Below are 54,010 nucleotides of genomic sequence, written 5' to 3'. Positions count from 1 at the left end.
GGAACTCCTTCGTGACCGCGAGGAGCTCCTCGATGTTCTCCATCCGCGCCTCGTCCTGCGGGTCCTTGCTCGCCCGCAGCGCGTCGACGTAGCCGCTCTTCTGCATGAGGAGGGCCAGCACGTCGAAGACGGGGATCGGCGCGTTCCCCTCCGCCGGCGGCACGGTCATCGCGGTCGCCTCGTCGAGCAGGTCCGACAGGGCCGTGATCGCCTTCGTGACCTTCGGCCCGAAGCCGAGCTCCGCCGCGTGGCGCAGCGCCTCGCGGAAGGTGACCCCGTTCCGCTCCGCGAAGTTCGCGAGCTGGGTCTCCGTCGCCGGCCCGATGCCGCGCTTCGGGGTGTTGAGGATGCGGCGCACGGCGAGGGCGTCGGCCGGGTTGGCGACGGAGATGAGGTACGCCATCGCGTCCTTGATCTCGGCGCGCTCGTAGAACTTCGTGCCGCCGAGGATCCGGTACGGCACCGCCGACCGGATCAGGATCTCCTCCAGCGCACGGGTCTGGGCGTTGGTCCGGTAGAAGACCGCGATCTCGCGGTACTCCATGCCGTTCCGGTGCAGCTGCTCGATCTCGTCCGCGACGAACTGCGCCTCGTCGTGGCCGGAGTACCCGGTGAAGCCGACGATCTTGTCGCCGGCGCCGCCCGCGGTGAAGAGGTTCTTCGGCTTGCGGTCGAAGTTGTTCGCGATGACCGCGTTGGCCGCGTCGAGGATCGTCTGCGTGGAGCGGTAGTTCTGCTCCAGCAGCACGACCGTGGCCTCGGGGAAGTCCTGCTCGAACTCGATGATGTTCCGGATGTCGGCGCCGCGGAAGGCGTAGATCGACTGGTCGGAGTCGCCCACCACGGTCAGCGACGCGGCCGGGACGCCGGGCGCCGGCTTCGTGAGCTCGCGGATCAGCGCGTACTGGGCGTGGTTCGTGTCCTGGTACTCGTCGACGAGGATGTGCCGGAACCGGCGCCGGTAGGGCTCGGCGACGTGCGGGAACGCCCGGAACAGGTACACCGTCTGGGCGATGAGGTCGTCGAAGTCGAACGCGTTCGCGGCCTGGAGCGTGCGCGTGTACTCGCGGAAGATCGTGAGGAACAGCGCCTCCTTCGGGTCCGCGAGGTTCACGTCGCGGCTGAAGGACTCGGCGTCGATCAGCTCGTTCTTGAGCTTCGAGATGCGCGCGCCGACGTTCGCGACCGACAGCCCCATCACGTCGGCCTCGTACTGCTTGACGATGCGCTTCAGCAGGGCGCGCTGGTCGCCGGAGTCGTAGATGGTGAAGCCGGAGGCGTAGCCGAAGACCTCCGCCTCGCGGCGCAGGATGCGCACGCACGCGGAGTGGAACGTCGAGATCCACATGCCGTCGGCGGCATGCCCGACGAGGTGGCGCACGCGCTCCCGCATCTCGCCCGCGGCCTTGTTCGTGAACGTGATGGCGAGCACCTGGCTCGGCCACGCCTCGCGCGTCTCCAGGAGGGAGGCGATGCGGCGGGTGAGCACGCTCGTCTTGCCCGAGCCGGCTCCCGCCACGATCAGCAGGGCGGGTCCGCGGTACAGCACGGCCTCGCGCTGCCGCGGGTTCAACCCCTCGAGCAGGGCCGACGACCCCTCCACCGACATGGGCTGCACCAGCTGCGTCATGATGACGTCAAGGGTAGGCCGGTACCCCGACATCGGCGGGGCGCCCGAGCTCCTCGAGCGCCAGGTCGGGGTGGTCGGCGAAGACCCCGGTCACGCCGGCCGCGACGAGCCGCCGCCAGTACGCGCCGTAGCGCCCCCGACGGCCGGTCGGGGTGCGGAAGCGCGGCGGCAGGAAGCGGTTCTCGGGACGCAGCGTCCAGGTCCAGACGTCGAGGCCGAGGCCGCGGTAGCCGTCGACCACGGCGGGGCGCACCAGGCCGGCCCGCAGGCTGACGCCGTCGTACCGGGCGAAGGGCGCGGGGTCGCGGACCGTGCGCAGGTCGGCGACCGGGGAGTGGCCGATCAGAGCGACGAGCGGGCATCCGACGCCGCGCTCGGCCAGCCGGTCGAGCACGTGGTGCTCGAAGCTCTCGATCGCGAGCTCGGGCCGGCGGGCCGTCCCCGCGAGGAGGTCGAGCAGGATCTCGTCGACCGGGAGCCCGAGCCGCGCGGACCGCTCGACGTGCTTGAGCTCGACCACGAGCCGGACCCCGGTGCCGGCGAGCAGGTCCATCGCGTCCGCGAGCGCGAGCAGCGGCTCGCCGTCGTGCGCGGCGCTCTCCGGTCGCAGTCGCGGCAGCCGCTCGCGCGCTCCGAGCGCCTGCAGCTGCTCGAGCCGGAGGTCCTCCGCGAACCAGCCCACCCGCGGCCGGCCGCGCACGACCTTCGCCCGCCGCAACGGGCGCAGCTCGGCGTGCTCCTCGACGTCCGTCGTCTCGCTCAGCTCGGGGTCGTGGCGGACGACGAGGACCCCGTCCGCGCTCGCCACGACGTCGACCTCGACCGCGTCGGCGCCCTGCTCGACGGCGAGCAGCAGCGCGGACCGCGTCAGCTCCGGGCGGTGACCGCTCGCACCGCGGTGCGCGATGATCAGCGGGGCGGGCACACCGGGAGGCTACGACACGGCCGCCCGTTCCATAGGAAGCCCATAGCGCGAGCCGCCCCGCGGCACGGCCGCCGTTCCTACACTCGACTCTCCGGCGCGCACCGCGTCGGTCCCGGACAGGAACAGGAACCATGGCGAACCCCGCCCTCTCCAACAACCCCGCGTTCAAGAACGGCAGCACCGTGAGCGCCTCGCAGCTGGAGGAGCTGTACGAGCGCCCGGCGGCGTCCCCCGCGGACACCGGCCGCATGACCTACGAGGACACCGCGGTGAAGACCGTGATCCTCTTCGCCGTGCTGCTCGCCACCTCGGCGGTCGGCTGGTTCGTGCCCGCCCTCGCGATCGTCGGCGCGATCGCCGGCTTCGTCCTCGCGCTGGTGAACACCTTCAAGCGCGAGCCGTCGGTGCCGCTGATCGTGCTCTACGCCGCGGCCGAGGGCCTCTTCGTCGGCGGCATCTCGGCGTTCTTCAACGCGCAGTGGGGCGGCATCGTGCCGCAGGCCGTTCTCGCGACCCTCGTGACCGTCGGCGTCACGCTGGCCCTGTTCGCGAGCGGCCGGATCCGCGCCTCCGCCCGGGCGACGAAGATCTTCCTGATCGCGATGGTCGCCTACCTGGTCTTCCAGCTGGTCAACACGGTCCTCGGCCTCACCGGCGTCGTCGACGGCCCCTTCGGCCTGCAGAGCGGCGTGCTCGGCATCGCGATCGGCCTGCTGGTCGTCGTCATGGCCGCGTACTCGCTGGTGCTCGACTTCGACCAGATCCAGCAGGGCGTCCGCCGCGGCATCCCCGCCCGGTACGGCTGGACCGGCGCCTTCGGGATCATGGTGACCGTCGTCTGGCTCTACTTCGAGTTCCTGCGGCTGATCGCGATCTTCCGCAACTGACCGACGGGCCCCACGGAGGGCGCCCGGACCGCTGGTCCGGGCGCCCTTCTTCGTGCGGGGAGCGCACGGGAGGGCGTCGCGCCCGTGCACACCGGCGTGTCCGGCCGCCGGGAGGGCCCGGCGGGGGACCGCTCACGTACCGTGACGTCGCCGAGCACGCCAGAGGAGGGCCGACGATGCACGCGACCGATCTGATCGCCCCGTTCGCCGCCCGCTGGGGACGACGCGTGCGCGAGGAGCTCGACCTCGTGCCGCACCCCGCCGACGCCGCCCGGCAGACCGCCGCCGGCCCCGACCCGGACCGGGTGCTCGTGCTCGGCAACGGCCCCGCCATCGGGTTCGGGGTGCTGACGCAGGAGCTCGCCCTGCCCGGACGCCTCGCCCGGCGGCTCGCGGACGCCACCGGCCGCGGCGCCGTCGTCGACGTCGTCTCCCGTCGCGGGACGACCGCGGGCACCGCGCCGCGGCTGCTCGACGAGGCGCGCATGGGCCTGTACGACGCGATCCTCGTCTGCATCGGGTCGAGCGACGCCTACAACCTCGAGCCCGAGCAGCGGTGGCGCGCGGACCTCGGCCAGCTCCTCGACGCCCTCCGCGCCGCCGCGACGCCGTCGACCGTGCTCGCCGTCCTGCCGATCCGCCCCCTGCAGCGGCCGACCTCCGCGCGGGGCCGCACCGGCGGCATGGTGGACGGCCATGCGGCACGGCTCGACCGGATCGCGGAGGACGTCTGCGCCCGCCGCACCGGCGTGGTGCACCTCGGAGAGACGGCCGCCCTGCTGCGAGCGCCGCTCGCGCCGGGCGACTACGACGAGCTCGCCGGGCTCGTGGCCCCGCGGCTCGCGCGCGAGCTCGACCGGGTCGCCGCGCGGTCGGAGGAGGCCGGCGCCCGCGCGCTCCGTGCCCGGCCGGACGCGGAGGACCTGCGGCAGGAGGCCCTCGACCGCACCGGGCTCGTCCGCACGGCCGGCAGCCCTCGGCTCGAACGCCTGCTGCGCACGGCCCGCGAGCTGTTCGGCATCACCGGCGCCGCGGTCACGCTGGTCGACGGCGACCGGGTCGTGTTCAAGGCCGCGGTCGGCATGCCGTCGCACGACCTCCCCCGGTCGGTCGCGCCGTGCGACCGCACGATCCGCCAGCGCGGCGCCCTGGTCCTCGGCGACCTGCGCGGCGAGCCGATCACGCGCGACGGCTGGCGCTTCTACGCCGGCCACCCGCTCGAGTCGCCGGACGGCTATCGGATCGGCGCGCTCTGCCTGCTCGACACGGAGGTCCGCGATCCGCTCACGGTCGACCGCGTCGCGCTCGCCGAGGTCGCGGCGCGCATCGAGGCCGAGCTCTGGGCGGAGGCGGGCCGCACGGGCGGCCACGAGCGCGAGCCCGACCGGGACCTCGACGGCACGGCCGAGCAGCAGGCCGCGGCGGTGCGGACGGCCCGTCTCGCCCACTGAGCCGCTGTGCACGGATGAGGGGACCTGCGGAGCAGGTCCCCTCATCCGTGCACATCACTCCCACTCGATGGTGCCCGGCGGCTTCGAGGTGACGTCGAGCACGACGCGGTTCACCTCGGCGACCTCGTTCGTGATGCGGTTCGACACCTTCGCCAGCAGGTCGTAGGGCAGCCGGGTCCAGTCGGCGGTCATCGCGTCCTCGCTCGACACGGGCCGGAGCACGATCGGGTGCCCGTAGGTGCGGCCGTCGCCCTGCACCCCGACGCTGCGCACGTCCGCGAGCAGCACGACCGGGCACTGCCAGATCTCGTCGTCCCAGCCGGCCGCGGAGAGCTCCTCCCGCACGATCGCATCGGCTCGGCGCAGGGTCGCGAGCCGGTCGCGCGTGATCGACCCGACGATGCGGATGCCGAGGCCGGGACCCGGGAAGGGCTGCCGGCCGACGATCACCTCGGGCAGGCCGAGCTCGCGGCCGATCGCCCGCACCTCGTCCTTGAACAGGGTCCGCAGCGGCTCGACGAGCGCGAACTCGAGGTCCTCGGGCAGGCCGCCGACGTTGTGGTGGCTCTTGATGTTCGCGGTGCCGCTGCCGCCGCCGGACTCCACGACGTCCGGGTAGAGCGTGCCCTGCACGAGGAAGCCGACCTTCCCGCCCTCCTCCTGGGCCTGCGCGACGACGTCGGAGGCGGCCCGCTCGAACGCGCGGATGAACTCGCGGCCGATGATCTTCCGCTTCGTCTCCGGGTCGGACACGCCCTCGAGCGCCGAGAGGAAGGTGTCCGCGGCGTCGACGACGACGAGGTTCACGCCGGTGGCGGCGACGTAGTCGCGCTCGACCTGCTCCGCCTCGCCCTCCCGGAGGAGGCCGTGGTCGACGAAGACGCACGTCAGCCGGTCCCCCACCGCGCGCTGCACGAGCGCCGCGGCGACCGCCGAGTCGACGCCGCCGGAGAGGCCGCAGATGACGCGGGCGTCGCCGACCTGCGCGCGGATCCGCTCGACCTGCTCGGCGATCACGTTGCCGGGGTTCCAGTCCGCCCCGATGCCGGCGGCGTCGTGGAGGAAGCGCTCGATGACCTCCTGGCCGTGCACCGAGTGCTTCACCTCGGGGTGCCACTGGACGCCGTACATGCGCCGCTCGTCGTTCGCGAACGCCGCGACGGGGGTCGACTCGCTGCTGGCGAGCACCTGGAACCCGTCCGGCGCCGCGGAGACGGAGTCGCCGTGGGACATCCAGACGACCTGCTCCGCGGGCTGCCCCGCGACGAGCGGGGCGTCCTGCGCGTCCGCGAGCCGCACCGCGGTCGAGCCGTACTCGCGACGTCCGGTGTGGGCGACGGTGCCGCCCAGCTGCTGGGCCATGACCTGGAAGCCGTAGCAGATGCCGAGCACCGGCACCCCGAGCTCGAGGATGCCCGGGTCGAGCGCCGGGGCGCCGTCCTCGTAGACGCTGGACGGCCCGCCCGAGAGCACGATGCCCGCCGGCCGCCGCGCCGCGATCTCCTCCGCCGTGACGGCGTGCGGGACGATCTCGGAGTAGACGCCGGCCTCGCGCACGCGCCGCGCGATCAGCTGGGCGTACTGCGCGCCGAAGTCGACGACGAGGACGGGATGCGCCTCCCCCGCCGGCGGCTCGGGAGCCCCGTCGGGCCCGGTCGGTGCGGAGGCGTCCGGCTCGATCGTCGTCACCTCCCCGAGCCTACGGAATCCGAGTAATGGTCACGGGCACCTTCAGTGCTACGCTCGCGCCGACTCACTTCGGGTCGGTCCGACCATTACCGGAGGCGAGCATGGCCGAGCAGCCCGTGACCGTCGCCGTCTCCACCGTGATCTTCGGGCTCCAGCCGCCGGCGGAGCCCCGCGACGACGCCCTGGGCGGCCTCGCGGTGCACCTCCCGCTCGTCCAGCGCGTGCGCGAGCCGCACCTCGGCCGCTGGGCCCTGCCCGGCGGCCCCCTGCACGCGGACGAGTCGCTGCGGGAGGCCGCGCGGCGCAACCTGGCCGGCACGACCGGCCTGCGCCCCACCCACCTCGAGCAGCTCTACACGTTCGGCGCCGTGGAGCGCGGCGTCCCCGCGACGCCCGAGGAGCCCCGCGTCGTCTCGGTCGTCTACTGGGCGCTCGTGCGCACCGAGGTCGCCGCGACCACGGTCGACGACGAGCACGTCGCGTGGTTCCCGGCGGAGGACCTGCCGCCGCTCGCCTTCGACCACGAGGAGATCGTGGGCTGGGCGGTCCGGCGGCTGAAGAACAAGCTCGAGTACACGCACCTGTCCCACGCCCTGCTGCCGGAGGAGTTCACCCTCGGCCAGCTGCGGGAGGTGCACGAGGCGATCCTCGGGCGGCGCCTCGACCCCGCGAACTTCCGGCGCCGCGTCGAGGCGACCGGCACCGTGGCGCCGACCGGCGCCCACCAGGCCGGCGTGCGCCACCGCCCGCCCGCGCTCTACCGATCCACCGCCCGAGAGGAACTGCTCACATGACCGCCGTCGATCCCGGCATCCAGCCGACCGCCGCGCCGCCCGCGCCGGCGGGCATCGAGGCCAACGGCCTCAACGTCATCGCCGAGTCCGAGCGCAAGGGGCGCGCCCGCGACCTCTTCTGGCCCTGGTTCGGCGCGAACGTGTCCGTCCTCGGCCTCAGCTACGGCTCCTTCATCCTCGGGTTCGGGATCTCGTTCGTGCAGGCCACGGTGGTGGCCGTGATCGGCATCGCGGTCTCGTTCGCCCTGTGCGGCGTCGTCGCGCTCGCCGGCCGCCGCGGGTCGGCGCCGACCATGCTGCTGAGCCGCGCGGCGTTCGGCGTGAACGGCAACCGGCTCGCCGCCCTCATCTCCTGGATCCTGCTCGTCGGCTGGGAGACGGCGCTCACCTCGCTCGCGGTGCTCGCCACGTCGACCGTGTTCACCGAGCTGGGGCTCGACCTCGGCCCGCTGACGAAGATCGTCGCGCTCGTCGTCGTGGCCGCGCTCACGGTCGGCGGCGGCATCCTCGGCTTCGACGCGATCATGCGGATGCAGAAGTGGATCACGATCGTCACCGGCGTGCTCACCGTCGTCTACATCGCGCTCACCGCGGGCTCGATCGACCTCGGCGCCGTCGGCGGCCTCCCCTCCGGCGACGCGACCGCGCTGATCGGCGCGCTCGTGTTCGTGATGACGGGCTTCGGGCTCGGCTGGGTGAACGCGGCCGCCGACTACTCCCGCTACCTGCCCCGGTCGACCCGGGGCGCCGGCGTCTTCGGCTGGACCACCTTCGGCGGCGCCGTCGCGCCGGTGATCCTGGTCGTCCTCGGCCTGCTGCTCGCGGGCTCGTCGAAGCGGCTCTCGGACGCGATCGGCGCCGACCCGATCGGCGCGCTCACCACCCTGCTGCCGACCTGGTTCCTCGTGCCGTTCGCGGTCGTGGCGATCCTCGGCCTCGTGGGCGGCAGCGTGCTCAACATCTACTCGAGCGGTCTCGCCCTGCTGTCGGCCGGCGTCCGCGTCCCCCGCTTCGTCGCGGCCGGCATCGACGGCGTGCTCGTGGTCGCCGGCACGATCTACGTCGCGTTCTTCGCCCCCGACTTCGTCGGGCCGTTCCAGGCGTTCCTGATCACCCTGGGCGTGCCGATCGCGGCCTGGTGCGGCGTCTTCATCGGCGACGTCGTCCTGCGCCGCCGCCCGTACGCCGACGCGGAGCTGCTCGACCCGCGCGGCCGGTACGGCTCGGTGCGCCTCTCCGCCGTGCTGCTCGTCGTGCTCGGGACTGCGATCGGGTGGGGCCTCGTCGTCAACGGGACGCCGGGCTTCACCTGGCAGGGCTACCTGCTCGCGCCGCTCGGCGGCCGCGACGGCGCCTGGGCCTACGCGAACCTCGGGGTCCTCCTCGCGCTGCTCCTCGGCTTCGTGGGCACCCTCCTCGCGACGCGGGGCGCCGTCCGGCACCAGGAGTCGCTGCCGCTCGAGCGCACCCGATGACGGAGGACGCGCACCTCGTCGTCGTCGACATGCAGCACGTCTTCGCCGACGCGGCGAGCGCCTGGGCCACGCCCGGGTACGCGGCCGCGTCGGCGGGCGTGCAGCGGCTCCTGCCGGCGTTCGCCGGCCGGACCGTCCTCACCCGCTTCGTCGCGCCTGAGCGGCCGGAGGGCGCCTGGCTCCCCTACTACCGCGACTGGCCGGACCAGCTGCGGCCGGCCGACGACCCGATCTGGGACCTGACGCCCGAGTTCGCGGGCACGGACACGCCGATCGTGACCGCGACGACGTTCGGGAAGTGGGGCGACGCCCTCGCGGCGGCGACGGACGGCAGCGATCGGCTCGTCCTGACCGGCGTCTCCACCGACTGCTGCGTGCTGTCCACGGCGCTCGCCGCCGCGGACGCGGGCCGCTTCGTCGTGGTGCCGGAGGACGCGTGCGCCGGGCTGTCGCCGGCGGACCACCGGCGCGCGCTCGACGCGATGGCGCTGTACGGCCCGCTCATCACCATCAGCAGCGTCGACGAGGTCCTCGCCACAATGGCCGCATGACCCGGAGGGACCGAGCGCTGGGCGCCCTGACCGGGCTGGCGATCGGCGACGCGCTCGGCATGCCGACGCAGACGCTGCCGCGCGAGGCGATCGCCGCCGCGGGCGGCGTGACCGGGTTCCGCGCCGCCGCGCCGGACCATCCGCTCGCGCACGGGCTCCCGGCGGGCCGCGTCACGGACGACACGGAGCAGGCGCTGCTGCTGGCCGACGCGCTCGTCGACGGCGGCGGGCGCGTGGACCCGCAGCGCCTCGCGGACGACCTCGACCGCTGGGAGCAGGACGCCCGAGCCCGCGGATCCCTGGACCTGCTCGGACCGTCCACGCGCTCGGCGATCCAGGCCGTGCGCGAGGGCGTCGCGCCGGAGCTCGCCGGCGCGAACGGCACGACCAACGGCGCGGCGATGCGGATCGCGCCGGTCGGGATCGCGACGCGGATCGACGACGTGGAGGCGCTCGTCGACGCCGTCGAGGCCGCCTGCCTCGTGAGCCACCACACCTCCGTCGCGATCGCCGGAGCCGCCGCGGTCGCCGCGGTCGTCAGCGCGGGGGTCGAGGGACGGGACCTGCCGGTCGCGGCCGCGCTCGGCATCGCCGCTGCGCGGGCCGGCGCGCGACGCGGGCGCTGGGTGGCGGGCGCCGAGGTCGCCGCGCGCATCAGCTGGTCCGTCGAGCTCGCCGGCCGTCGCGACGTGCCGACCGCGGTCGACCGGGTCGTGCGGCTGATCGGCACGAGCCTCGCGACGCAGGAGTCCGTGCCCGCCGCGTTCGCGATGCTGCTCCTCCATCCCGACGACCCGTGGGCGGCGTGCTGCGCCGCCGCGTCGCTCGGGGGCGACACCGACACCATCGCCGCGATGACCGGGGCGATGGCGGGCGCGATCCACGGCGTCGACGCCTTCCCGACGGACGCCGTCGCGACCGTGCGCGCCGTGAACGACCTGCGGCTCGACGAGCGCGTCGACGCGCTCCTGGCCCTGCGATGACCGGCAGGTTCGTCACCACCGGCAACGCGCTCGTCGACGTCGTCGCAGCGGTGCCGCGGCTGCCCGAGCGCGGCGACGACGTCCTCGCCACCGATGGCGGCCTCGAGGTCGGCGGCGGCGGTTTCCGGGCGCTGGCGGCGGCGCGGGAGGCGGGCGCCGAGGTCGTGTTCGCCGGCCGCGTCGGCACCGGACCGCTCGGCGACCTCGTCCGGGCGGCGCTCGAGCGTCTCGGTGCGCCGGCTCCCCTCCCCGCGGTCCCCGACCTCGACACCGGGTTCGCGCTCACGGCGCTCGAGCCGGACGGCGAGCGCACGTTCGTCACGGTGCCCGGCGCGGAGTCCGCCGAGCCCCGCCTGGAGGCGCTGCCGGTCGCCGAGGACGACGTCGTCCACGTGCACGGCTACGGCCTGGTCGCCCCCGCACGCGGTCGCGGCCTCGCCGACTTCGTCCTCGCCCTGCCCGCCGGGCCGACGGTGCTGCTCGATCCCGGCCCGTTCGGGGCCGACGCGGACCCGGCGGTCCTGGGCGCGCTGCTGCGGCGCGTCGACTGGTGGAGCGGGAACGCCGCTGAGGCGCGCGCCGCGACCGGGCTCGGCGACGAGCGGGCCGCCGCGCGGCTGCTCGCCGCGACGGTGCGCCGGGGCGCCGTGGTGCGCCGCGGTGCCGAGGGCTGCGTGCTCGCGGTCCGCGGCGCCGACCCGGTGCCGCTGCCCGCGCCGCGGGTCGTCGCGGTCGACACGAACGGCGCCGGCGACACCCACGTGGGCGCGTTCGCCGCCGCCCTGCTCCGCGGTGCGGACCCGCAGGAGTCGGCCCGCGTCGCGACGGCCGCGGCGAGCGCGTTCGTCGCGCGCGCCCGACGCTGACGCCTCAGGCCGAGGCGGGGACGGCCCGCTCCTCGCGGGTGGCCAGGTAGCCGCGCACCTCGCGCTTCACCCGCGCCTCCATGATGAACGAGAGCAGGGGCACGACGCCGCCGGCCCCGATGATCAGGAACCGGGTGATCGGGTAGCGCATCACGGTCACGAGCACGAAGTCGCTGATGAGGTAGGCGATGAAGAGGTAGCCGTGCGTGATCAGCACCGCGAGGCTGAGGTTGAAGCCGCCGACGGCGCGGACCTGGTCCTGCGCGGCGAGCGCGACGGGCCCCAGGGCGCTGCCGACGACCACCTCGGAGCCGAAGACGTAGCGCAGCACGACCTCGAGGCAGACGAGCAGCAGGAAGGTGCCCGTCGCGTAGGCGAACACCTTGTAGAACAGCAGGCTCCGCCGGATCGTCGGGAAGTCGCGCGTCGGCGGGACGCGGAGTGGGCTCCAGGGCACGGACACCGATGGTAGGCGTTCTTCTACACGGTGTCGTGAACGGGCGCGTCCTCCTCCGCCACGACCTCGGCGACCTGCTCCTGCTCCCACCGGTCCCGCACGAGGCGGTACCAGACGTAGAAGGCGGCGACCGCGAAGATCGCCCACTCGACGGCGTAGAGGAGGTTCAGCAGGTTCAGCTGCACCTCGTCGCCGGGCTTGGGCGAGTAGATGTCGTCGAGCCCGGCGGGCGCCTGCTCGAGGGTGAGCACGCCCTCGTAGGTCGGCGCGCCCGCGCCCTCGGTCCAGAGGTTCACGAGCCGCGCGGTCGAGACCGCGTCGAGCCGGCTCGGCGGCCCGGACGTCGAGGGCTGCGCGCCGTCGCTGTCGACGTACCGGCCCACGAGCGCCCCGCCCGTCGCCGGCCCGGCCTTCACGCGGTCGGCGACGGCCTGCGCGGCCTGCTCCGTCGGCGCCCAGCCCAGGGCGACCGCGAGCTGCGCGCCCTCCGGGTCGTCGACGATCGCGTGCGCGACGACCCACCAGCCGCGCTGCCCGTGGTTCAGCCGGTCGCCCGCGACCACCGTGTCCTGCGGCACGAGCCGTCCCCGCGTCGACACGCGCTGCCCGACCGAGGCGTCCGTCTGCTGCCGCGCCGGCTCCGCGACGCTCGTGAGCGCGACGATCCGCTCGGTCGGCCGGTCGACGACGGTGCCCTGCTGGATCGCCCGCGAGATCTGCCACTGCCCGAGTGCGGCGAACGCGCCCGCGAGCACGAGGGCGAGCACCAGCAGCCCGAGCGACCGGGGCGCGACGAAGGCCGCCCGCAGACTCCTGCCGGGGGCTGCGGGCGACGTCACGTCAGACAGCCTGCACGATCTCCGGCGCCTCGAGGCGCACGCGGTCCGCCGACTCGTCGTCGGGCATGGTCTGGCTCTCCCGCTCGGCGCGCACGCGCTCGAGGTAGACGTCCACCTCGCGCTGGCGGTGCTCGTCGTCCCAGCCGAGCACCTCGCCCATCAGCTGCGCCGCGACCGGCGCCGCGGACACGCCCCGGTCCCACGCCTCGATCGAGATGCGGGTGCGGCGGGCGAGCACGTCGTCGAGGTGCAGCGCGCCCTCGTGGGAGGCCGCGTAGACGAGCTCGGCCTGGAGGTAGTCGTCGGCGCCCGGCACGGGCGCGCCCAGCTCGGGACGCTCGGCCACGAGGGCGAGCACCTCCTCCGCGAGCACGCCGTAGCGGTTCAGCAGGTGCTCGATGCGGGCGGCGTGCAGCCCGGCGCGCGCCGCGAGGCGGGAGCGCTGGTTCCAGGCGGCCTGGTAGCCCTCGGCGCCGACCAGCGCGATGTCCTCCGTCACCGACTTCGGCACGCGCTCGTCGAGCGCGGAGGCGGCCTCGTCGATCGCGTCCTTCGCCATCACGCGGTAGGTCGTCCACTTGCCGCCGGCGATGACGACGAGGCCCGGCACGACGTGCGCGACGTAGTGCTCGCGGGAGAGCTGGCTGGTCTCCTCGCTCTCCCCGGCGAGCAGCGGCCGCAGGCCCGCGTACACGCCCTCCACGTCCTCGCGGGTCAGCGGGACCGCGAGGACCTGGTTCACGTGGTCGAGGATGTAGTCGATGTCCTTCGCCGTCGCGGCGGGGTGGGCCTTGTCGAGGTTCCAGTCCGTGTCGGTGGTGCCGACGAGCCAGTGCCGGCCCCACGGGATCACGAACAGGACGCTCTTCTCCGTGCGGAGGATCATGCCCATCGTCGAGCGGATGCGGTCGCGGGGCACCACGAGGTGGACGCCCTTCGACGCGCGGACGTGCACCTGGCCGCGCTCGCCGACGAGCGCCTGCGTGTCGTCGGTCCAGACGCCGGTCGCGTTCACGACCTGCTTGGCGCGGATCTGGAAGCGCTCGCCGGTCTCGAGGTCCTGGGCGTCGACGCCGACGACCCGCTCCCCCACCTTGATGAAGCCCTCGACGCGGACGCGCGTCGCCACGTGCGCCCCGTAGTACGCCGCGGTCCGCGCGACGGAGGCGCCGTACCGCGCGTCGTCGACCTGCGCGTCGAAGTAGGTCATGCCGCCGACCATCGCGCCCTTCTTGAGCGAGGGGATGGCCTTGTAGAGCTGCCGGCGCGACAGGTGCCGGTGGTGCGGGACGCCCGGCGGGCGGCCGCCCGTCCAGCTGAACGCGTCGTACATCGCCATGCCCGCGCCGATGTAGAAGCGCTCCCAGACGCGGTGCGTCAGCGGGAAGAGGAACTTGACGGGCTTGACGAGGTGCGGCGCGATGCGCTGCAGCAGCAGGCCCCGCTCGATCAGCGCCTCGCGGACGAGCGCGAAGTTCAGCTGCTCGAGGTAGCGGATGCCGCCGTGCACGAGCTTCGACGACCGGCTCGAGGTGCCCGCGGACCAGTCGCGCGCCTCGACGAGCCCGACGGAGAGGCCGCGCGTGACCGCGTCGAGCGCGGACCCCGTGCCGACGATGCCGCCGCCCACGACGAGGACGTCGAGCTCGTGGTCCCGCATGGCCGCGATCGCGGCCCGGCGCTGCGCCGGCCCCAGCCCGCCGGAGCCGCTCGGGCCCGCGGGCGCCACCTGCTCGTCGGTCCGGACCGGGTTCTTCGTGGCCATGCCGCATGCCTCCTCGCGCGTCCGTCGCCGTCGATCCGTCATCGGGTCGACGGTCGAGCCGCCGGGCAGCGCCCTGCGCCGGCACTCGGCCGGGAACGCTACCGCCGCGGCCTCGGACGGTGATCCGTGCGGCCCGGAACTGCACGAATGTTCACGGGCGGAAGGGGCTCAGGAGGCGTAGGGCGCGACGACGACCTCGACGCGCTGGAACTCCTTGATGTCCGAGTAGCCCGTCGTCGCCATCGAGCGGCGCAGCGCGCCCGCGATGTTCACCGTGCCGTCGGGGCGGTGCGCGGGGCCGTAGAGCAGCTCCTCGAGCGGCGCCGCCTGCCCGACCCACACCCGCCGGCCGCGCGGCAGCTGGTCGTGGTGCGCCTCGAGCCCCCAGTGCCAGCCGCCGCCGGGCGCCTCCTCCGAGCGCGCGAGCGTCGTGCCGAGCATCACGGCGTCCGCGCCGACCGCGATGGCCTTCACGATGTCGCCGGAGTTGCCGAGGCCGCCGTCCGCGATGACGTGCACGTAGCGGCCGCCGGACTCGTCCAGGTAGTCGCGCCGGGCGCCCGCGACGTCCGCGACCGCCGTCGCCATCGGCGCGTGGATGCCGAGCGACATGCGGGTCGTGGTGGCCGCGCCGCCGCCGAAGCCGACGAGGACGCCGGCGGCACCGGTGCGCATGAGGTGCAGCGCGGCCGTGTAGGTCGCCGCGCCCCCGACGATCACCGGCACGTCGAGCTCGTAGATGAAGCGGCGCAGGTCGAGGGGCTCGGTCGACCTCGACACGTGCTCCGCCGAGACGGTGGTGCCGCGGATGACGAACAGGTCGACGCCGGCGTCGATCACCGTCTTCGAGAACTCCTGGGTGCGCTGCGGCGAGAGGGCCGCGGCGACGGGCACCCCGGAGGCGCGGATCTCGGCGATCCTGGCGGTGATGAGGTCCGCGCGGATCGGCGCCCGGTAGATCTCCTGCATGCGCGCGGTCGCGCGCTCCTCCGGCAGCTCGCGGATCTCGGCGAGCAGCGGCTCAGGGTCCTCGTAGCGGGTCCAGAGCCCCTCGAGGCCGAGCACGCCGAGGCCGCCGAGCCGGCCGAAGGCGATCGCCGTCGCCGGCGAGGTCACCGAGTCCATCGGGGCGGCTAGGAAGGGCACCCGGAACTGGAAGGCGTCGATCGACCACGTGGTCGACACGTCCTCCGGGTTGCGGGTCCGGCGGGACGGGACGACCGCGATGTCGTCGAAGGCATAGACGCGTCGCGCCCGCTTCGCGCGACCGATCTCGAAGTCCATGCTCACGGTCGGCAACCCTATCGACGCCGCCCGACCCTCCCGCGAGCGCGGGAGGGTCGGGCGGCGGAGGGCTCAGCGGCGGTAGTTCGGGGCCTCGACGACCATCTGCACGTCGTGCGGGTGCGACTCCTTCAGCCCCGCCGCGGTGATGCGGACGAAGCGGCCGCGCTCCTTCAGCTCCGGGATCGTGCGGCCGCCGACGTAGAACATCGACTGCCGCAGCCCGCCGAGCAGCTGGTAGACCACGCTGCCGACCGGACCGCGGTAGGGCACCTGGCCCTCGATGCCCTCGGCGATCAGCTGCTCGTCGGAGGGCACGTCCGCCTGGAAGTAGCGGTCGCGCGAGTAGGACGTCTTCTTGCCGCGGGTCTGCAGCGCACCGAGCGAGCCCATGCCGCGGTACGTCTTGAACTGCTTGCCGTTCACGTAGATCAGGTCGCCGGGGCTCTCGTCGGTGCCGGCGAGCAGCGAGCCGAGCATCACGGACTCCGCGCCGGCGACGAGCGCCTTCGCGATGTCGCCCGAGTACTGCAGGCCGCCGTCCGCGATGACCGGCACGCCCGCCTCCCGCGCCGCGAGCGAGGCCTCGTAGACCGCCGTGACCTGGGGCACGCCGACGCCCGCGACCACGCGGGTCGTGCAGATGGAGCCCGGCCCGACGCCGACCTTCACCGCGTCGACGCCCGCGTCGATCAGCGCCTGCGCGCCGCTCCGCGTCGCGACGTTGCCGCCGATGACGTCGACGCCCGCGGCCCGCGGGTCCGACTTGAGGCGGCGGATGATGTCGAGCACGCCGGCGCTGTCGCCGTTCGCCGTGTCCACGACGAGGATGTCGACGCCCGCGTCGATGAGCGTCATCGCGCGGTCCCAGGCGTCGCCGAAGAAGCCGATGGCGGCGGCGACGCGGAGGCGGCCCGCCTCGTCCTTCGTCGCGTTCGGGTAGCGCTCGCTCTTCTCGAAGTCCTTGACCGTGATCAGGCCGGTGAGCCGGCCGTCGTCGTCGACGAGCGGCAGCTTCTCGATCCGGTGCTGCGCGAGCAGGCCGATCGCGTCGTCGGGGTCGACGCCCTCCTTCGCGGTGACGAGCGGCTGCTTCGTCATCACGTCGGCGACGCGGGTCGTCTCCTTCTCGAACGGGGAGACGAAGCGGATGTCGCGGTTCGTGACGATGCCGACGAGCCTCCCGCCCGCGTCGACGACCGGCAGGCCGCTGACCCGGAAGTGCCCGCACAGCCGGTCGACGTCCGCAACGGTCGCGTCGGGCGTCGTCGTCACCGGGTGCGTGATCATCCCGGACTCGCTGCGCTTGACCTGGTCGACCTGGCTCGCCTGGTCCTCGATCGACAGGTTGCGGTGCAGCACGCCGAGGCCGCCCTGCCGCGCCATCGCGATCGCCATCCGCGACTCGGTCACCGTGTCCATGGCGGAGGAGACGAGCGGCGAGGCGATCCGGATGTTCCGCGTCAGCCGCGTCGACGTGTCCGCCTCGCTCGGGATCACGTCGGTGTGCCCGGGCAGGAGCATCACGTCGTCGTAGGTGAGTCCGAGGAGTCCGAACGGGTCGTCAGCCATGCATCCCCCAACCGGTGGTTCGTCCGGGAATTCCCGGACCTCAATGGTAGGAGCGGCGGCGCCGTCCACGTCACGGTCCGGTTGCGATCGGTCCCTGCACGGAGGATGGACACACGCACGTAACACCCGAGGCAATACGGTCGGGATCCTTCCCACCGTCCGCAGCGGCCCATCGATGCGCCGTCCCCTGCCCCGGAGGTCCTCCCACTTGCGCCACGACACGACCCGCCGACGATCCGGCCCGGCCGCGTTGCTGACGGTGATCGCGACCGCCGCGTTCGCCCTGATCCTCGCCTTCGCGGGCGCCGCGCCCGCGAACGCGGCGAGCAGCCCGTCGCCCTCGCCGAGCTCGTCCGCCGCCCAGTCCATCCAGGTCTGGATCCGGAAGGCCTCCGACCGCAGCGACGTGCCCGGCGTGAAGGTGACGGTGTCGCAGGGCTCCTTCAGCCAGACCGTCACGAGCGGCGACGACGGGAAGGCCCTCGTGCCGGTGCCCGCGGCCGGCACGTACAAGGTCGACCTCGACGCCTCGAGCGTGCCCGAGGGGGCCGGCACCGTGCCGACGGGGCTGAACCCGCGGCAGGTCGTGGTGTCGGCGGGCAACCAGGGCGTGCCCGCCTACTACATCCTCGTGGCCCCCGGCGGGGGCGCCACCCCGACGCCCGGCGCGAGCGGCGGCGCCTCGTCCGGCGCGGGCGGCGGCGGCTCGGGCGCGGACTCCGGCGCGAGCCTCTTCGACCTCATCGCGCCGCGCATCGTGACGGGCCTGATCTTCGGCCTGCTGCTCGCGCTCGCCTCGATCGGCGTCTCGCTGATCTACGGCACGACCGGCCTCAACAACTTCGCCCACGGCGAGCTGGTGACCTTCGGCGCGCTCATGGGCTACGTCTTCTCGGCCGTGCTCGGCCTGCCGGGCGTCGTCGCGATCATCGCGGCGACCGTGCTCGGCGGCGTGTTCGGGTACGTGCAGGACCTGGGGCTGTGGCGGCCGCTGCGCCGCCGCGGCGTGGCGCTCGTGCCGCTGATGATCGTCAGCATCGGCCTGTCGCTGGCCCTGCGCTACCTGTTCCAGTTCATCTTCGGCGCCGACCAGCTGGTGCTGCCGGCGGACAACCGGGCGGCCTTCATCCTCGGGCCGGTCCGCCTCCGCTCGACCGACATCATCAGCGCCGTCATCTGCATCGTGCTGCTGCTGCTCGTCGCGTTCGTCCTGCTGCGGACCCGCATCGGCAAGGCGACCCGCGCGGTCTCCGACAACCGCTCGCTGGCCGCCGCCTCCGGCATCGACGTGGAGCGGGTCATCCGCACCGTGTGGGTCGGCGCGGGCTCCCTCGCGGGCCTCGCCGGCGTGCTGATCGGCTACTACCAGTCGCTGCGCTGGGACACGGGCGCGAGCATCCTGCTGCTGATCTTCGCGGCGGTGACCCTGGGCGGCTTCGGCACGGCCTTCGGCGCCCTCGTCGGGTCGCTCGTCATCGGCGTGATCACGGACGTCTCGACGGTGTTCATCCCGAACAACCTCAAGTACGTCGCGGCCCTCGTCGTGCTCATCGCGATCCTGCTGGTCCGTCCGCAGGGCATCCTCGGCAAAGCCTCCCGGATCGGATAGGACCGACCATGGACTTCAGCTTCCTGCTGCTGGCGCTCGGCCAGATCATCTCGCCGCAGACCATCGCCTACGCGCTCGCGGCGCTCGGCCTCGCCGTCCAGTTCGGCTTCACCGGCCTGCTGAACTTCGGCCAGGCGGGCTTCATGGCGATCGGGGGCTACGCCTTCGCGATCACGACCCTGCACCTCGGATTCCCGTTCTGGCTGGCCGTGCTCGCGACCCTCGTCGCGACCACCGTGATGGCGCTGGTGCTCGGCATCCCGACGCTGCGCCTCCGCGCCGACTACCTGGCGATCGTCACCATCGCAGCGGCGGAGATCGTCCGGTACGTCGTGAAGACGCCCGACCTGATCCCGCTCACGGGCGGGTCGGACGGCCTGAACGGCGCCGCGGTCACCTTCGACGCGCTGAACCCGATCCCGCCGGGGTCGTACGGCTTCGGCCCGCTCCGCTACGACGAGAACGACCTCTGGATCATCCTCGTCGGCTGGATCTTCGTGATCCTCGTCGCGCTGCTCGTCCGCCAGCTGATGAAGAGCCCGTGGGGCCGGGTCATCAAGGGCATCCGGGAGGACGAGGACGCCGTGCGCAGCCTCGGCAAGAACGTCTTCTCCTACAAGATGCAGAGCCTGATCCTCGGCGGGGCGCTCGGCGGGCTCGCGACGATCATCAACATCATCCCGACGTCGCTGCAGCCGGACAACTACGGCACCCAGACCACGTTCTTCCTGCTCACGATCATCCTGCTCGGCGGCGCGACGACCGTGTTCGGGCCGCTGGTCGGCGCGATCGTGTTCTGGATCGTGCTGTCGCTCGCGGACGGGTTCCTGTCGCTGGCCGTGCAGTACCACTGGCTGCCCATCACGACCATCCAGCAGGGCCCGGTGCGGTTCATCATCGTGGGCGTGGCCCTGATGCTCATCGTGATCTTCAGGCCGTCCGGCCTGATCGGCAAGAAGCGGGAGGCGTTCTTTGCCTGACACGACCACGGAGCGCGCGGCGCTCATCGAGGGCGCCCCGGCGCCCGGCGTGAAGAAGACCGACCCGATCGTGGTGGCCGACGGCGTGCAGCGCACGTTCGGCGGCGTCCACGCCGTCGACGTCGACCACGTCGAGATCCCCAGGGGCGCCATCACCGCCCTGATCGGCCCGAACGGCGCCGGCAAGACGACGTTCTTCAACCTGCTGACCGGCTTCGACAAGCCGAACCACGGCTCCTGGTCCTTCGACGGGAAGCCGATCGGCGGCGTGCCCGCCTACAAGGTCGCCCGCCGCGGCATGATCCGCACGTTCCAGCTGACGAAGGCGCTCTCCATGCTCTCCGTGATGGAGAACATGCGGCTCGGCGCGCAGGAGCAGCCCGGCGAGAACATCGCCCGCGCGCTCGTCCCGGCCCTGTGGCGGGGCCGCGAGCAGCAGATCACCGAGCGGGCGCAGGACCTGCTCGCCCGGTTCAAGCTCGACACGAAGGCCGACGACTTCGCGGCCAGCCTGTCCGGCGGCCAGCGGAAGCTGCTCGAGATGGCGCGGGCGCTCATGAGCGACCCGACGATGATCATGCTCGACGAGCCGATGGCGGGCGTGAACCCGGCGCTGACCCAGTCGCTGCTGCACCACATCCTCGACCTGAAGGCGACCGGCATGACCGTGCTGTTCGTCGAGCACGACATGCACGTCGTCCGCGAGATCGCCGACTGGGTGATCGTCATGGCCGAGGGGCGCATCGTCGCGGAGGGCTACCCGGACCAGGTGATGTCCGACCAGGCCGTCATCGACGCCTACCTCGGCTCGCACCACGACACGGACCTCGGCGACCTGTCGGAGGAGCAGCAGGCGGAGCTCCTCGACGAGACGCAGGCCGAGGTCGAGCGCGAGGAGGAGCGCAACGATGGCTGACGAGATCGTCCTGCGCACGGATGCCCTGCACGCGGGCTACCTGCCGGGCATCAACATCCTGAACGGCTGCACCGTCGAGGTCGGCAAGGGCGAGCTGGTCGGCATCATCGGCCCGAACGGCGCCGGCAAGTCGACGCTGCTGAAGGCGATCTTCGGCCAGGTGAACATCCGCAGCGGCAGCGTCACGCTCCGCGGAGAGGACATCACGGGCCTCGGCGCCGACAAGCTCGTGACGAAGGGCGTGGGGTTCGTTCCGCAGACGAACAACGTGTTCCCGAGCCTCACCATCCAGGAGAACCTGGAGATGGGCGTCTTCCAGCGGCCGAAGCTCTACGACCAGCGCATCGACGAGGTGCTCGGGCTGTTCCCGGAGATGAAGAAGCGGCTGAAGCAGCGCGCCGGGTCGCTCTCCGGCGGCGAGCGGCAGATGGTGGCGATGTCGCGGGCGCTGATGATGGACCCGTCGGTGCTGCTGCTCGACGAGCCCTCCGCCGGCCTCTCCCCCGTGCGCCAGGACGAGACGTTCCTCAACGTCGCCCGCGTGAACCGGGCCGGCGTCTCGGTGCTGATCGTCGAGCAGAACGCGCGGCGGGCGCTGCAGATCTGCCACCGCGGCTACGTGCTCGACCAGGGCCGCGACGCCTACACGGGCCGGGGCCGCGAGCTGATGAACGACCCGAAGGTGATCGAGCTGTACCTCGGCACCCTCGCCGCGGACCAGGAGGCGGCGCGCAAGTCGTGACGACGCCGAGGAGGGCGGCGGCCGCCGCGGTCGCCGCCCTCCTCGTGTGCGCCCTCACCGGGTGCGCCGCCCCGGCCGCGCCGCCCGTGCCGCCCGTGCCGACGGCGCTGCCCGGCGTCTCCGTCCGGGTGCTGCAGTACCGGTCCGACATAGCGCCCCACCAGGTGCAGCTCGAGGTCGTGAACGGGTCGCGGCAGCGCATCGTGGTGCGGTCGGCCTCCCTGCGCGGGTCCGGCTACACGCCTGCGCTGCGCTGGACGGACGACGACCCCGCCGAGATCGGCGCCGGCGTCACGGTCGACCTGCCGGCGCGGCTCACGACCGCCGCCTGCGGGTCGGCGATGCGCCTCAGCGGCCTCCTGCGCCTCGCCGACGGCACGACGCGTGCCGTCCGGGCCGTGGACGAGCACGGGACACTCGCCGGGCTCCACGCGGCCGACTGCTTCGGCGAGCGCGCGGCGCGGACCGCCTCGGTCGTCCTCGCGGGGTTCCGGCCGGACGGCAGGACCACGGAGGTCGACGTGGACCTCCGCGCTGGCGCCGACGCGGCGGCGGGCCTGGTCGTCGAGCGGGTGCTGCCGACCCCGCTGCTCTCCCCCGCCGACGGCGCCGAGCTGTGGACGGTCGGCCGCCGCTTCACGGCCTCGGGGCGGCTGACGCTCCGCGCCGTCCCGACCCGGTGCGACCTGCACGCGATCGCCGAGGACAAGGTCGGCACGGTGCTCCCGGTGCAGCTGCGCCTCGCGGACGGCACCCGCGGCACGGTGTCGGTCCGGGCGCCGAAGGCGATGAAGGACGCGGTGCTCGCGTGGGTCGTCCGCGCCTGCGGCAACGACTGACCCGGGCGGCCGGGCGCGCGGAGCGCCTCAGCAGGCTCCTGCGGCTCCAGCAGGCCAGGAGCGCCCTCCGGAGCCTGCTGAAGCGCTCCAGGCCTGCCCGGGCGCTCGCTGTGCCCAGGCGCTCCTGCTGGCCCGGCGCTCCTCCTGGCCCGGCGCCGAGCGATCCAGCAGGACTTGCGAGCTCCAGCAGGACAGGAACGGCCTTCCTGTCCTGCTGCAGTGCTCTGGTCCTGCTGGATCGCTCAGGTCCTGCTGGATCGGCTGGGTCCTGCCGGATCGCTCGGGTCCTGCCGGATCGCTCGGGTCCTGCCGGATCGCTCAGGTCCTGCTGGATCGCTCGGGTCCTGCTGAAGTGCTCCGGGAACGACGGAGGGCGTGGAGCCGGCCGGAGCCGACCCCACGCCCTCGCGCGGTGGTGAGACCTACTGCTTGGTCAGGTCGCCGAACTCGGAGCCGACGGCCGAGCTGGTGTTGCCCTTCGCGTACTTGTAGATCGAGATGTACGCCTGCGACGGGTCGCCGTTCTTGTCGAGCGAGACGGGGCCGGAGACGCCGTCGTAGTCGATGTCCTTCTTGCCGGACTTGACGAGCTTCGCGCACTCCTCGAACGACTTGCACTTCTCGCCGCCCGACGAGACCTGCGCGAGGTTGTCGCGGATCGTGGTGCCGTCGGTCTTGCCGCCGACGAGCGCCGCGAGGGCGATGAGGGTGGTGGCGTCGTAGGACTCGGGCGCGTAGGAGAACACGCTCAGCTCCTTCTGGCCGTCCGCCTTCACCTGCGCCTGCAGGCGGTTCTTGAAGTCGTCCGTCGCGACGACACCCGGGTTCGTGAACTGGGCGCCGGCGATGTCGACGTTCTTGAAGTCGGGGGTGATGACGCCGTAGTTGCCGTCAGCGCCCCACACCTTCGAGAACGGGTAGCCGGCCTTGTCGATCTCCTGCGAGATCGACTTGATCTGGTCGAAGGAGATCACGACGAGGGCGTCGGGCTTCGACGACAGCGCCTTCGAGACCTCGGCCGAGAAGTTCGTCGCGTTCGGGTCGAACGAGACGTCCGCGGCGACGGTGCCGCCGCCGCCCTCGATCGCGCTCTTCACGTTCGTGTTGAGGCCCTGGCCGTAGGAGTCGTTCTGGTAGAGCACCGCGACGTTGATCGCGCCGCCCTTCAGCACGGCCTGGCCGAGCACGCGGCCCTGCAGCACGTCCGACGGGGCGTCGCGGAAGTAGTAGCCGTCGTCCTTGTAGGTCGTGAACGTCGGCGAGGTGTTCGCCGGCGAGAACTGCACGACCTTGGCCTTCGTGATCTGGTCGATCACGGAGAGCGAGACGGACGAGGACGCGGCGCCGACGATGGCGCTCACGCCGGAGGACAGCAGCGACGTCACCGACTGGGTGGCGATGTTCGTGCTGGTGTCGCCCGAGTCCTTCTGGACCGAGGTGACCTTGATGCCCGCGTCCGCCTTGTTGATGTCGGCGATGGCGAGGCTGACGCCCGCGATCTCGGGCGGGCCGAGCACGGCGAGCGTGCCGGTCTGCGGGAGCAGCGTGCCGATCTTCAGGTCGAGGGGGCCGGACGAGCTGGAGGTGCTGCTCGGCGAGTTGGAGCAGGCGGTCAGCGCGACCGCGGCCGCTGCGGTCATGGCGATCGCCAGCGCCGCGCGGCGTCCGCGTCGGATTCCAGGCATGGATGTCCTAACTTCTTCGGTTCAGGGCAGGTCCACATCGCACGGACGCGTGGTGGACACCCGCAACCTACGGCGGACACGTTCCGGTCATGTTTCGCAGGGCCCGAGATGGGATTTCGTTGTGAATCCGTGACCCTCCGGCGGGCCGGGCCGCGGTCAGGCGGCCGGTTCGCCCACCGGTCGCGCGGCGGCGCGCGTCCGGCCGACGAGCAGCGACTCCGTCACCAGGATCGCGAGCGCGAGCCAGACGAGGACGAAGCCGGTCCACCGCCCGGTCGACATCGGCTCGTGCAGCACGCCGACGCCGATCGCGAGCTGGAGGATCGGCGCTATGTACTGCAGGAACCCGACGACGGACAGCGGGAGGCGCCGGGTCGACGCCGCGAAGAACAGCAGCGGCACCGCCGTGCCGATGCCGGCGGACGTGAGCATCAGGGTCGGGAACCAGCCGGCGGAGCCCCACGCGAGACCCGCACCGGCGCCCACGACGACGAGCTGCACGACGGCGACGGGCGCGAGCCACGCGGTCTCGAGGGTCAGCCCGGAGATCGCGTCGATGCGGCCGACGCGCTTCTTCACGAGCCCGTAGAGCCCGAAGGAGGCGGCGAGCGCGAGGGAGATCCACGGCAGCGACCCGGTCTCGATCGCGAGCACGACGACGGCGAGCGCGCTCACGCCGATGGCGACCCACTGCAGGGGCCGGAGCCGCTCCCGCAGGACCACGACGCCGAGCAGGATCGTGACGATCGGGTTGATGAAGTAGCCGAGCGCGGCGTCGACGACTCGGCCGGACGTGGACGCGACGACGTAGACGGTCCAGTTCACCCAGATGAGCGCGCCGGCGAGGGCGAAGGACGCGACGGCGCGGCGGTCGCGCAGCACGCCGCGGAACCGCCCGAAGCCGCGGGTGACGGCGAGCAGCAGCGCGCAGAACACGAGCGAGAAGACGATGCGCCAGCCGACGATCTCGAACGGACCGGCCGGGCGCATCAGCAGGAAGTACACCGGCATGGCGCCCCAGAGGCCGTAGGCGCCGATGCCGAACAGCAGGCCGGCGCGGCTCGGCGCCGGGTTCTCGTTCGTCACTTCAGCACGCTAGTGCCCGCCGGCGGCGGAGACGCGAAGGGCCCCGCACCGTGCGGTGCGGGGCCCGATCCGGGGAGCCGGTTCAGCGCGTGACGACCGCGAGGACGTCGCGGGCCGACAGGACGAGGTAGTCCTCGCCCTGGACCTTGACCTCGGTGCCGCCGTACTTCGAGTAGATGACGCGGTCGCCGACGGCGACGTCGAGCGGCACGCGGTTGCCGTTGTCGTCGATGCGACCCGGTCCGACGGCGACGACCTCGCCCTCCTGGGGCTTCTCCTTGGCGGTGTCGGGGATCACGAGACCCGACGCGGTCGTCTGCTCGGCCTCGACCTGGCTGATCACGATGCGATCCTCGAGCGGCTTGATGGAGACCGGCACGGTCCACCTCTGCTTTCCTGAGTGCTTCTACACGTTCGGTTCTGGCACCCTGCGCAGCCGAGTGCCAGCCCCTAACCCTAGGCATTCGCTGGCACTCATGCAATGCGAGTGCCAGCGCCGTCGCCCCTACGGTGGACGGGTGGAACGCGGCGAGCTGGAGGCCCTCCTCAGCCCGCGGGTCCTGACGGCCGTGGACGCGGAGGCGCGGCCGGAGACGCCCGCCGACGTGCTCGCGCGATCGACGGCGCTGCGCCGGGAGGGCTTCTCCCCGGAGGAGAGCGCGGCGATCCTCACGCAGGCCGCCCTCCGCCGTCGCGCACGGGCCAAGTTCGGGGAGTTCGCGGACCGGATGCTGTTCACGCGGGCCGGGCTCGAGCAGGCGACCCGGCTCGAGGCCGCCGCCCGCCACGCCGCCCGGTTCCGCGACTCGGGGGCCGCGCTCGTGGCGGACCTGGGCTGCGGGCTCGGCGGCGACGCGCTCGCGATGGCGGCGCTCGGGCTGCGCGTGCTCGCGGTCGAGCGCGACGAGGTGACCGCGGTGCTCGCCCAGTACAACCTGGCGCCCTTCCCCGAGGCGACCGTGCGCGTCGAGGACGCGGAGGCCGTCGACCTCGACGGGGTGGACGCGGTCTGGCTGGACCCGGCGCGGCGGACCGCCGGGCACGACGGCACCCGTCGCGTCGCCGCGGCGGACTACAGCCCGTCGCTCGCCTTCGCCGACGAGGTGGCGGCGCGCCGGCCGACCGGGGTCAAGCTCTCCCCCGCGCACGACCGGGAGGCGATCCCGGAGGACGCGGAGGCGCAGTGGGTCTCCGACCGCGGCGACGTGGTCGAGCTCGCGCTCTGGCGAGGCGGCCTGCAGCGCGACGGCGTCCGCCGGGCGGCGCTCGTCCTCGGCCCGGTGGGCGCGGCCGAGCTGACCGCCCCCGCGGACGCCGAGGACGAGCCGGTGGGCCCGCTCGGCGACCACGTGCACGAGCCGGACGGCGCGGTGATCCGCGCTCGGCTGCTCGGCGACGTGGCCCGCACGACCGGCACGCACCCCGTCGGGCCGGGCATCGCCTACCTCTCGGGCGACGGGCCGGCCGCCTCCCCGTTCCTCACCTCCTTCGCCGTCGACGCGGTGCTGCCGTTCGACCGGCAGCGGATCCGCAAGGAGCTGCGGGCGCGCGGCATCGGCCGCCTCGAGATCAAGAAGCGCGGCGTCGACCTGGACCCCGCGCGGTTCCGGAAGGAGCTCGGCCTGTCCGGCGACGGCGAGGCCGTGCTCGTCGTGACGCGGACGGCGGACCGCCGGGTCGCGCTCCTGTGCCGCCGCTGACCGGGACGACTCGTCGCACCGGCCGGGCTGCGGCCGTCAGGCGGAGGTGCTCGGGATCTGGCTCATGACTCCGGCGAACCCCGCGAAGATCGCGAGGAAGGTCAGGAGCCAGATCACGAAGAACAGCACGAACCCGGCGGTGAACACGTAGCCGAGGATCAGACCGGCGAGCGCGAGCCCGTCGCCCTGCTCGCCGGTCGACCGGATCTGGCGCCGCGCGATGTGCCCGCACACGATCCCGCCGGGCGGGACGAGGAACGCGAGCACGAACGCGATGATCGCGAGTGGGTTGTAGGGCCGCGTCGCGACGGGCCCGTACTGGTTCGCCACGACGTCAGGGGGAGGTGGTGCTGTACCCCTGCGAGGCGGCGAAGGCGAACAGCGCGATCGTCCCGATGATGATCACGAGCGAGATCACGAAGCCGATGATGCCGGTGATGATGCCGGTCAGCCAGAGGCCCTTCGCCTGCGGCTCCTTACGGCGGGCGATGAAGCCGAGCACGGCGCCCGCGGCGCCGAACAGGAGGCCGATCCAGAAGAACGAGCTGAGGATGCCGAGGATGCCGCCGATCAGCGACAGGATGCTCAGGATCGGCGTCGTGCCGGCGGGGCGGGACTCCCCGGTGTACGGCGTGGACGGCGGCGGGGTGGGCTGGTAGTCGCTCATGGCTCCTCATCAGGGAAGGGTCGCGACATGTTCCCAGTGCTCGCACCGGACCGTCAACGGACATTCAGGAGGCTGGCAGGAAGACCTGGTCCGCGTCCTCCCGGGTCGCATCGCCGCGCGCTCGCGTCAGGACAGGAGCACCTGACCGACCGGGAGGGTCGAGTCGACGCCGAAGCCGGCGCCGCTCGGGGTCGCGCCGGCCTCCACGAGGCGGGCGCCGAGGCCGGCGATCATGGCGCCGTTGTCGGTGCAGAGGTCGAACGGCGGGATCCGGAGCCGGACGCCGGCGGCCTCCGCGCGGGTCGTGGCGACGTCGCGCAGCCGGCGGTTGGCGACGACGCCGCCGCCGAGCAGGAGCCGCGGCACGCCCGTGGCCGCGCACGCGTCGAGGGCCTTCGTCACCAGCACGTCGACCACGGCCTCGCGGAACGACGCCGCGACGTCGGCGACCGCGAGCGCACCGCCGTCCGCCTCGGTGCGCTCGACGTGCCGCGCGACGGCCGTCTTCAGCCCGGAGAAGGAGAAGTCGAAGCGGTGCCGCTCCCGGTCCTTCGGTGCGGTCAGGCCGCGGGGGAACCGGATCGCCGTCGGGTCGCCGTCCTGCGCGGCCCGGTCGATCGACGGGCCGCCGGGGTACGGCAGCCCGAGGAGCCGGGCGGTCTTGTCGAAGGCCTCCCCCGCCGCGTCGTCCAGCGTCTCCCCCAGCAGCTCGACGTCCTCGACGAGGTCGCGGACGAGCAGCAGCGACGTGTGCCCGCCGGAGACGAGGAGCGCCACGGTCGGCAGCTCGACGGGCACCGGCTCCGCGCCGGTCGCGTGCAGCTGGTCCGCGGTCACGTGCCCGACGAGGTGGTTGACCCCGTAGAGCGGCTTCCGCGCGGTGACCGCGAGCGCCTTCGCCGCGCCGACCCCCACCATCAGCGCGCCCGCCAGGCCGGGCCCGGCCGTCACCGCGACCGCGTCGAGGTCGGCGATGCGCACGCCGGCCGTCTCGAGCGCCCGCTCGAGCGTGGGCCGCATCGCCTCGAGGTGGGCCCGGGCGGCGATCTCCGGCACGACGCCGCCGTAGCGCGCCTGCTCGTCGACGGACGACGCGATGACGTTCGCGAGCACCTCCCGGCCGCGGACGATCCCGACGCCCGTCTCGTCGCAGGAGCTCTCGATGCCGAGCACGAGCGGTCCGCCGGCGCTCACGCCGCGGCCCCCTCGCGGGCCAGTTCCAGGCGCATCACGATCGCGTCCACCCCGTCCGGCTGGTAGTAGCGGGGCCGGCGGCCGACCGCCGCGAAGCCCCTCGTCGCGTAGAGGTGCTGGGCGACCGGGTTGTCCGCCCGCACCTCGAGGAACACCCGGCGGGCGCCGCGCGCCGCGGCGAGCGCGACCAGCCGGTCGAGCAGCGCCGCGCCGGTCCCCTCGCCGCGCGCGGACGCGTCGACGGCGATGGTCAGCACGTCGGCGTCGCCGCTGCCGCGGGGCGCGAGCACCGCCGCGTAGCCCACGACGCCGCGCTCGTCCTCCGCGACGAACGCGTCCCCCGCCGCGAAGGTCTCGCGCATCGCGGGTTCCGACCAGGCGTCCGTCGGGAAGCTGTCGCGCTCGATCGCCATGACCGCGTCGAGGTCGTCGAGGGTCGCCGGCCGCACGGGCGCCGTCACCCGAGCACCGACTTGCGGACGGTGGCGATCGTCACGTCGGGGCTGCGGAGGTAGCGGGCGTCCGGCGCCTCCGGCGGCACGCCGTGCGCGCGGCGCAGCGCCGCCACGACGCCGAGCAGCCCGGCGTCCACCGCGCCGATCACGTGCGGCACGCGGGGCAGGTCCGTCTCGGGCCCGACCGCCGGCTCCCCGTCCCTGGCCGGCATGCCGGCGGCGTCGAGGCCCCGGTAGACGGTGGCGAAGCGCTCGCGGCGCTTCGCGTCGGCGACGACCGCGAAGGCGGGCCGCATCCCCCGCCGGAGCGCCTCGAGGGCGACCGCGTCGTGGCTCAGGACCGGCAGCTCGATCGCCCCGAGCACGAGCGCGGCCGTGCGCGCGGCGGCCATCCCCACACGGAGGCCGGTGAAGGGGCCGGGCCCGACGCCGTACGCGACCGCGTCCACGTGCGGCCGGCCCGCGCGCTCGAGCACGGTCTCGAGCAGCGGGCCGATGTGCTCGGCGTGCGCCCGGACGTCCTCGTCCAGCAGCGAGGCGACGAGCGCGCCGTCGTCGTCGACCACGGCGACCGACGTCGCGCCCGAGGTGTCGATGGCCAGCAGCACGACAGCACAGCCTACGAGCGCGGCGCTCGTAGGCTGTGCTGCGGTGACGGGCGCGCAGGACGACGAGGACCTCCGCCGGCGGCTCTACCGGCCCGGCGCGTCCTCCGAGGACCTCGACGCCTACCTCGGCGTCGCGGCGCCGGCGGCGGACCCGGACCCTGCTGCCGGGTCCGGACCCGGGTCCGGGACCTCGCCGGACGCGTCCGCCGTCGCCGTGCCGCCGCGGCGCGGTCGAGGCACGTTCGCGGCGGTCGCGATCGGCGCGCTGGCCGTCGTGCTCGGCGCTTCGGCCCTCGCCGTCGGCAGGGTCGCGTCGACCGCGGAGCCGACGCCCTCGGCGACGCCGAGCGCGGTGGCGGGGTTCGCCGGGGCGCCGCCCGCTCCCGACGACGTGCTGGGCGGGCCGGCCCCGGTCGACGGCGGCGCCCGCGCCGGCGCCCGCGGGACGGTGGCGACTTCCGGCTCGAGCGTCCGGTACACGACGAGGCGGGGCGACACGGCGCCGGCCGTCGCGACGCGGTTCGGGCTCTGCGCCGCGGACGTGCTCGCGGCGCTGCCCTACGGCTTCGACCCGGCCCGGCTGCCCGGCGGCCAGGTGCTGGTGCTGCAGCGGACGGGGGACGCGACCGCTCAGCGCGGCGCGAGCACCTGCTGATCGTCGACCCACCGCGGGCCGGTGCCCTCGAGCTCGACGTGCCGGGTGTCGTCGTCGCGCCGGTCGATCCGCACCTCGAGCACGGACTCGGCCATCCCGTCGACCATGCCGGCGCCCCACTCCACGACGACGGCGGAGCGCTCGAGGTCGAGGTCGAGGTCGTCGAGCTCCGCCGGCGACCCGAGCCGGTAGGCGTCCACGTGCACGAGCGGCGGCCCGTCGACGAGCGACGGGTGGGTCCTCGCGAGCACGAACGTGGGGCTGCTGACGGGGCCTCGCACGCCGAGGCCCTCGCCGATACCGCGGGTCAGCGTCGTCTTGCCCGCACCGAGCGGTCCGGTCAGGACGACGAGGTCGCCGGCCCGCAGCGCCCGCCCGAGCCGCACGCCGAACCCGTGCATCGCGTCGGCGTCGGGGACGTCGATGCGCAGCGTCACACCGGCACCCGCGTCACCCGCGGCCCGATCCGTGTGACGATCTCGTAGCCGATCGTGTCGGCCCAGACGCCCCATTCGTCGGCGGAGGGCGCGCCCGTCGCGGGGTCCCCGAAGACGACGACCTCGTCGCCGACGCGGACCTCGTCGTCGCCGACGTCGACGAGGAACTGGTCCATCGCGATCCGGCCGCGGACGGGGCGCCGCTTGCCGCCGAGCAGCACGGCGGCGCGGTTCGACGCCGCGCGCGGGACGCCGTCGGCGTAGCCGACGGGCACCAGCGCGAGCGTCGTGGCGGCGTCCGCGCGCCAGACGTGGTCGTAGGAGACACCGGCCCCCGGGGCGACGCGGCGCACCGCCGCGACCTCCGTCGCCAGCGTCATGGCGGGCCGCAGCCCCTCGGGCACCCGCTCGGGGTCGCCGAAGGGCGACACCCCGTAGACGCCGATGCCGCAGCGCACCATCGAGTAGGCGCCCTGGTCGCGCGTGAGCGCCGCGGCGGTGCTCGAGATGTGCAGGAGCGCCGGGTCGAGGCCGGCGCCGCGGGCGAGGCGGACGGCGTCCGCGAAGCGCTCCTCGGCGAGCGCGTCCTCCTCGGGCGAGGTGTTCGCGAGGTGGCTGAACAGGCCGCGCACCCGCAGCGCCCCCTCGCGCTCGAGCGCGGCCGCCGTCTCGAAGACGCGGCCCCACGCCCGGGCCTCGACGCCGTTCCTGCTGAGCCCGGTGTCGAGCTTGATCTGCACCGCGGCGCCCGGGGCGGTCGCGGCGACCCGCTCGACCTGCGCCTCCGACGAGACGCCGAGGTCGATGCCCGCGGCCGCGACCGGGCCGAAGTCGGCGTCGGTGTGCAGGATCCAGGCGAGCAGCGGCGCGTCGATCCCCGCCGCGCGGAGGGCGAGGCCCTCCTCCGGGTCGGCGACGCCGAGCCACGTCGCACCGCCCGCGAGCGCCGCCCCGGCCGCCGTCGCGGCGCCGTGGCCGTAGCCGTCGGCCTTCACCACGGCGAGGAAGTCCGGCGTGCCGGTGCGGGCGCGGAGGACGCGGACGTTCTCCGCGATCGCCGCCGCGTCGATCCGCGCGACCCGCACCGGCGCCGCGCTCCGGTGCTCGTACGGCACCGGGCCGCCGTCCTCGACCGCGTGCACGGGCACCGCTCAGCCCTCCAGGACGACGAACGCGCTCGCGATCCCGGCGTCGTGGCTGAGCGACAGGTGCGTCGCCGTGACGCCGAGCAGCGCGAGCCGGCCCGCGACCTCGCCGGTGGTGACGAGGCGGGGGCGGCGGGACGGGTCGCTCTTCACGACCATGTCGTGCCAGGTGAAGCCGCTGGAGTCCCCCGATGCCTTGATCAGCGCCTCCTTCGCCGCGAAGCGCGCGGCGAGCGAGGACAGCGGCAGGTCGCGCTCGCTGCGCGCGAAGAGCCGGTCGCGCAGCGGCGGCGTGCGCTCGAGCGACCGCCCGAACCGCGCGATGTCGACGACGTCGACCCCGATGCCGAGGATCACTCGACGGTCACGGACTTCGCGAGGTTGCGGGGCTGGTCGACGTCGAGCCCCTTCGCGGCGGCGAGCTCCATCGCGAACTGCTGCAGCGGCGCCACGGCGAGCAGCGGCTCGAACATCGTGCCGGCCAGCGGGATCCGGAGCACCTCGTCGGCGAACGGCAGCACGGCGACGTCGCCCGCCTCCGCGATCGCGAGCACGTGCGCGCCGCGCGCGCGGATCTCCTGGATGTTCGAGACGACCTTCGGGTGCAGGCTCGCCCCGTCCCGGGGGCTCGGCACGATCACGAAGACGCGCTGCCCGGGCTCGATCAGGGCGATCGGGCCGTGCTTCAGCTCGCCGGCCGCGAAGCCCTCCGCGTGGATGTAGGCGAGCTCCTTCAGCTTCAGCGCGCCCTCGAGCGCCACCGGGTAGCCGACGTGGCGGCCGAGGAAGAGCACGCTGCGGGTGTCCGACATCTGGCGCGCCATCTGCCGCACCTCGTCGCCCTGCAAGAGCACCTGCTGCAGCTTCGCGGGCAGCGCCTGCAGCTCGGCGACCAGCGCGCGGGAGGCCTCGTCGGCCAGCACCCCGCGCACGCGGCCGAGGTGGAGCCCGAACAGGTACAGCGCGGCGACCTGCGCCGTGAACGCCTTCGTCGACGCGACCGCGACCTCCGGCCCGGCGCGCGTGTAGAGCACGGCGTCGGACTCCCTGGCGATGGTCGCGCCCTGGGTGTTGCAGATGGAGAGCGTGCGGGCGCCGCGCTCGCCCGCGTACTTGACCGCCATCAGCGTGTCCATCGTCTCGCCGGACTGGCTGATGGAGACGACGAGGGTGTTCGGCCCGAGCACCGGGTCGCGGTAGCGGAACTCGTGCGCGAGCTCCACCTCGACCGGCACGCCCGCCCACTTCTCGATCGCGTACTTGCCGAGCAGCCCCGAGTACGCGGCCGTGCCCGCTCCGAGGACGACGATGCGGTCCACCGCGCGGAGGGCGTCGTCGGGGAAGCCCTCGGCGATCTCGTCGAGCACGACGAGCCCGTCGTGGACGCGGCCGAGCAGGGTCTGCTCGAGCGCCTCCGGCTCCTCGCTGATCTCCTTCGCCATGAAGCTCGACCAGCCGCCCTTCTCGGCGGCGGACGCGTCCCACGCGACCTCGTACTCCTCGCCCTCGACCGGCCGGCCGGCGAAGTCCGTGAGCTCGATGCCCTCCGGGCGGATCGCGACGATCTGGTCCTGGCCGATGGCGAGCGCGCGCCGCGTGTACTCCACGAAGGCGGCGACGTCGGAGCCGAGGAACTGCTCGCCGTCGCCGAGCCCGACGACGAGCGGCGAGTTGCGGCGGGCGCCGACGACCAGGCCGGGCTCGTCCTCGTGCACGGCGAGCAGGGTGAAGGCGCCGTGGAGGCGGCCGACGACCGCGCGGAACGCCGTGAGCAGGTCGCCCGTGCGGCGGTACTCGCGGCCGAGCAGCAGGGCGGCGACCTCGGTGTCGGTCTCGCTCGTGAAGACGGCGCCCTCGTCGACGAGCTCGTCCTTCAGCGCCGCGAAGTTCTCGATGATCCCGTTGTGGATGAGGGCGAGCTTCCCGTCGTCGCCCAGGTGCGGGTGCGCGTTCGCGTCGGTCGGGCCGCCGTGCGTGGCCCAGCGGGTGTGCCCGATGCCGGTCGTCGCCGCCGGCAGCGGCTGCCGCTCGAGGTCGCGCTGCAGCACGCCGAGCTTCCCCGCGCGCTTGTGGGTCGCGAGCGACCCGTCCTCACCGATGACCGCGACGCCCGCGGAGTCGTAGCCCCGGTACTCCAGCCGCTGCAGACCGCCGACGAGCACGTCGATCGCGGTCCGGGGTCCCACGTAGCCGACGATCCCGCACATCCGGGCAATGCTAATCGCCGGGACGGCCGGCCGGCCGCCGGGCGCGCTCGCCCGTGCCGGCCGCGCAGGCGCGCTCAGTAGCATCGACGGTCGTGTCGGATCGCACCGCGGCCGCTCAGGGCCACGGCCCGAGCCCGTTCATCGAGATCGAGCGCGCGCGGTGGGCGGCCCTCGCCGCCGGCGTGCCCCAGCCGCTGACCGCCGAGGAGCTCCACCGGCTCGCCGGCCTGGGCGAGCCCCTCGACGAGCACGAGGTGAGCGAGGTCTACCTGCCGCTCAGCCGCCTCCTCAACCTCTACGCCACCGGCGCCCGCCGGCTGCACGCGACCACGCGCGCGTTCCTCGGCACCGGCGGCGCGACGACCCCGTTCGTCATCGGCGTCGCGGGCTCGGTAGCGGTCGGCAAGTCCACCGTCGCGCGCCTCCTCCGCGAGCTGCTCGCCCGGTGGGAGGACACCCCGAAGGTCGAGCTCGTGCCGACCGACGGCTTCCTCCACTCCAACGCGGAGCTCGAGCGGCGCGGCATCCTCGACCGCAAGGGCTTCCCCGAGTCCTACGACCGGCGCGCGCTGCTGCGCTTCGTCACCGCCGTGAAGAGCGGTGCGGAGGAGGTCCGCGCGCCGTTCTACTCGCACGAGCAGTACGACATCCTCCCGGACGCCGACATCGTCGTCCGGCGGCCCGACATCCTGATCGTCGAGGGCCTGAACGTGCTGCAGCCGGCGCAGCGGAACGGGCTCGCGGTGAGCGACCTGTTCGACTTCGGCGTCTACGTCGACGCGCGGACGCAGGACATCGCCGAGTGGTACGTGCACCGGTTCCAGCGCCTGCAGACCGCGGCGTTCTCGAGCCCGAAGTCGTACTTCCACCGCTTCGCCGACCTGGGGCCGGAGGAGGCGCGGACGACCGCGCTCGGCTACTGGACGTCGATCAACGAGCCGAACCTGCGGGACAACATCCTGCCGACGCGGTCCCGCGCGACGCTCGTGCTGAAGAAGGCCGAGGACCACGCGGTCCGCTCGGTGCTCCTCCGCAAGATCTGACCGCGCGGGATCGGACCGAGCGGGGTCAGACCGAGCGGGAGCGCCACCGGGTCAGCGCCGCGCCGACGGCGCCGATGATCAGGAACAGCCCGAACTGCCACAGCGCCCCGACCAGCAGGTACAGGTACGCGAGGTGGAGGGCGCGGCCGATCGGCGCGAGCACGCGGCCGGGCTCCAGCGCGATCTGCGCCCGGTCAGGCGGCCAGACGGAGAACAGCACCGTCGCCACCACGATCGCGCCGATGCCGGCCGCGGCGACCGGGAGCAGCCGGTCCGAGCGGAGCCGCCAGGCCCGTGTCGCCGCGACGGCGAGCACGAGCACGCCCGCGACGTAGACGAACGGCAGCACCAGCAGCACGACGTCCCAGCCGGACGGCAGCACGAAGAAGCCGGACACGACGAGCGGCAGGCAGAGCACCGCGCCGATCAGCGCGAGGCGGCGGATCCCGCGGCGCTGCACCTCGGGATCGGGCGGCGGGGCGACCCGGCTCATGCGGGGGTCGGCAGCGCGAGGCGCTCGCGCACCACGGCGGCGAGGTCGTCGGCGACGGCCGCGGCGGTCTCGTGGTCCGCCGCCTCGACCATGACGCGGACGACCGGCTCGGTGCCCGAGGGGCGCAGCAGCACCCGGCCGGAGTCGCCGAGGCGCTGCTCGGCGTCCGCGATCGCGGCGAGCAGCCCGGGGTCGTCGGTGCGGGAGCGGTCGACGCCCCGCACGTTCAGCATGACCTGCGGGAGGATCGTGACGGCGGCGGCGAGCTCGGATAGCGGCTTCCCGGTCCGGGCCACCTCCGCCATGAGCGAGAGCCCCGTGAGCAGCCCGTCGCCGGTCGTCGCGTGCGCGGTCAGGATCACGTGGCCGGACTGCTCGCCGCCGAGCGAGTAGCCGCCCCGGCCGAGCGCCTCGAGCACGTAGCGGTCGCCGACCTTCGTCTCGACGACCTGGATGCCCTCGCGCTGCATCGCGCGACGCAGGCCGAGGTTGCTCATCACCGTCGCCACGAGGGTGTCGCCGTGCAGGACGCCGCGGGACTTCATGGCGATCGCGAGCACGGCCATGATCTGGTCGCCGTCGACGACCCGGCCGTCGGCGTCGACCGCGAGGCAGCGGTCCGCGTCGCCGTCGTGCGCGATGCCCGCGTCCGCGCCGTGCTCGAGCACCGCGGCCTGCAGCGGGCCCAGGTGGGTCGAACCGACGCCGTCGTTGATGTTCACGCCGTCCGGGTCGTTGCCGATGACGATCACCTCGGCGCCCGCGTCGGTGAAGACTTCGGGCGAGACGCCGGCGGCGGCCCCGTTCGCGCAGTCGAGCACGATCTTCAAGCCGTCGAGGCGGTGCGGCAGGGCGCCGAGCAGGTGGACCACGTAGCGGTCCTCGGCGTCCGCGAACCGGTCGATGCGCCCGACCTCGGCGCCGACGGGCGCGAGCGGCGGCTCGGCCATCGCGGCCTCGATGCGGTCCTCGACCTCGTCGGTCAGCTTCGCGCCGCCCGCGCCGAGCACCTTGATGCCGTTGTCCGGCGCCGGGTTGTGCGACGCCGAGATCACGACGCCGAAGTCGGCGCCGATGTCCGCGATCAGGAACGCGGCCGCGGGCGTCGGGATGACGCCCGCGTCCAGCACGTCCACGCCCGAGCCCGCGAGGCCCGCCGCGACCGCCGACGAGATGAACTCGCCGGAGATGCGGGGGTCGCGCGCGAGCACGGCGAGCGGACGCCGGCCTTCCGACCGGGGTCCGTCGCCGAGCACGTGCGCGGTGGCCTGCGCGAGCGACAGGGTCAGGGCGGCCGTGACGTCGCGGTTCGCGAGCCCGCGCACGCCGTCCGTGCCGAAGAGCCTGGGCATGTCGCGGTGGTGCCGCGCGCCGATCAGCGCTTGGAGAACTGCGGCGCCTTGCGCGCCTTCTTCAGACCGGCCTTCTTGCGCTCCTTGACCCGCGCGTCGCGGCTCAGGAAGCCGGCCTTCTTGAGGCCCGCCCGGTTGTTCTCCTCGTCGATCTGGTTCAGCGAGCGCGCGATGCCGAGGCGGAGCGCACCGGCCTGGCCCGAGGGGCCGCCGCCGGAGATCTTCGCGATGACGTCGTACGCGCCCGAGAGCTGCAGGATCGTGAAGGGGTCGTTGATCAGCTGCTGGTGCAGCTTGTTCGGGAAGTAGTCCTCGAACGTGCGGCCGTTGACCGTGATCGTGCCGGAGCCCGGCACGAGCCGGACGCGGGCGATCGCCTGCTTGCGGCGGCCGACGGCCGCGCCGGGGACGGTGAGCGGCGGGCGCTCGACGGCAGGGGCGGCCTCAGGCTCGGAGGAGGTGCTGAAGGTCGCCGGGGTGTCGATGGAGTCTGCGATGCGTGCCATGTCTCGTGCTCGTTCTCTTCCGGTGCCTACTGGGCGACCTGGGTCAGGGTGTAGGGCGTGGGCTGCTGGGCCGCGTGCGGGTGCCCGGCGCCCGCGTAGACCTTCAGCTTCTTGATCTGCGCGCGGCCGAGGGAGTTCTTCGGCAGCATGCCGCGGATGGCCTTCTCGACCGTGCGCGCGGGCTGCTTCTCGAGCAGCTCGGAGTAGCTCGTGGCCTTCAGGCCGCCCGGGTAGCCCGAGTGGCGGTAGGCCATCTTCTTCTCGTTCTTCGACCCGGTCAGCACGACCTTGTCGGCGTTCACGATGATGACGAAGTCGCCGGAGTCGAGGTGCGGGGCGAAGGTCGGCTTGTGCTTGCCGCGGAGGAGCGCCGCGGCGTGGCTCGCGAGCCGGCCCAGCACGATGTCGGTGGCGTCGATGACGACCCAGTCGTGGGTGATCTCGCTCGCCTTGGGGCTGTAGGTGCGCGTCACGGTGTCACGCTTTCTGTTCGAGGTGGTCGTGGATCCCGCTCCGATGCCGGTTCCATGACTCCCGAGGAGCCGGAACGAGCGGTGGAGGGCTCGAAGCCGAGCGGGAGCGTTCCCGCAGGGCCGATCGATGCTACCCGACATCAGGGCCTGCTGCGACCAGGGCCGGTCACGGGCGCGGGAGGCGGCGTCAGAGGGTGCGGCGGGCGCGGGCGCGCTCGGCCTGCGCGGCCAGGGCCTCGCCCTCGGGGTAGCCCACCTCGACGAGCACGAGGCCGTGCGCCGGGGCGACCGCGAACTCGTTCGCCCGCTGCCCCGCCGACAGCAGCGCGGCCATGCGTGCGGGCTCGAGACGACCGACCCCGACCGCGACGCTGGCCCCGACGAGCGCGCGGACCATGCTGTGGCAGAACGCGTCCGCCCGGACCTCCGCGACGAGCACGCCCTGCTCGTCGCGGGTCCAGTCGAGCGCCTGCAGCTCGCGGATGGTCGTCGCACCCGGCCGCGGGCGGCAGTAGGCGGCGAAGTCGTGCAGGCCGAGCACCCCGGCGGCGGCGGCGCGCATGCGCTGCTCGTCGAGCGGCCGGGGGTGCAGCATCGTGCGGCGGCGCTCGAGCGGGTCCCGGGCCGCCGGCCGGTCCGCGATCCGGTACCGGTAGCGGCGGAACACCGCGGAGAAGCGGGCGTCGAAGCCCTCCGGCGCGAGGGCCGCGGCGTGCACGACGACGTCGCCGGCGTCGTTCAGCAGCCCCGTCAGCCGGCCGGCGATCGCGGCCACGTCCCCGTGGCCGCCGTGGCGTCGGGTGAGGGCGTCGAGCTGCGCCGGGGCGAGGTCCACGTGGGCGACCTGCCCGGTCGCGTGGACCCCGGCGTCGGTGCGGCCGGCCACGACGAGCCGCGGCGGGTCCCCCTCCGCCCGGCCGACCGCGACGGCGAGCGCCCGCTCGAGCTCGCCCTGCACCGTGCGCAGCCCGGGCTGGGCCGCCCAGCCGGCGAAGTCGGTGCCGTCGTAGGCGAGGTCGAGCCGCACGCGCACGCTCCCCGGCTGCTCGGCCCCGTCCATGCCCCCATGGTGGCGGATCGCGGAGGCGGGCCGGAGCGCGCAGGCGGCAGGATGAGCCCATGCCGCTGCCCGTGGACGCCTCGATCGAGCCGATGCTCGCGAAGGCGGTGCCCGCCGTGCCCGCCGCCGCGCCCGGCGGCGGTCCCCTGCTGTACGAGCCGAAGTGGGACGGGTTCCGCGGGATCGTCGCCTACGACGGCGAGACGGTCGAGATCGGCAGCCGCGGCGGCAAGTCCCTCACCCGCTACTTCCCGGAGCTCGTCGAGGGCCTCGCCGCGGCCCTGCCCGGGCCGTGCGTGCTCGACGGCGAGGTGGTCGTGCCGACCGGCGAGCCCGGCGCGCAGCGCCTCGACTGGGAGGCGCTGTCGCAGCGCATCCACCCGGCCGCGTCCCGCATCGCGAGGCTCGCCGCGGAGACCCCCGCGTCCTTCATCGCCTTCGACCTGCTCGCGGACGGCGAGCGGTCGCTGCTCGACGCCCCGTTCGGCGAGCGCCGACGCGCGCTCGAGGCGCTGCTCCCCTCCCCCGCCGCGCCGCTGTTCGTGACGCGCGTCACCGACGACGCCGCCCTCGCCGAGCGCTGGCTGGCCGAGTTCGAGGGCGCCGGCCTCGACGGCGTCGTCGCGAAGCCGGTCGACGCGGCCTACGCGCCCGCGAAGCGGACGATGCTCAAGGTGAAGCACCACCGCACCGCGGACGTGATCGCGACGGGCTACCGGATCCACGCGAGCGGCCGCGGCGTCGGCTCCCTGCTGCTGTCGCTCTACGACGCGGACGGGGTGCTGCGGCAGGTCGGCGGCGTCTCGGCGTTCACGACCAAGGTGCGCGAGGAGATGATCGAGGCGCTCGAGCCGATGGTCGCCCGCGACGACGACGGCGCGCCGGTCCGCGGCGAGGGCGAGCGCAACCGCTTCTCGTCGTCGAAGGACACGTCCTTCGTCGTGCTCCGCCCGGAGCTGGTGCTCGAGGTCCGGTACGACCAGATGGAGGGCGACCGGTTCCGCCACACCGTGCAGCTCGAGCGGTGGCGCCCGGATCGCGACGCCCGCTCCTGCACCTTCGAGCAGCTCGAGGTGCCGCACGCCTACGACCTCGGCGCCGTCCTCACGTGACCGACGTCCTGATCGGCGGGGTCGCGCTCGGGCCCGGGCGGCCGAAGGTCTGCGTGCCGCTGGTCGGCGCGACGGCGCCGGCGCTCGAGGCGGAGGCGCGGGCGGTGCGCCCCGCCGTTGCGGACCTCGTCGAGCTGCGGATCGACCGCCTCGCCGAGGTCGGCTCGTCCCGTGCGGTCGAGCGGGCGATCGCCGCCGCCCGAGGAGCGCTCGACCCCGCCCTGCCGATCCTCCTCACCTGCCGCAGCGCGCGGGAGGGCGGCGGCGCGGACCTGCCGCCGCGCCTGCTCGAGGGCCTGACGATGCTCGCGGCGCGCCACGACGGCGTCGCGGCGGTCGACGTGGAGATGGACGCGACCGACGGCCTCGCGCCCCGCCTGGTCGCCGACGTGCACGAGCACGGCAAGGCCGTCGTCATGTCGTTCCACGACCTCGAGGGCACGCCCGCTCGCGACGAGGTCGTCGGCCGCCTCGTGCGGCAGCAGGAGCTCGGCGCCGACGTCGTCAAGCTCGCCTGCACCCCGCGCTCGCCCGAGGACGTGCTCGTCCTGCTCGGCGCGACGGCCGCGTACGCGGCCCGGGAGGACGCCAGGCCCGCGATCACGATGGCGATGGGCCCGCTCGGCGTCGTCTCACGTCTCGCGGGCGAGGCGTTCGGCTCGGTGCTCACCTTCGGCACCGTCGGAGCCGCGAGCGCGCCCGGCCAGGTCGACGCGGCCCGCCTCCGCGACGCCCTCGACCTGCTCCACGGCGCGCAGGTCCTCGCGGGTTGAGCCGGGCTCCGGGGACCCCGGCTCGACCCTCGGGAGCCGGTCAGTCCTGCTTGCGCGCCTTTGAGGGCTGCACGCGGGGCGGCTCCCCCGGCATCTTCGGGTAGTCGGGCGGGAACGGCAGCTCGCCCTCGCCGTTCGCGAGGTCGCGCTCCCACCACCCGAGCAGCGTCTCGATGCCGCCGGCCGACGCCCCCATGCCGGCCCAGGGGTCGCCCTGCTCCCGGAGCCGCGCGGGCACCGTGGTGACGGTGAAGGCGTGCGGGTCCACGCCCGCCTCGAGCTCGTCCCAGGACACCGGCGTGGACACGGTGGCCGCGGGCAGCGGCCGCGGGCTGTACGCGCCCGCGATCGTCCGGTCCCGGGCGGCCTGGTTGTAGTCGAGGAAGATGCGCTCCCCGCGCAGCTCCTTCCACCAGGCCGTCGTCACGCCCTCCGGGTCGCGGCGCTCGAGCTCGCGCGCGGCCGCGATCACGGCGTGCCGGACGTCGAGGAACTCCCACTCGGGCCGGATGGGCGCGTAGAGGTGCAGGCCCCGGTTGCCCGACGTCTTCACGAAGGCGGTCAGCCCCGCCTCCTGCAGCACCGCGCGCATGCCGGATGCGGCCCGCGTCGCCTCCGCCAGCCCGGTGCCGGGCTGCGGGTCGAGGTCGATGCGCAGCTGGTCGGGGAGGTCCGGCGCCCCGGCGCGCGAGGGCCAGGCGTGGAACACGATCGTGTTCATCTGGGCCGCCCAGACGAGCGCGGCCGGCTCGTCGAGGACCAGCTGCGGGTGCACGCGCCCGGAGGGGTAGGTCACGTCCGCCGCGCGGAACCACTCCGGGGCGCCGCGGGGCGGGTTCTTCGAGAAGTAGGACTCCCCGGTCACGTCGCCGCCGAACCGCTGCAGGGAGACCGGCCGGTCGCCGTTCGCAGCGAGGAACGCGTCCGCGACCTCGACGAAGTAGTGCACGAGGTCGAGCTTCGTCACCCCGGCCTCGGGCCACAGCACCCGCGACGGGCTCGACACCCGCATCGTCCGCACGCCGTGCGGGCCGTCCACGTCGACGGTCGTCGCCTCACTCGCCATGCCCGCAGCCTGGCAGACGGAGGGCCCGCGCACCTGGTCGGTGCGCGGGCCCTCCGGCTGCTGCGTGACGGTGCGCGATCAGGAAGCGGGCGTCGCCGGCTTCTCGTCCGGCGTCGCCGGCTCGTCCGCGGCGGGCGCGTCGGCCTCCGGCGCGTCCGCGCCGGTCGCGGCCGCCGACTCCTCGACCTCGGTCGCGGCCGGGGTCTCCGACTCGGCCTCGATCGGGGCGGACTCCTCGACGGTGTTCGTCTCCTCGACCGGCACGTCCGAGGACGCCGCCGGAGCGGTCGCCGCGGCGGTGCGGGTGCGGCTGGAGCGCTTCGGGGCGACCGGCTCGAGCACGAGCTCGATGACCGCCATGGGGGCGTTGTCGCCCTTGCGGAAGCCGGTCTTCACGATGCGGGTGTAGCCGCCCTGGCGCTCGGCGACGAGCGGCGCGATCTCGGTGAAGAGCTCGTGCACGACGGTCTTGTCGCCGATGGTGCGCATGACGCGGCGGCGCGCGTGCAGGTCGCCGCGCTTCGCGAACGTGACGAGGCGCTCCGCGACCGGGCGGAGGCGCTTGGCCTTCGCCTCCGTCGTCTGGATGGAGCGGTGCTCGAACAGCTGCGAGGCGAGCTGGCCGAGCAGCATGCGCTCGTGGGCCGGACCGCCGCCGAGACGGGGACCCTTGGTGGGCCTGGGCATGATCAGTTCTCCTCGTCGTCGTAAGCGGAGTAGAAGTGCGTGCCGTCGAAGCCCGGCACCGCGTCCTTGAGCGAGAGGCCGAGCTCGACGAGCTTGTCCTTCACCTCGTCGACCGACTTCTGGCCGAAGTTGCGGATGTTCATGAGCTGCGTCTCCGACAGGGAGACGAGCTCGGACACCGTGTTGATGCCCTCGCGCTTCAGGCAGTTGTAGGACCGGACCGACAGGTCGAGGTCCTCGATCGGCATCGACAGCTCGGAGGACACGAGCTGGTCCACCGGGGCCGGGCCGATCTCGATGCCCTCGGCCGCGCTGTTCAGCTCGCGGGCGAGGCCGAAGAGCTCGGTGAGCGTGCGGCCGGCGGACGCGATCGCGTCGCGCGGGCTGATCGCCGGCTTCGTCTCGACGTCGACCACGAGGCGGTCGAAGTCGGTGCGCTCACCGGCACGCGTCGCCTCGACGCGGTAGGTGACCTTGAGGACCGGCGAGTAGATCGAGTCGACCGGGATCTGCCCGGCCTCGCTGAACTCGCTGCGGTTCTGCGTCGCGGAGACGTAGCCGCGGCCGCGCTCGATCGTGAGCTCGAGGTCGAAGCGCGCCTTGTCGTTCAGCGTCGCGATGAGCAGCTCGGGGTTGTGGATCTCCACACCGGCCGGGGCCGAGATGTCGGCGGCCGTGACGGGGCCCTCGCTCTGCTTGCGCAGGTAGGCGGTGATCGGCTCGTCGTGCTCGGACGAGACGACCAGCTGCTTGATGTTCAGGATGATCTCGGTGACGTCCTCCTTCACACCGGGGATCGTCGTGAACTCGTGCTGCACGCCCTCGATGCGGATGGACGTGACGGCCGCGCCCGGGATGGACGACAGCAGGGTGCGGCGGAGCGAGTTGCCCAGGGTGTAGCCGAAGCCCGGCTCGAGCGGCTCGATGACGAACCGCGAGCGGAACTCGCTGATGGGCTCCTCGGCGAGGGTGGGGCGCTGTGCGATGAGCACGGTGGTGTCCTTTCGTGTCCGCTATATGACACATAGACGGCGGTTCCGGGCGGACCGCCCGGGGGTCTGGGTGACGCGCGTCAGCGGCCGGCCGCGCGGGGTGCGCGCGGCCGGCCGCTGATCACGTCAGACGCGGCGGCGCTTGGGCGGACGGACGCCGTTGTGGGCCTGCGGCGTGACGTCGTTGATCGAGCCGACCTCGAGGCCAGCGGCCTGGAGGGAGCGGATCGCGGTCTCGCGGCCGGAGCCGGGACCCTTCACGAAGACGTCCACCTTCTTCATCCCGTGCTCCTGCGCCTGGCGGGCGGCCGACTCGGCGGCCAGCTGCGCGGCGAACGGGGTCGACTTGCGGGAGCCCTTGAAGCCCACGCCGCCGGACGAGGCCCAGCTGATCACGGCACCGGTGGTGTCGGTGATCGAGACGATCGTGTTGTTGAACGTCGACTTGATGTGCGCCTGCCCGATGGCGACGTTCTTCTTCTCCTTGCGGCGGGGCTTGCGCCCTGCACCGGCCTTGGGAGCTGCCATGTGTGTTCTCTCCTACGAAGTGTGTGGGGGCGGAGCGCTACTTGCGCCCGGCCTTCTTCTTGCCGGCGACGGTGCGCTTCGGGCCCTTGCGGGTGCGCGCGTTCGTCTTGGTCCGCTGGCCGCGCACGGGAAGGCCGCGGCGGTGGCGCAGGCCCTCGTAGGAGCCGATCTCGACCTTGCGGCGGATGTCGGCGGCGACCTCGCGGCGGAGGTCGCCCTCCACCTTGTAGGTGCCCTCGATGTGATCGCGGAGTGCGACGAGCTGGTCGTCGGTGAGGTTCCGGACGCGGGTGTCGGGGTCGATGCCCGTGGCCTGCAGCGTCTCGGCGGCGCGGGTGCGACCGACGCCGTAGATGTAGGTGAGTGCGACCTCCACGCGCTTCTCGCGCGGGATGTCGACGCCGGCAAGTCTCGCCATGCGTCTGCTCCTTCTTGAGGATCGGAGGTGTGGTGCGCTCCCGGTGCCCGGGCCTCCGACCCGGGGTGTCCCCCTCCGCGAGGAGGGTTCTGGGAGCGCTGGATGTGTTCAGTTGTGGGGATCGCCCCGGACCGCGAGGTCCGGGGCGGACGACTCAGCCCTGGCGCTGCTTGTGACGCACGTTCACGGAGCAGATGACCATGACCCGGCCGTGGCGGCGGATCACGCGGCAGTGCTCGCAGATGGGCTTGACGGAAGGCGCGACCTTCATGGGTGGTTCCTCTTCTCGCTGTCCTCGTACCGCCCGGGGTCCGGGCGGCCGTTACTTCTCAGCGATCGGGTGACGAGGAGCGTCTACTTGTAGCGGTAGACGATCCGGCCGCGGGTCAAGTCGTACGGGCTGAGCTCGACGATGACACGGTCCTCCGGGAGGATGCGGATGTAGTGCTGCCGCATCTTGCCCGAGATGTGCGCGAGCACCTTGTGCCCGTTGCTCAGCTCCACTCGGAACATCGCGTTGGGGAGTGCTTCGACAACCGCGCCCTCGATCTCGATGACACCGTCCTTCTTGGCCATAGCCTCACTTCGTCACTGTGTCGCGTCCGTCCGGGGGAACCGGCGGATCGCGACGATCACTGGTCATGCGGGACGCCTGCGGGCCGGATGCCCGGCAGACGGATCGGCCGTCAGGTGGCGTCGAATACGACGCACGCAGGCCGACGGACGATCATACGTGATAACGGCCGGGGCGCGAAATCATTCCCCGTCGCGGGGCCCGCGAGGCGTCAGGACGCGCGGACGACGCCGCCGCCGAGCGCGTCGAGGATGCGCCGGGACACGTCGTCGACGCTGCCCACGGCGTCCACGCTGACGAGCACGCCGCGCTCCGCGTAGACGGCCACGAGGGGGTGCGTCTGCTCCTGGTAGACCTCGAGCCGCCGGCGGATGACGTCCTCGGTGTCGTCGCTGCGCCCCTGCTCCGCCGCGCGCTTCAGCAGCCGCTCGACGATCGCCTCGGTCTCGATGACGAGCTGGACGACGGCGTCGAGGCCGCCGTCCGACCGGCTCAGGCAGTCGTCGAGGGTGAACACCTGCGCCAGCGTCCGCGGGAAGCCGTCGAGCAGGAAGCCGTCGCGGACGTCGTCCTGCGCCAGGCGGTCGAGCACGAGCGCGTTCGTGAGGTCGTCGGGCACGTACGCGCCCCGATCCATGTAGTCCTTCGCCTGCATGCCGAGCGGCGTCTCCTGCGCGACGTTCGCGCGGAAGATGTCGCCGGTGGAGATGGCGGGGATGCCGTACTCCTCCGCCACGCGCACGGCCTGGGTGCCCTTCCCCGCGCCGGGAGGGCCGATCAGCAGCATCCGCATCAGCGGAGGAGGCCCTCGTAGTGGCGCTGCTGCAGCTGCGAGTCGATCTGCTTCACGGTCTCGAGGCCGACGCCCACGATGATCAGCAGCGAGGCGCCGCCGAACGGGAAGTTTTGGTTCGCCCCGATGGCGACGAACGCGACCAGCGGGATCAGCGCGAGCAGGCCGAGGTAGATCGAGCCCGGCAGGGTGACCCGCGTCAGGACGTAGTCGAGGTACTCGGCGGTCGGGCGCCCGGCGCGGATGCCGGGGATGAAGCCGCCGTACTTCTTCATGTTGTCCGCGACCTCCTCCGGGTTGAAGGTGATCGCCACGTAGAAGTACGTGAAGCCCACGATCAGGAGGAAGTAGAGCGCCATGTAGAGCGGGTGGTCGCCCGTCGTCAGGTAGTTCTGGATCCAGGTCACCCACGGCGCCGGGGCGGACCCGTCGCGCGGCTGGTTGAACTGGGCGATCAGGGCCGGCAGGTAGAGCAGGCTCGACGCGAAGATGACCGGCACGACGCCCGCCATGTTCACCTTGATCGGGATGTACGTGTTGTTGCCGCCGTAGGTGCGGCGGCCGACCATGCGCTTCGCGTACTCGACCGGGATGCGGCGCTGCGACTGCTCGACGTAGACCACGAGGCCGACGATGACGACGCCGATCGCGACGACGACGACCGCGACCTCCGGGCTCTGCGCCTGGCCGATCGCGATGATCGACTGCGGGAAGCGGGCGGCGATCGCCGTGAAGATCAGCAGCGACATGCCGTTGCCGACGCCGCGCTCGGTGATGAGCTCACCCATCCACATGATGAGGCCGGTGCCGGCGGTCATGGTCAGCACCATGAGCACGGTCGCCCACCACTCGTTGCTGGTGACGAGGTTCTGGCACGCCGCGGTGTTCGTGGTGCCGAACAGGGCGCCGCTCTTCGCGACGGTGATCAGCGTCGTGGACTGCAGGACGCCGAGCGCGATGGTGAGGTAGCGCGTGTACTGGGTGAGCCGCGCCTGGCCCTCCTGGCCCTCCTTGTAGAGGGTCTCGAAGCGGGGGATGACCACGCGCAGCAGCTGCACGATGATCGACGACGTGATGTAGGGCATGATGCCCAGCGCGAAGATCGACAGCTGGAGCAGCGCCCCGCCGGAGAGCACGTTGACGAGCTGGTAGAGCCCGCTGGCGCTGGACGACTGGCCCGCGATGCACTCGCGCACGTTCGCGTAGTCGATGAACGGCGCCGGCACGAAGGACCCGAGCCGGAACACGGCGATGATCCCGAGCGTGAAGAGCACCTTCCGGCGCAGATCGGGGGTGCGGAAGATCCGCGCGACAGCACTCAGCACTTGTCTTCCTTCCGCCTTGCGGCCGCTCGAGACGCTCTGCACGCCTCGACGCATGCGTCGGGGCCTCCGCCGTCCGGCGAAGGCCCCGACACGATGCAGATCAGTCGACCCGGCCGCCCGCGGCCACGATCTTCTGCTGCGCCGACTCGGACACCTTGTCGACGGCGACGTTCAGACTAACCGCGATGTCGCCGGTGCCGAGGATCTTGACCTTCTCGTTCTTGCGCACGGCGCCCTTCGCGACCAGGTCGGCGACGGTGACGTCGCCCCCGGTCGGGTAGAGCACGGCGAGCTTCTCGAGGTTCACGACCTGGTACTCGACGCGGAACGGGTTCTTGAAGCCCTTGAGCTTCGGCGACCGCATGACGAAGTTGAGGTTGCCGCCCTCGAGGCCCGCACGCACGCCGTAGCGCGCCTTCGTGCCCTTGGTGCCGCGCCCCGCGGTCTTGCCCTTGGAGCCCTCACCGCGACCCACGCGGGTCCGGTCCTTCTTCGCGCCCGCAGCGGGACGCAGGTGGTGCACCTTGAGGAGCGAGACCTTCTCGGTCGTCTCCTGCGCCGCCGCGTCCGCGGCCGGCTTCTTCGTGGCGTCAGCCATCAGTCGATCTCCTCAACCTTCACGAGGTGGGCGACCGCACGCACGTAGCCGCGCGTCTGGGCGTCGTCCTCGCGCTCGACCGTCTGGCCGATGCGCTTGAGGCCGAGCGAACGCAGCGTGTCGCGCTGGTTCTGCTTCTCGCTCACCTTGGACTTGATCTGGGTGACCCGCAGGGTGGCCATCAGGCGCTCACCTTCTCGGCCGCCGCGGCGGCCTGGTCGCGGAGCAGACGGGCCGGAACGACCTCGTCCACCTCGAGCCCGCGACGCCCGGCGACCGCACGCGGCTCCTCGAGCTGCTTCAGGGCGGCGACCGTCGCGTGGACGATGTTGATCGTGTTCGAGGACCCGAGGGACTTCGACAGCACGTCGTGGATGCCCGCGCACTCGAGGACGGCGCGCACCGGGCCGCCCGCGATGACGCCGGTACCGGCGGCGGCGGGACGGAGCAGGACCACGCCCGCCGCGGCCTCGCCCTGCACCGGGTGCGGGATGGTCGCGGCGACGCGGGGGACGCGGAAGAAGTTCTTCTTCGCCTCCTCGACGCCCTTCGAGATCGCCGTCGGGACCTCGCGCGCCTTGCCGTAACCGACGCCCACGGTGCCGTTGCCGTCGCCGACGATCACGAGCGCGGTGAAGCTGAAGCGCCGACCGCCCTTCACGACCTTGGAGACGCGGTTGATGGTGACGACGCGCTCGAGGAAGTTGCTGTCCCCGCCGCGGTTGTTGCGGTCGTTGCCGCCGCGCCCGCCGCGGTCGTTGCCGCCCCGGCCGCCGCGGTCGTTGCCGCCCCGGCCCCGGCTCAGCCGGTTGTCCCGGCTGATCGAGTCGGTGCCGGCAGCGGTCTCGACGGGCGCCTCGTTCAGCGCGTCGCCGGCACCGGTGCCGGTGTTCGTGGTGTCGCTCACAGGCTCAGCCCTCCTTCGCGGGCGCCGTCGGCCACGGCCGCGACCCGTCCCGCGTACTTGTTGCCGCCGCGGTCGAACACGACGGAGTCGATGCCGGCGGCCTTCGCGCGCTCGGCGACGAGCTCGCCCACGCGCTTCGCCTTGGCGGTCTTGTCGCCGTCGAGCGCGCGGAGGTCGGCCTCCAGCGTCGAGGCGGAGGCCAGCGTGCGGCCGACCGTGTCGTCCACGACCTGCACGAAGACGTGCCGGGCGGACCGGTTCACCACGAGGCGCGGCGAGGTCGGGGTGCCGGAGATGTGCTTGCGCAGCCGGGCGTGGCGCTTGTCACGCGCGGCCGACCGTGAGGTGTTCGCCATGACTACTTCCCACTCTTCCCGGCCTTGCGGCGCACGTTCTCGCCGGCGTACCGGACGCCCTTGCCCTTGTAGGGCTCGGGCTTGCGGATCTTGCGGATGTTGGCGGCGGTCTCGCCGACCGCCTGCTTGTCGATGCCCGACACGGTGAGGCGGTTGTTGCCCTCGACCGTGAAGGTGATGCCGGCCGGGGGCTCGACGACGACCGGGTGCGAGAAGCCGAGTGCGAACTCGATGTTCGCGCCGCGGGCCTGCACGCGGTAGCCGGTGCCGACGACCTCGAGGCCCTTGCTGTAGCCCGCGGTCACGCCGGTGATCTGGTTGGCGATCAGCGTGCGGGTCAGGCCGTGCAGCGACTTCGAGCGGCGCTCGTCGTCGGGCCGGGACACGATGACCCTGCCGTCCTCGACGGCGGCGGTCAGCGGGGCGGGGATCACGTGGTTCAGGGTCCCTCGCGGGCCCTTCACCGTCACGTCCGCGCCGCTGATCGTCACGTCGACGCCGGCGGGGATGTCGATGGGGAGTCGTCCGATTCGCGACATGTCAGCTCACCACACGTAGGCGAGGACTTCCCCGCCGACGCCCTTCTTGGTCGCCTGCCGGTCCGTGAGGAGGCCGGAGGAGGTGGACAGGATCGCGACGCCGAGGCCGCCGAGCACCGTGGGCAGCTCGGTCGACTTCGCGTACACGCGGAGGCCGGGCTTCGAGACGCGCTTGATGCCGGCGATGGACCGCTCGCGGTTCGGGCCGTACTTCAGGTCGAGCACGAGGGTCTTGCCGACGCGGGCGTCGGCGACGCTCCAGTCGGAGATGTAGCCCTCGGTCTTCAGGATCTCCGCGATCCCGGCCTTCAGCTTCGAGTGCGGCAGGGTCACCGTCTCGTGGAAGGCCGAGTTCGCGTTGCGCACCCGCGTGAGCAGGTCCGCGACCGGATCGGTCATCGTCATGAGTGTTCTCTTTCGTCAGGTTTCCGGGGACGTTCCCCGGACCTCGTACGGCCCCGGTGTTAGCGGGTGGGGTCGCGCGCCTAGGAGGCGGCGCGGAACGGGAAGCCGAGGGCGCGGAGCAGGGCCCGGCCCTCGTCGTCGTTCTTCGCGGTCGTCACCACGGTGATGTCGAAGCCGCGGACCCGGTCGATGCGGTCCTGGTCGATCTCGTGGAAGATGCTCTGCTCGGTGACGCCGAACGTGTAGTTGCCGTTGCCGTCGAACTGCCGGTCCGACAGGCCGCGGAAGTCGCGGATGCGGGGCAGGGCGAGGGACAGCAGGCGGTCGAGGAACTCCCACGCCCGGTCGCCGCGCATCGTGACGTGCGCGCCGATGGGCTGGCCCTCGCGCAGCTTGAACTGCGCGATGGACTTGCGGGCCCGGGTGACCTGCGGCTTCTGACCGGTGATCTTGGTCAGGTCGGCGACCGCGCCGTCGATGATCTTGCCGTCACGGGCGGCCTCGCCGACACCGGAGTTGACGACGACCTTCACGAGACCCGGCACCTGGTGCACGTTCGAGTACCCGAACTCCTTGAGGAGGTTCGGCACGATCTCGGAGCGGTACTTCTGCTTGAGGCGGGGCTGGATGGTGCCAGCCTCCGCAACAGTCGTGTCACTCATGGCTTACAGGTCCTTCCCGGACTTCTTCGCGTAGCGCACGCGGACGGTCTTCGACACGCCGTCGACGGTCTTGGTCTCGACGCGGTGGCCGACGCGGGTCGGCTTCTTCGTGTCGGGGTCGACCAGGGCGACGTTCGAGATGTGGATGGGGGCCTCGACGGTCTCGAGGCCGCCGGTGCGGGTGCCGCGCTGCGTCTGGCCGACGCGCTCGTGCTTCGTGACGAAGTTCACACCCTCGACGACGACGCGGTTGCGCTCGACGAGGACCTCGAGGACCTTGCCCTGCTTGCCGCGGTCCCCGCCGCGCGCCTGCGAGGCGCCCGAGATCACCTGGACGAGGTCGCCCTTCTTGATCTTGGCCATGGTTCAAATCACCTCCGGTGCGAGCGAGATGATCTTCATGAACTTCTTGTCGCGGAGCTCGCGACCGACCGGACCGAAGATGCGCGTCCCGCGGGGGTCGCCGTCGTTCTTGAGGATGACGGCGGCGTTCTCGTCGAACTTGATGTAGGAGCCGTCGGCACGACGGGTCTCCTTGACGGTGCGCACGATGACCGCCTTGACGACGTCGCCCTTCTTGACGTTGCCGCCGGGGATCGCGTCCTTGACGGTCGCGACGATCGTGTCGCCCAGGCCGGCGTAGCGACGGCCGGAGCCGCCCATGACGCGGATGGTGAGCAGCTCCTTGGCGCCGGTGTTGTCGGCGACCTTGAGTCGGGACTCCTGCTGGATCATCGGGTCACTTCGCCTTCTCGAGCACCTCGACGAGGCGCCAGCGCTTCGTCGCGGACAGCGGACGGGTCTCGCTGATGAGGACGAGGTCGCCGATGCCGGCGGTGCCGGCCTCGTCGTGCGCCTTCACCTTGCTCGTGCGGCGGATGACCTTGCCGTAGAGCGGGTGCTTCACGCGGTCCTCGACCTCGACGACGATGGTCTTCTCCATCTTGTCGCTGACGACGTAGCCGCGGCGCGCCTTGCGGTAGCCGCGGGCGGCCTCGTCGCGGACGTCGTGGGCGGCGTGCTCGTGGCCGGCCGCCGCAGCGGTCTCCTGTGCCTTCGCCATTACTTCGTCTCCTCGGACTCCGCGGCCGCAGGAGCGGTCTCGGTGGTCGTGTCGGCCGCGTCCTTCTTGGCGCGGGTGCGCTTCGGCTTCGCCTCGGCGACCGGGGCGGGAGCCGGGGTGACCCGGATGCCGAGCTCGCGCTCGCGCATCACGGTGTAGATGCGGGCGATGTCGCGCTTGACGGCGCGCACCCGCCCGTGGCCCTCGAGCTGCCCGGTGGCGGACTGGAAGCGGAGGTTGAACAGCTCCTCCTTGGCCCGCCGGAGCTCCTCCGTCAGACGGCTGTCCTCGAACGAGTCGAGCTCGTTCGGAGCGAGGTTCTTGGAACCGATCGCCATCAGGCGTCCCCCTCCTCACGGGTGATGATGCGTGCCTTGAGCGGCAGCTTGTGGATCGCGCGGAGCAGCGCCTCGCGGGCCAGGGTCTCGTCGACACCCGCCACCTCGAAGAGCACGCGGCCCGGCTTGACGTTGGCAACCCACCACTCGGGCGAACCCTTCCCGGAACCCATGCGGGTCTCGGCGGGCTTCTTCGTGAGCGGACGGTCCGGGTAGATGTTGATCCAGACCTTGCCGCCGCGCTTGATGTGGCGGGTCATGGCGATACGGGCGGACTCGATCTGCCGGTTCGTCACGTACGCCGGGGTCAGCGCCTGGATGCCGAACTCGCCGAAGGAGACCTTCGTGCCGCCGGTGGCCTGGCCGCTGCGGCCCGGGTGGTGCTGCTTGCGGTGCTTGACGCGTCGAGGGATCAGCATCAGGCGTTCGCTCCTTCCAGGGACTCGTTGCGACGGCCGCCGCGACGGTCGCCGCGCTCGGGCCGACGGCCGGGCTGGCTCGCCTGCTCGCGCGCGAGCTCCTTGTTGGTGATGTCGCCCTTGTAGATCCAGACCTTCACGCCGATGCGGCCGAAGGTGGTGCGGGCCTCGTAGAAGCCGTAGTCGATGTTCGCGCGGAGCGTGTGCAGCGGCACCCGGCCCTCGCGGTAGAACTCGCTGCGGCTCATCTCCGCGCCGCCGAGGCGGCCGGCGACCTGCACGCGGACGCCCTTGGCGCCGGCGCGCTGCGCGCTCTGCAGGCCCTTGCGCATCGCGCGGCGGAAGGCCACGCGGGCGGAGAGCTGCTCGGCGATGCCCTGCGCGACGAGCTGGGCCTCGGCCTCGGGGTTCTTGACCTCGAGGATGTTCAGCTGGATCTGCTTCTTGGTGAGCTTCTCCAGGTCCCCGCGGATGGCCTCGGCCTCGGCGCCGCGGCGGCCGATGACGATGCCCGGGCGCGCCGTGTGGATGTCCACGCGGACGCGGTCGCGGGTGCGCTCGATCTCGATCTTCGCCACGCCGGCGCGGTCGAGCCGCTTCAGCAGGAGGCGACGGATCTTCACGTCCTCGGCGACGAAGTCCTTGTACCGCTGACCGACCTTCTGCGAGTCCGAGAACCAGCGGGAGGTGTGGTCGGTGGTGATGCCGAGACGGAAGCCGTACGGGTTGACCTTCTGGCCCATCAGCGGTTCCCCTTCTTCGAGTCGGCGCCGTCGGCCTCGGCCGCGGGCGTCGACAGCACGACGGTGATGTGGGACGTGCGCTTGTTGATCCGGAACGCCCGGCCCTGCGCCCGCGGCTGGAACCGCTTGAGCGTGGTGCCCTCGTCCACGAACGCACGCTGGACGAACAGGTCCTGCTCGTCGAGGTAGGTGTTCTCCGCGTCGGCCTTGACCTTGGCGTTCGCCATCGCCGAGGCGACGAGCTTGTACACCGGGGTCGCCGCGGCCTGCGGCGAGAACTTGAGGATCGCGAGGGCCTCCGCGGCCTGCTTGCCGCGGATGAGGTCGACGACGCGACGGGCCTTCTGCGGGGTGATGCGGACCTGCCGCAGCCGCGCGGTGGACTCCACCATGACTGTCTCCTTCTCGTCGCCGCGCCTAGCGGCGACGACCCTTCTTGTCGTCCTTCTCGTGCCCGCGGAAGGTGCGGGTGGGGGCGAACTCGCCGAGCTTGTGCCCGACCATCGCCTCCGTCACGAAGACGGGGATGTGCTTGCGACCGTCGTGCACGGCGATGGTGTGGCCGAGCATCGCGGGGATGATCATCGAACGACGCGACCAGGTTCGGATGACCTGCTTCGAGTTCGTCGTGTTCTGCTTCTGCACCTTCGTCAGCAGGTGGTCGTCGACGAAGGGGCCCTTCTTCAGGCTGC

66 protein-coding genes (2 of these 66 running past the window's edge) are annotated in these 54,010 nt (G+C 73.0%); 17 read left to right on the top strand and 49 right to left on the bottom strand.

Annotation, left to right across the window (positions count from 1 at the left end):
* Together D1781_RS02870 and D1781_RS02865 are read right to left on the bottom strand one after the other, a co-directional pair.
* On the bottom strand, positions 1-1,630 hold the 5' portion of the coding sequence (locus D1781_RS02870) for an ATP-dependent helicase (protein WP_119480753.1). It extends 680 nt beyond the left edge of the window; the window shows 1,630 of its 2,310 coding nt (coding positions 1-1,630); its start codon is at positions 1,628-1,630; its stop codon lies beyond the left edge, outside the window.
* Between the two features lie 7 nt (positions 1,631-1,637).
* Complete coding sequence (locus tag D1781_RS02865; RefSeq protein WP_233550940.1) at positions 1,638-2,555, bottom strand: glycerophosphodiester phosphodiesterase family protein; 918 nt, start codon at positions 2,553-2,555, stop codon at positions 1,638-1,640.
* Positions 2,556-2,686: 131 nt separating this feature from the next.
* On the opposite strand from D1781_RS02865, the gene D1781_RS02860 reads away from it, so the two are divergent.
* Together D1781_RS02860 and D1781_RS02855 are read left to right on the top strand one after the other, a co-directional pair.
* A complete protein-coding gene (locus D1781_RS02860) occupies positions 2,687-3,442 on the top strand; it encodes a Bax inhibitor-1/YccA family protein (protein WP_119480752.1) in 756 nt (251 codons plus the stop codon).
* Between the two features lie 176 nt (positions 3,443-3,618).
* Positions 3,619-4,893 (top strand): GDSL-type esterase/lipase family protein, encoded by a 1,275-nt coding sequence (locus D1781_RS02855; protein ID WP_119480751.1) that lies wholly within the window; start codon positions 3,619-3,621, stop codon positions 4,891-4,893.
* 54 nt (positions 4,894-4,947) lie between these two features.
* Here the strand turns inward: D1781_RS02855 and guaA are convergent, their stop codons facing one another.
* On the bottom strand, positions 4,948-6,573 hold the full coding sequence (gene guaA / locus D1781_RS02850) for a glutamine-hydrolyzing GMP synthase (protein WP_119481700.1): 1,626 nt from the start codon (positions 6,571-6,573) through the stop codon (positions 4,948-4,950).
* Between the two features lie 110 nt (positions 6,574-6,683).
* Here guaA and D1781_RS02845 point away from each other — a divergent pair, with 110 nt between their 5' ends.
* From D1781_RS02845 to D1781_RS02825, 5 genes are read left to right on the top strand one after another with little or no spacing between them, the layout of a single operon-like run.
* A complete protein-coding gene (locus D1781_RS02845) occupies positions 6,684-7,376 on the top strand; it encodes an NUDIX hydrolase (protein ID WP_119480750.1) in 693 nt (230 codons plus the stop codon).
* Positions 7,373-8,851: a purine-cytosine permease family protein gene (locus D1781_RS02840; protein ID WP_119480749.1), complete on the top strand. Its 1,479-nt coding sequence runs from the start codon at positions 7,373-7,375 to the stop codon at positions 8,849-8,851. The genes D1781_RS02845 and D1781_RS02840 overlap by 4 nt, the downstream gene beginning before the upstream one ends.
* Positions 8,848-9,402, top strand: coding sequence for a cysteine hydrolase family protein (locus D1781_RS02835; RefSeq protein WP_119480748.1), 555 nt, complete (start codon positions 8,848-8,850; stop codon positions 9,400-9,402). The genes D1781_RS02840 and D1781_RS02835 overlap by 4 nt, the downstream gene beginning before the upstream one ends.
* Complete coding sequence (locus D1781_RS02830) at positions 9,399-10,385, top strand: ADP-ribosylglycohydrolase family protein (RefSeq protein ID WP_119480747.1); 987 nt, start codon at positions 9,399-9,401, stop codon at positions 10,383-10,385. The genes D1781_RS02835 and D1781_RS02830 overlap by 4 nt, the downstream gene beginning before the upstream one ends.
* Complete coding sequence (locus D1781_RS02825; RefSeq protein ID WP_119480746.1) at positions 10,382-11,251, top strand: PfkB family carbohydrate kinase; 870 nt, start codon at positions 10,382-10,384, stop codon at positions 11,249-11,251. Before D1781_RS02830 ends, D1781_RS02825 begins: the two co-directional genes overlap by 4 nt.
* Before the next feature lie 4 nt (positions 11,252-11,255).
* Here D1781_RS02825 and D1781_RS02820 read toward each other — a convergent pair whose 3' ends face one another.
* The 5 genes from D1781_RS02820 to guaB form a co-directional block, all read right to left on the bottom strand.
* Complete coding sequence (locus D1781_RS02820; protein ID WP_158589974.1) at positions 11,256-11,708, bottom strand: DUF3817 domain-containing protein; 453 nt, start codon at positions 11,706-11,708, stop codon at positions 11,256-11,258.
* A 23-nt stretch (positions 11,709-11,731) separates the two neighbouring features.
* Complete coding sequence (locus D1781_RS02815) at positions 11,732-12,547, bottom strand: SURF1 family cytochrome oxidase biogenesis protein (RefSeq protein ID WP_158589973.1); 816 nt, start codon at positions 12,545-12,547, stop codon at positions 11,732-11,734.
* A gap of 1 nt (position 12,548) precedes the next feature.
* Positions 12,549-14,207 carry a glycerol-3-phosphate dehydrogenase/oxidase gene (locus D1781_RS02810; RefSeq protein WP_233551121.1) on the bottom strand — a complete coding sequence of 553 codons (1,659 nt, stop codon included), beginning with the start codon at positions 14,205-14,207 and terminating at the stop codon, positions 12,549-12,551.
* A gap of 273 nt (positions 14,208-14,480) precedes the next feature.
* Entirely contained in the window at positions 14,481-15,596 is a 1,116-nt protein-coding gene (locus D1781_RS02805; protein ID WP_119480742.1) for a GuaB3 family IMP dehydrogenase-related protein, read from the bottom strand.
* A gap of 72 nt (positions 15,597-15,668) precedes the next feature.
* Positions 15,669-17,168 carry an IMP dehydrogenase gene (gene guaB, locus D1781_RS02800; protein ID WP_119480741.1) on the bottom strand — a complete coding sequence of 500 codons (1,500 nt, stop codon included), beginning with the start codon at positions 17,166-17,168 and terminating at the stop codon, positions 15,669-15,671.
* A gap of 250 nt (positions 17,169-17,418) precedes the next feature.
* Between guaB and D1781_RS02795 the strand changes: the two genes are divergently transcribed.
* The 5 genes from D1781_RS02795 to D1781_RS02775 are packed head-to-tail and all read left to right on the top strand — an operon-like array spanning position 17,419 to position 22,254.
* Positions 17,419-18,777 (top strand): branched-chain amino acid ABC transporter permease, encoded by a 1,359-nt coding sequence (locus D1781_RS02795; protein WP_233550938.1) that lies wholly within the window; start codon positions 17,419-17,421, stop codon positions 18,775-18,777.
* Positions 18,778-18,785: 8 nt separating this feature from the next.
* Positions 18,786-19,757, top strand: coding sequence for a branched-chain amino acid ABC transporter permease (locus D1781_RS02790; protein WP_119480739.1), 972 nt, complete (start codon positions 18,786-18,788; stop codon positions 19,755-19,757).
* Positions 19,750-20,673 (top strand): ABC transporter ATP-binding protein, encoded by a 924-nt coding sequence (locus tag D1781_RS02785; RefSeq protein ID WP_119480738.1) that lies wholly within the window; start codon positions 19,750-19,752, stop codon positions 20,671-20,673. The genes D1781_RS02790 and D1781_RS02785 overlap by 8 nt, the downstream gene beginning before the upstream one ends.
* Entirely contained in the window at positions 20,666-21,415 is a 750-nt protein-coding gene (locus D1781_RS02780; RefSeq protein ID WP_119480737.1) for an ABC transporter ATP-binding protein, read from the top strand. Before D1781_RS02785 ends, D1781_RS02780 begins: the two co-directional genes overlap by 8 nt.
* Positions 21,412-22,254, top strand: coding sequence for a hypothetical protein (locus D1781_RS02775; protein WP_119480736.1), 843 nt, complete (start codon positions 21,412-21,414; stop codon positions 22,252-22,254). Before D1781_RS02780 ends, D1781_RS02775 begins: the two co-directional genes overlap by 4 nt.
* Positions 22,255-22,676: 422 nt before the next feature.
* Here the strand turns inward: D1781_RS02775 and D1781_RS02770 are convergent, their stop codons facing one another.
* The 3 genes from D1781_RS02770 to groES all read right to left on the bottom strand — a co-directional run bounded on the left by D1781_RS02770 (position 22,677) and on the right by groES (position 25,404).
* Complete coding sequence (locus tag D1781_RS02770) at positions 22,677-23,939, bottom strand: ABC transporter substrate-binding protein (RefSeq protein WP_119480735.1); 1,263 nt, start codon at positions 23,937-23,939, stop codon at positions 22,677-22,679.
* Between the two features lie 156 nt (positions 23,940-24,095).
* Positions 24,096-25,025 (bottom strand): EamA family transporter RarD, encoded by a 930-nt coding sequence (gene rarD / locus D1781_RS02765; RefSeq protein WP_119480734.1) that lies wholly within the window; start codon positions 25,023-25,025, stop codon positions 24,096-24,098.
* Between the two features lie 82 nt (positions 25,026-25,107).
* Entirely contained in the window at positions 25,108-25,404 is a 297-nt protein-coding gene (gene groES, locus D1781_RS02760; protein WP_119480733.1) for a co-chaperone GroES, read from the bottom strand.
* A 139-nt stretch (positions 25,405-25,543) separates the two neighbouring features.
* On the opposite strand from groES, the gene D1781_RS02755 reads away from it, so the two are divergent.
* Positions 25,544-26,725, top strand: coding sequence for a class I SAM-dependent methyltransferase (locus D1781_RS02755; protein ID WP_119480732.1), 1,182 nt, complete (start codon positions 25,544-25,546; stop codon positions 26,723-26,725).
* 36 nt (positions 26,726-26,761) lie between these two features.
* On the opposite strand, the gene D1781_RS02750 is transcribed toward D1781_RS02755, so the two are convergent.
* The 5 genes from D1781_RS02750 to tsaB all read right to left on the bottom strand — a co-directional run bounded on the left by D1781_RS02750 (position 26,762) and on the right by tsaB (position 29,649).
* Positions 26,762-27,055, bottom strand: coding sequence for a DUF4190 domain-containing protein (locus D1781_RS02750; protein WP_119480731.1), 294 nt, complete (start codon positions 27,053-27,055; stop codon positions 26,762-26,764).
* A 4-nt stretch (positions 27,056-27,059) separates the two neighbouring features.
* Positions 27,060-27,392, bottom strand: coding sequence for a hypothetical protein (locus D1781_RS02745; RefSeq protein ID WP_119480730.1), 333 nt, complete (start codon positions 27,390-27,392; stop codon positions 27,060-27,062).
* Between the two features lie 126 nt (positions 27,393-27,518).
* Complete coding sequence (tsaD, locus tag D1781_RS02740) at positions 27,519-28,586, bottom strand: tRNA (adenosine(37)-N6)-threonylcarbamoyltransferase complex transferase subunit TsaD (RefSeq protein WP_119480729.1); 1,068 nt, start codon at positions 28,584-28,586, stop codon at positions 27,519-27,521.
* Positions 28,583-29,047 (bottom strand): ribosomal protein S18-alanine N-acetyltransferase, encoded by a 465-nt coding sequence (rimI, locus tag D1781_RS02735; RefSeq protein ID WP_325048778.1) that lies wholly within the window; start codon positions 29,045-29,047, stop codon positions 28,583-28,585. Before rimI ends, tsaD begins: the two co-directional genes overlap by 4 nt.
* Positions 29,044-29,649 carry a tRNA (adenosine(37)-N6)-threonylcarbamoyltransferase complex dimerization subunit type 1 TsaB gene (gene tsaB, locus D1781_RS02730; RefSeq protein WP_119480728.1) on the bottom strand — a complete coding sequence of 202 codons (606 nt, stop codon included), beginning with the start codon at positions 29,647-29,649 and terminating at the stop codon, positions 29,044-29,046. The genes rimI and tsaB overlap by 4 nt, the downstream gene beginning before the upstream one ends.
* 43 nt (positions 29,650-29,692) lie before the next feature.
* Here tsaB and D1781_RS02725 point away from each other — a divergent pair, with 43 nt between their 5' ends.
* A complete protein-coding gene (locus tag D1781_RS02725; RefSeq protein WP_119480727.1) occupies positions 29,693-30,304 on the top strand; it encodes a hypothetical protein in 612 nt (203 codons plus the stop codon).
* On the opposite strand, the gene tsaE is transcribed toward D1781_RS02725, so the two are convergent.
* The 4 genes from tsaE to glmS are packed head-to-tail and all read right to left on the bottom strand — an operon-like array spanning position 30,280 to position 34,093.
* Positions 30,280-30,741, bottom strand: a complete 462-nt coding sequence (tsaE, locus tag D1781_RS02720) for a tRNA (adenosine(37)-N6)-threonylcarbamoyltransferase complex ATPase subunit type 1 TsaE (RefSeq protein WP_407641653.1) — start codon at positions 30,739-30,741, stop codon at positions 30,280-30,282. The genes D1781_RS02725 and tsaE overlap by 25 nt on opposite strands.
* On the bottom strand, positions 30,738-31,889 hold the full coding sequence (alr, locus tag D1781_RS02715; protein WP_325048777.1) for an alanine racemase: 1,152 nt from the start codon (positions 31,887-31,889) through the stop codon (positions 30,738-30,740). The genes tsaE and alr overlap by 4 nt, the downstream gene beginning before the upstream one ends.
* 3 nt (positions 31,890-31,892) lie before the next feature.
* The gene (locus D1781_RS02710; protein WP_119480726.1) at positions 31,893-32,243 is read right to left on the bottom strand and encodes a holo-ACP synthase; all 351 of its coding nucleotides are present in this window, start codon (positions 32,241-32,243) and stop codon (positions 31,893-31,895) included.
* Positions 32,240-34,093: a glutamine--fructose-6-phosphate transaminase (isomerizing) gene (gene glmS / locus D1781_RS02705; protein ID WP_119480725.1), complete on the bottom strand. Its 1,854-nt coding sequence runs from the start codon at positions 34,091-34,093 to the stop codon at positions 32,240-32,242. Before glmS ends, D1781_RS02710 begins: the two co-directional genes overlap by 4 nt.
* 92 nt (positions 34,094-34,185) lie before the next feature.
* Here glmS and coaA point away from each other — a divergent pair, with 92 nt between their 5' ends.
* On the top strand, positions 34,186-35,136 hold the full coding sequence (coaA, locus tag D1781_RS02700; protein WP_119480724.1) for a type I pantothenate kinase: 951 nt from the start codon (positions 34,186-34,188) through the stop codon (positions 35,134-35,136).
* Positions 35,137-35,161: 25 nt separating this feature from the next.
* Here coaA and D1781_RS02695 read toward each other — a convergent pair whose 3' ends face one another.
* From D1781_RS02695 to truA, 5 genes are all read right to left on the bottom strand, one after another.
* Positions 35,162-35,629, bottom strand: a complete 468-nt coding sequence (locus D1781_RS02695; RefSeq protein WP_119480723.1) for a hypothetical protein — start codon at positions 35,627-35,629, stop codon at positions 35,162-35,164.
* Complete coding sequence (glmM, locus tag D1781_RS02690) at positions 35,626-36,981, bottom strand: phosphoglucosamine mutase (protein WP_119480722.1); 1,356 nt, start codon at positions 36,979-36,981, stop codon at positions 35,626-35,628. Before glmM ends, D1781_RS02695 begins: the two co-directional genes overlap by 4 nt.
* A gap of 23 nt (positions 36,982-37,004) precedes the next feature.
* On the bottom strand, positions 37,005-37,487 hold the full coding sequence (rpsI, locus tag D1781_RS02685) for a 30S ribosomal protein S9 (protein WP_119480721.1): 483 nt from the start codon (positions 37,485-37,487) through the stop codon (positions 37,005-37,007).
* Positions 37,488-37,513: 26 nt separating this feature from the next.
* Positions 37,514-37,960 carry a 50S ribosomal protein L13 gene (gene rplM / locus D1781_RS02680; RefSeq protein WP_119480720.1) on the bottom strand — a complete coding sequence of 149 codons (447 nt, stop codon included), beginning with the start codon at positions 37,958-37,960 and terminating at the stop codon, positions 37,514-37,516.
* A gap of 187 nt (positions 37,961-38,147) precedes the next feature.
* A complete protein-coding gene (gene truA / locus D1781_RS02675) occupies positions 38,148-39,020 on the bottom strand; it encodes a tRNA pseudouridine(38-40) synthase TruA (RefSeq protein WP_119480719.1) in 873 nt (290 codons plus the stop codon).
* A gap of 59 nt (positions 39,021-39,079) precedes the next feature.
* Between truA and D1781_RS02670 the strand changes: the two genes are divergently transcribed.
* Together D1781_RS02670 and aroD are read left to right on the top strand one after the other, a co-directional pair.
* On the top strand, positions 39,080-40,132 hold the full coding sequence (locus D1781_RS02670) for an ATP-dependent DNA ligase (RefSeq protein ID WP_119480718.1): 1,053 nt from the start codon (positions 39,080-39,082) through the stop codon (positions 40,130-40,132).
* The gene (gene aroD, locus D1781_RS02665) at positions 40,129-40,905 is read left to right on the top strand and encodes a type I 3-dehydroquinate dehydratase (RefSeq protein WP_158589972.1); all 777 of its coding nucleotides are present in this window, start codon (positions 40,129-40,131) and stop codon (positions 40,903-40,905) included. Before D1781_RS02670 ends, aroD begins: the two co-directional genes overlap by 4 nt.
* A 40-nt stretch (positions 40,906-40,945) precedes the next feature.
* On the opposite strand, the gene ligD is transcribed toward aroD, so the two are convergent.
* From ligD to rpsS, 24 genes are all read right to left on the bottom strand, one after another.
* The gene (gene ligD, locus D1781_RS02660) at positions 40,946-41,971 is read right to left on the bottom strand and encodes a non-homologous end-joining DNA ligase (RefSeq protein WP_119480716.1); all 1,026 of its coding nucleotides are present in this window, start codon (positions 41,969-41,971) and stop codon (positions 40,946-40,948) included.
* Between the two features lie 78 nt (positions 41,972-42,049).
* Positions 42,050-42,658 carry a 50S ribosomal protein L17 gene (gene rplQ / locus D1781_RS02655; RefSeq protein WP_119480715.1) on the bottom strand — a complete coding sequence of 203 codons (609 nt, stop codon included), beginning with the start codon at positions 42,656-42,658 and terminating at the stop codon, positions 42,050-42,052.
* Between the two features lie 2 nt (positions 42,659-42,660).
* Positions 42,661-43,650: a DNA-directed RNA polymerase subunit alpha gene (locus tag D1781_RS02650; protein WP_119480714.1), complete on the bottom strand. Its 990-nt coding sequence runs from the start codon at positions 43,648-43,650 to the stop codon at positions 42,661-42,663.
* 126 nt (positions 43,651-43,776) lie between these two features.
* Positions 43,777-44,178: a 30S ribosomal protein S11 gene (gene rpsK, locus D1781_RS02645; protein ID WP_119480713.1), complete on the bottom strand. Its 402-nt coding sequence runs from the start codon at positions 44,176-44,178 to the stop codon at positions 43,777-43,779.
* A 37-nt stretch (positions 44,179-44,215) separates the two neighbouring features.
* Complete coding sequence (gene rpsM / locus D1781_RS02640) at positions 44,216-44,596, bottom strand: 30S ribosomal protein S13 (protein ID WP_119480712.1); 381 nt, start codon at positions 44,594-44,596, stop codon at positions 44,216-44,218.
* 154 nt (positions 44,597-44,750) lie between these two features.
* Complete coding sequence (gene rpmJ, locus D1781_RS02635) at positions 44,751-44,867, bottom strand: 50S ribosomal protein L36 (protein ID WP_119480711.1); 117 nt, start codon at positions 44,865-44,867, stop codon at positions 44,751-44,753.
* An 83-nt stretch (positions 44,868-44,950) separates the two neighbouring features.
* Positions 44,951-45,172 (bottom strand): translation initiation factor IF-1, encoded by a 222-nt coding sequence (gene infA / locus D1781_RS02630; RefSeq protein WP_055965022.1) that lies wholly within the window; start codon positions 45,170-45,172, stop codon positions 44,951-44,953.
* Positions 45,173-45,381: 209 nt separating this feature from the next.
* On the bottom strand, positions 45,382-45,963 hold the full coding sequence (locus tag D1781_RS02625; protein WP_199706353.1) for an adenylate kinase: 582 nt from the start codon (positions 45,961-45,963) through the stop codon (positions 45,382-45,384).
* Entirely contained in the window at positions 45,963-47,288 is a 1,326-nt protein-coding gene (secY, locus tag D1781_RS02620) for a preprotein translocase subunit SecY (RefSeq protein ID WP_119480710.1), read from the bottom strand. The genes D1781_RS02625 and secY overlap by 1 nt, the downstream gene beginning before the upstream one ends.
* 100 nt (positions 47,289-47,388) lie before the next feature.
* Positions 47,389-47,886 carry a 50S ribosomal protein L15 gene (gene rplO, locus D1781_RS02615; protein WP_119480709.1) on the bottom strand — a complete coding sequence of 166 codons (498 nt, stop codon included), beginning with the start codon at positions 47,884-47,886 and terminating at the stop codon, positions 47,389-47,391.
* Entirely contained in the window at positions 47,886-48,068 is a 183-nt protein-coding gene (rpmD, locus tag D1781_RS02610) for a 50S ribosomal protein L30 (protein ID WP_199706352.1), read from the bottom strand. Before rpmD ends, rplO begins: the two co-directional genes overlap by 1 nt.
* The gene (gene rpsE / locus D1781_RS02605) at positions 48,068-48,793 is read right to left on the bottom strand and encodes a 30S ribosomal protein S5 (RefSeq protein ID WP_119480708.1); all 726 of its coding nucleotides are present in this window, start codon (positions 48,791-48,793) and stop codon (positions 48,068-48,070) included. The genes rpmD and rpsE overlap by 1 nt, the downstream gene beginning before the upstream one ends.
* On the bottom strand, positions 48,790-49,149 hold the full coding sequence (gene rplR / locus D1781_RS02600; protein WP_119480707.1) for a 50S ribosomal protein L18: 360 nt from the start codon (positions 49,147-49,149) through the stop codon (positions 48,790-48,792). The genes rpsE and rplR overlap by 4 nt, the downstream gene beginning before the upstream one ends.
* Positions 49,150-49,151: 2 nt before the next feature.
* Positions 49,152-49,688 (bottom strand): 50S ribosomal protein L6, encoded by a 537-nt coding sequence (rplF, locus tag D1781_RS02595; protein ID WP_119480706.1) that lies wholly within the window; start codon positions 49,686-49,688, stop codon positions 49,152-49,154.
* A gap of 6 nt (positions 49,689-49,694) precedes the next feature.
* Complete coding sequence (gene rpsH, locus D1781_RS02590) at positions 49,695-50,093, bottom strand: 30S ribosomal protein S8 (protein ID WP_119480705.1); 399 nt, start codon at positions 50,091-50,093, stop codon at positions 49,695-49,697.
* Between the two features lie 80 nt (positions 50,094-50,173).
* The gene (rplE, locus tag D1781_RS02585; RefSeq protein WP_119480704.1) at positions 50,174-50,755 is read right to left on the bottom strand and encodes a 50S ribosomal protein L5; all 582 of its coding nucleotides are present in this window, start codon (positions 50,753-50,755) and stop codon (positions 50,174-50,176) included.
* 3 nt (positions 50,756-50,758) lie between these two features.
* Positions 50,759-51,118 (bottom strand): 50S ribosomal protein L24, encoded by a 360-nt coding sequence (rplX, locus tag D1781_RS02580; protein ID WP_119480703.1) that lies wholly within the window; start codon positions 51,116-51,118, stop codon positions 50,759-50,761.
* A 3-nt stretch (positions 51,119-51,121) separates the two neighbouring features.
* The gene (rplN, locus tag D1781_RS02575; protein ID WP_119480702.1) at positions 51,122-51,490 is read right to left on the bottom strand and encodes a 50S ribosomal protein L14; all 369 of its coding nucleotides are present in this window, start codon (positions 51,488-51,490) and stop codon (positions 51,122-51,124) included.
* 4 nt (positions 51,491-51,494) lie between these two features.
* Positions 51,495-51,818 (bottom strand): 30S ribosomal protein S17, encoded by a 324-nt coding sequence (gene rpsQ, locus D1781_RS02570; protein ID WP_119480701.1) that lies wholly within the window; start codon positions 51,816-51,818, stop codon positions 51,495-51,497.
* Positions 51,818-52,156 (bottom strand): 50S ribosomal protein L29, encoded by a 339-nt coding sequence (gene rpmC, locus D1781_RS02565; protein ID WP_119480700.1) that lies wholly within the window; start codon positions 52,154-52,156, stop codon positions 51,818-51,820. The genes rpsQ and rpmC overlap by 1 nt, the downstream gene beginning before the upstream one ends.
* Positions 52,156-52,575 carry a 50S ribosomal protein L16 gene (gene rplP, locus D1781_RS02560; RefSeq protein ID WP_119480699.1) on the bottom strand — a complete coding sequence of 140 codons (420 nt, stop codon included), beginning with the start codon at positions 52,573-52,575 and terminating at the stop codon, positions 52,156-52,158. The genes rpmC and rplP overlap by 1 nt, the downstream gene beginning before the upstream one ends.
* Complete coding sequence (rpsC, locus tag D1781_RS02555; protein ID WP_119480698.1) at positions 52,575-53,318, bottom strand: 30S ribosomal protein S3; 744 nt, start codon at positions 53,316-53,318, stop codon at positions 52,575-52,577. The genes rplP and rpsC overlap by 1 nt, the downstream gene beginning before the upstream one ends.
* A complete protein-coding gene (gene rplV / locus D1781_RS02550) occupies positions 53,318-53,710 on the bottom strand; it encodes a 50S ribosomal protein L22 (RefSeq protein WP_119480697.1) in 393 nt (130 codons plus the stop codon). Before rplV ends, rpsC begins: the two co-directional genes overlap by 1 nt.
* A 25-nt stretch (positions 53,711-53,735) precedes the next feature.
* On the bottom strand, positions 53,736-54,010 hold the 3' portion of the coding sequence (gene rpsS / locus D1781_RS02545) for a 30S ribosomal protein S19 (RefSeq protein ID WP_119480696.1). The gene runs 7 nt beyond the window's last position; the window shows 275 of its 282 coding nt (coding positions 8-282); its start codon lies beyond the right edge, outside the window — the gene reads right to left on this strand; its stop codon occupies positions 53,736-53,738.

The organism is Amnibacterium setariae, from assembly GCF_003581425.1.
In the GTDB taxonomy this organism is placed as follows: Bacteria; Actinomycetota; Actinomycetes; order Actinomycetales; family Microbacteriaceae; genus Amnibacterium; species Amnibacterium setariae.
Note: the sequence above shows the minus strand (reverse complement) of the source record. Positions and strands in the feature narration are given on the sequence as shown.

Coding starts and splice junctions, on each gene's coding strand:
- rpsM (WP_119480712.1), bottom strand. CDS start 44,596: ATGGCGAGACTTGCCGGCGTCGACATCCCGCGCGAGAAGCGCGTGGAG.
- D1781_RS02840 (WP_119480749.1), top strand. CDS start 7,373: ATGACCGCCGTCGATCCCGGCATCCAGCCGACCGCCGCGCCGCCCGCG.
- D1781_RS02695 (WP_119480723.1), bottom strand. CDS start 35,629: ATGAGCCGGGTCGCCCCGCCGCCCGATCCCGAGGTGCAGCGCCGCGGG.
- guaB (WP_119480741.1), bottom strand. CDS start 17,168: ATGGCTGACGACCCGTTCGGACTCCTCGGACTCACCTACGACGACGTG.
- rplE (WP_119480704.1), bottom strand. CDS start 50,755: ATGAGTGACACGACTGTTGCGGAGGCTGGCACCATCCAGCCCCGCCTC.
- ligD (WP_119480716.1), bottom strand. CDS start 41,971: ATGGCGAGTGAGGCGACGACCGTCGACGTGGACGGCCCGCACGGCGTG.
- D1781_RS02835 (WP_119480748.1), top strand. CDS start 8,848: ATGACGGAGGACGCGCACCTCGTCGTCGTCGACATGCAGCACGTCTTC.
- rplN (WP_119480702.1), bottom strand. CDS start 51,490: ATGATCCAGCAGGAGTCCCGACTCAAGGTCGCCGACAACACCGGCGCC.
- rplR (WP_119480707.1), bottom strand. CDS start 49,149: ATGGCGAACACCTCACGGTCGGCCGCGCGTGACAAGCGCCACGCCCGG.
- rplV (WP_119480697.1), bottom strand. CDS start 53,710: ATGGTGGAGTCCACCGCGCGGCTGCGGCAGGTCCGCATCACCCCGCAG.
- rpsI (WP_119480721.1), bottom strand. CDS start 37,487: ATGGCACGCATCGCAGACTCCATCGACACCCCGGCGACCTTCAGCACC.
- rplQ (WP_119480715.1), bottom strand. CDS start 42,658: ATGCCCAGGCCCACCAAGGGTCCCCGTCTCGGCGGCGGTCCGGCCCAC.
- D1781_RS02855 (WP_119480751.1), top strand. CDS start 3,619: ATGCACGCGACCGATCTGATCGCCCCGTTCGCCGCCCGCTGGGGACGA.
- D1781_RS02810 (WP_233551121.1), bottom strand. CDS start 14,207: ATGCGGGACCACGAGCTCGACGTCCTCGTCGTGGGCGGCGGCATCGTC.
- rplO (WP_119480709.1), bottom strand. CDS start 47,886: ATGGCTGACGCCACGAAGAAGCCGGCCGCGGACGCGGCGGCGCAGGAG.
- D1781_RS02670 (WP_119480718.1), top strand. CDS start 39,080: ATGCCGCTGCCCGTGGACGCCTCGATCGAGCCGATGCTCGCGAAGGCG.
- rpsC (WP_119480698.1), bottom strand. CDS start 53,318: ATGGGCCAGAAGGTCAACCCGTACGGCTTCCGTCTCGGCATCACCACC.
- glmS (WP_119480725.1), bottom strand. CDS start 34,093: ATGTGCGGGATCGTCGGCTACGTGGGACCCCGGACCGCGATCGACGTG.
- rpmJ (WP_119480711.1), bottom strand. CDS start 44,867: ATGAAGGTCGCGCCTTCCGTCAAGCCCATCTGCGAGCACTGCCGCGTG.
- rplX (WP_119480703.1), bottom strand. CDS start 51,118: ATGGCCAAGATCAAGAAGGGCGACCTCGTCCAGGTGATCTCGGGCGCC.
- D1781_RS02805 (WP_119480742.1), bottom strand. CDS start 15,596: ATGGACTTCGAGATCGGTCGCGCGAAGCGGGCGCGACGCGTCTATGCC.
- D1781_RS02790 (WP_119480739.1), top strand. CDS start 18,786: ATGGACTTCAGCTTCCTGCTGCTGGCGCTCGGCCAGATCATCTCGCCG.
- rpmC (WP_119480700.1), bottom strand. CDS start 52,156: ATGGCGATCGGTTCCAAGAACCTCGCTCCGAACGAGCTCGACTCGTTC.
- infA (WP_055965022.1), bottom strand. CDS start 45,172: ATGGCCAAGAAGGACGGTGTCATCGAGATCGAGGGCGCGGTTGTCGAA.
- glmM (WP_119480722.1), bottom strand. CDS start 36,981: ATGCCCAGGCTCTTCGGCACGGACGGCGTGCGCGGGCTCGCGAACCGC.
- rplP (WP_119480699.1), bottom strand. CDS start 52,575: ATGCTGATCCCTCGACGCGTCAAGCACCGCAAGCAGCACCACCCGGGC.
- D1781_RS02745 (WP_119480730.1), bottom strand. CDS start 27,392: ATGAGCGACTACCAGCCCACCCCGCCGCCGTCCACGCCGTACACCGGG.
- rpsK (WP_119480713.1), bottom strand. CDS start 44,178: ATGGCAGCTCCCAAGGCCGGTGCAGGGCGCAAGCCCCGCCGCAAGGAG.
- rpsQ (WP_119480701.1), bottom strand. CDS start 51,818: ATGGCGAAGGCACAGGAGACCGCTGCGGCGGCCGGCCACGAGCACGCC.
- truA (WP_119480719.1), bottom strand. CDS start 39,020: ATGGACGGGGCCGAGCAGCCGGGGAGCGTGCGCGTGCGGCTCGACCTC.
- D1781_RS02845 (WP_119480750.1), top strand. CDS start 6,684: ATGGCCGAGCAGCCCGTGACCGTCGCCGTCTCCACCGTGATCTTCGGG.
- D1781_RS02860 (WP_119480752.1), top strand. CDS start 2,687: ATGGCGAACCCCGCCCTCTCCAACAACCCCGCGTTCAAGAACGGCAGC.
- rpsH (WP_119480705.1), bottom strand. CDS start 50,093: ATGACGATGACCGATCCGGTCGCGGACCTGCTCACGCGGGTGCGCAAC.
- D1781_RS02770 (WP_119480735.1), bottom strand. CDS start 23,939: ATGCCTGGAATCCGACGCGGACGCCGCGCGGCGCTGGCGATCGCCATG.
- rplF (WP_119480706.1), bottom strand. CDS start 49,688: ATGTCGCGAATCGGACGACTCCCCATCGACATCCCCGCCGGCGTCGAC.
- D1781_RS02825 (WP_119480746.1), top strand. CDS start 10,382: ATGACCGGCAGGTTCGTCACCACCGGCAACGCGCTCGTCGACGTCGTC.
- D1781_RS02830 (WP_119480747.1), top strand. CDS start 9,399: ATGACCCGGAGGGACCGAGCGCTGGGCGCCCTGACCGGGCTGGCGATC.
- D1781_RS02780 (WP_119480737.1), top strand. CDS start 20,666: ATGGCTGACGAGATCGTCCTGCGCACGGATGCCCTGCACGCGGGCTAC.
- D1781_RS02625 (WP_199706353.1), bottom strand. CDS start 45,963: ATGCGGATGCTGCTGATCGGCCCTCCCGGCGCGGGGAAGGGCACCCAG.
- rpmD (WP_199706352.1), bottom strand. CDS start 48,068: ATGGCCACCCTGCGGGTCACCCAGATCAAGTCCAAGGTGAGCGAGAAG.